This window comes from Streptomyces sp. NPDC008313, assembly GCF_042956125.1.
In the GTDB taxonomy this organism is placed as follows: Bacteria; Actinomycetota; Actinomycetes; order Streptomycetales; family Streptomycetaceae; genus Streptomyces.
Genome location: NZ_JBIBFR010000025.1, coordinates 1 through 57671, shown reverse-complemented (window position 1 = coordinate 57671; position 57671 = coordinate 1). Strand labels below are relative to the sequence as shown.

Here is a 57671-nt window from a genome sequence, read left to right as displayed (position 1 = left end):
TCCCGCGCACCGCCCTGCCCGAGCACGACGACCGGATCCTGCTCGCCCACTCCCCCTACGGCGACGGCGCTCCCCGCCATCAGGAGACCTCGCTGTACCGGGCTCCGTCGGGCGCCCTGGTCTTCGCGTCCGGGACGTTCGCCTGGTCGCCGGCGCTGGACCGTCCCGGCCACGTCGACGCGCGTATCCAGCGCGCCACGGCCAACCTCCTCGACCGCATCTGCAAACGCGACTGAGCTCCGGCCCCGGGAAAGCGGCCGGCACCCGCCGGTCCGGGCTCGGTCCTGACCGGTCCTGGCCGTCCGCCGCGCGCCGCATCCGACCCCGGCAGGGCACCGCTCCCGGCATACGGGAGAATCGAGTCATTGGCCAGAACCACGGGGAGGAACCGTGTCCGGATTCGTAGAAAAGCCCGAGCCCGTTCAGGTGCCGGGTCTGGTGCATCTGCACACCGGCAAGGTGCGCGACCTGTACCAGAACGAGGCGGGCGACCTCGTGATGGTCGCCAGCGACCGCATGTCCGCCTATGACTGGGTGCTCCCCACCGAGATCCCGGACAAGGGCCGCGTTCTCACCCAGCTCTCCCTGTGGTGGTTCGACAAGCTCTCCGACCTGGTCCCGAACCACGTCCTGAGCACGGACCTGCCGCCCGGCGCCCCCGCCGACTGGGCGGGCCGCACCCTGGTCTGCACGTCCCTGCGAATGGTCCCCGTCGAGTGCGTCGCCCGCGGTTATCTGACCGGCTCCGGACTCGTCGAGTACAAGGAGTCCCGGACCGTTTGCGGTCTCGCGCTCCCCGAGGGCCTGACCGACGGCTCGGAACTCCCGGCGCCCATCTTCACCCCGGCCACCAAGGCCGCGGTCGGTGAGCACGACGAGAACGTCGCGTACGAGGAGGTCGCCCGCCAGGTCGGTGCGGACACCGCCGCCCAGTTGCGGCAGGCGACGCTCGCCGTCTACAGCCGCGCCCGGGACATCGCCCGCGAGCGGGGGATCATCCTCGCCGACACCAAGTTCGAGTTCGGCTTCGCGGACGGGGCGCTCGTCCTCGCCGACGAGGTGCTGACCCCCGACTCGTCCCGCTTCTGGCCCGCCGACCAGTGGAAGCCGGGCCGGGCGCAGCCGTCGTACGACAAGCAGTTCGTCCGCGACTGGCTCACCTCCGCCGAGTCCGGCTGGGACCGTCACGGCGAGCAGCCGCCGCCCGCGCTGCCGCAGCCGGTCGTGGACGCCACGCGCGCCAAGTACATCGAAGCCTACGAGCACCTGACCGGCATGACCTGGTCGTAACGGGGCTCTGGCCGCCCCCGCCGCGGGCCCCCGGCAACTGCCGGGGCCCGGGCCGTAGGGAACGACGAAGGCCCCGGTCGACTCGACCGGGGCCTTCGATGTGGAGCGAACGACGAGGTTCGAACTCGCGACCTCAACCTTGGCAAGGTTGCGCTCTACCAACTGAGCTACGTTCGCACTGCGCCGTGGCGCGACAGCCACTATACCCAACCGCGCTCGCGCGCGAGCCGTACCGCCGCGTGCCGATTCTCCGCGCCGAGCTTGGTGGCGGCGGACGAGAGGTAGTTCCGTACGGTCCCCTGGGACAGCGCGGCCCGCTCGGCGATCTCCGCCACGGGCGCCCCGTCGGCGGCGAACTCGAGCACCTCGGCCTCGCGCGCGGTCAGCGGCGAGTCCCCGGCGGAGATCGCGTCGGCGGCCAACTCCGGGTCGACGTAACGGTTCCCGGCGTGGACGGTACGGATGATCTCGGCGAGCCGCTGGGCACTGACCGTCTTCGGGACGAACCCCCGCACTCCTGCCGCGAGCGCCCGCTTCAGATGCCCGGGGCGGCCGTGGCTCGTCACTATCAGCGTCCGGCACGTGGGCAGTTCCCTCCGCAGGGTTGTGGCCACCTTCACACCGTCGGCTCCGGGCATGTCCAGGTCCAGGACGGCCACGTCGGGCACGTGCGCCCGCGCCATGGCGAGCGCCTCCGGCCCGGTCGCGGCCTCGGCGACCACGAGCAGGTCGTCCTCCAAGGCCAGCAGCGCGGCGAGCGCGCCCCGGATCAGGTGTTCGTCGTCGGCGAGCAGCAGACGCACGGCCCGGGCGGCGCCGGAGGCGGAGGCGGGGGAGGGGCCGGGGGCCGGGTGTCCGGGCCTGCCGACCGGTCCGGACGGCCCGGGTTGTTCGGACGGCACAGTCTGTCCGGACGGCACGGTCTGTCCGGACGGCACAGTCTGTCCGGAGGGCTTGGGCGGTGCGGATCGTTCGGATGTCATGGGGTGACCTCGGTCGCGGGGTGTGGGACGGGAAGAGGGAGGCGCGCCGGGGCGGCGTCCGCAGGGGCGCCCGCCGGCAGCGGCACCTCGGCCGTCAGGCGGAAGCGGCCGTCCTCGGCGGGGCCGGCCCGGAGCACTCCGTCCACCTGGGTGAGCCGTTCGCGCAGCCCCGCGAGCCCGGAGCCCCTGCCCGGCTCGGAGGCGAGCCCGGGGCCTCGTCCGGTCTCCGGCGCGGTGCCCGCGGGGCCGGGCGCTCCGTCGTTCTCGACGGTCAGCAGCACGCTGCCGTCCGCCGTCCGCAGGGACACCGTGCAGTGGGCGGCGTTCCCGTGCCGCAGGACGTTCGTCGTCGCCTCGCGTACGACCCAGCCGAGCGCGGACTGGACCTGTCCGGGCAGTCCCCCCGCCGAGCCGCTGAGCGCGCACTCGATGCCCGCGGCCTCCAGCACGCCCCGCGCACCGGTGAGTTCCACCTCCAGGTCCGCCTCGCGGTAGCCGCGGACGACCTCGCGCACCTCGCGCTGGGACTCCCCGGCGATCCGCTGGACCTCGGTCATCTGGTCCACGGCCTCCGGCTTTCCGCGCCGCGCCAGCTGTACCGCGAGTTCGCTCTTCAGGGAGATCACCGCGAGGTTGCGCCCGATCACGTCGTGCAGATCGCGCCCGAAGCGCAGCCGCTCCTCGGCGACGGCGAGGCGGGCACGGGTCTCGCGGGCCTCGTCGAGCGCGTAGACGGCGTTGAGCAGCCAGACGGAGAAGACGGAGGTGAAGGCCAGGAACCCGGAGGACACCAGCGCGGCCGTCGCCATGGCGAGGGCGACCACCCAGGGCAGGCCGATCAGGAGCGACACGGTCCCGGCTCCCGCGCCGAAGCCGGCCACGACGGCCAGCACACGGCGCCGGCCACGGAACCCGAGTGAGAGGGTGCCGGCGCCGAAGGCCAGGACGCTCACGAAGAGCGCGCCACCCGCCGACTCGGCCGCGTCGCTGCCGGGACCCTGGGATGTGAGGACGAGGGCGCCGGCGCCGAGCAGGACGGTGGCGGCGATCAGCGCGCCGAGCAGGCGCACGGGCCGCTCGCGGCGGTCGCGGACCCAGTCCAGGGCCCGGGACGCGGTGACCGCGGAGAGCACGGCGTGCGCGCAGACGGCCAGGAACACCCATCCGCCGAGGAACGCGCCCATGTCGCCGAACATGAGGCTCCCGACCGTGGTGACCTCGATGAACCCGAAGAAGTGGAACGACCAGCGGGTGTACGTCTCGACCTTCGCCGGAGTGCTCTTCCGGCGCCACCAGCCGCCCGGTCTGCTCATACCGGCCTTCATGTCGGCTCTCCCCTTCCACGTCCCGCCCCGCTCACGGGGCGCGCGAGTTCTGTGAGCCCGAAGGCCCCACATGAGCCCCGTCATCCAGCGCATCCGTCCTCGGTGCCCGGCCGTGCCCGTCGTCAGCGCCGTGGTTCCCAGCGGAACCACCGGCGTACAGCAAACACCGCGACCGCTGTCCAGGCCAACGCCGTCACGAGCGCGCCCAGGGTCTCGGAGGCGGACAGTCCGCCGGTCCAGCCACCCCGGACCAGGGTGATCACCGGAGTCAGGGGCAGCACCTCGCAGAGCGAGGCCAGCCGGTCCGGCATGAGCTCCAGCGGGACGACGGTGCCCGAGCCCAGCAGGGACACCAGCATCAGCGGCATGGCGGCGACCTGGGCGCCCTCCACACTTCTGCTGAAGGACGCGGTGACCGCCGCGAGCGGGGGCCACATCACGAGGCCCAGCAACAGGCCGAGGAGGGCGAGATGAGGCGCCTCGGGTGCGCCGATGTCCAGGAGCGCGGCGCACCCGGCGGTCAGGACCAGGCTCTGGACGAGGCCGATCATGACCGCGGGCAGGGCCGCACCCGCGAGGATCTCGGAGTCCCTGGGCTCGCCGGTGCGCAGTCTCTTGAGGACGAGCTCCTCGCGGCGTGCCGCGTACACGCTCACCAGGGAGCTGTAGACCGCGAACAGGAGCGAGAAGCCGATCGCGGAGGGCAGGATGACCGAGCCGACCGAGAGGCCGGTGCCCTTCAGGTCCATCCCGTCGACGGTCGAGCGCAGGCTGAGGGGCAGGGCCAGCGGCACGAACACCGCGGCGAACAGGGTCGCCTTGGTGCGTCCCAGCAGGGTGAGCTCGGCGCGGGCGAGGGCGGCCATCCGCCCCGCCGCCGTGGTCGTCGCGCTGTGGGTCGCGGCTGTGGCGCTCATGCCGACGCTCCCTTTCCGCTCATGGCCGCCGTACGCGGGCCGGTGGATGTGGTGGGGCCGTCCTCGTCGGCCTCGGTCGCCTCCCTGGCGATTCTCAGGAACGCCTCCTCCAGTGAGGCCGACCGCACGTCGAGGGCGCGCAGCTCGACGCCGGCGCGGTCGGCCCACAACAGCAGTGCCGTGGCGGCCTGTTGCAGCTCACTGGTGCGCAGCCGCACCGTGCGGCCCGTCGTCTCGTGGCCGGTGACGCCGAGCTCGGCGAGCGGGGGCAGGTCTCCGAGGAAGTACCCGTCGGGGAGCTCGAAGGAGATCCGGGAGGGCTGGGAGGCGGTGACCTCGGCCGGGGTGCCGGACGCGGCGATGCGCCCGGCGTGGAGTATGGCGAGCCGGTCGGCCAGGACCTCCGCCTCCTCCAGGTAGTGGGTGGTGAGCAGCACGGTCGTCCCGTCGTCGCGCAGCGCGGAGATCAACTCCCAGGTGGCGCGGCGTCCTTCGGTGTCGAGACCGGTGGTCGGCTCGTCGAGGAAGAGGACCTCGGGGTGGCCGAGGAGCGCGAGCGCCAGGTCGAGACGGCGCTTCTCGCCCCCGGAGAGCTGCTTCACGCGTACCCGTGCGCGCTTCGTGAGACCGACGAGCTCCAGGGCCTCGCCGGTGGGGCGGGCGCCGCTGGTGCAGCCGGCCCACATCCGGACCGTCTCGGTGACGGTCAGCTCGGAGGGGAAGCCGCCCTCCTGGAGCATCACGCCGACCCGGGGCCGCACGGCGGCCCGCTCCGCGTACGGATCGTGGCCGAGGACCCGGACGCGGCCGCCCGCCGGTGGCGCGAGCCCTTCGAGCAGCTCGACCGTCGACGTCTTCCCCGCGCCGTTGGTGCCGAGCAGCGCGAAGATCTCGCCGCGGGCCACGGAGAGGCTGATGCCGCGCACCGCCTCGAAGCCGCCTCCGTACACCCGGCGCAGGTCAGTGACCTCGATCACGTGGTCGTGCTCGGTCGTGCTTTCGCTCCTGGTCATGACTCAAGCGTCTCCCCCGGCGGGGGCCGGCAGCAGTGCGCGCTGTCATCGGGTGGCATGACAAATGTCAGACGCGGGCCGGTGAGGGCGGGACGGGAGGGGTGCATGCGACGCGTGGGCGGGCTGAGCCGAATACGCCGAAGGGCGAGGAGAGATGACGTGGGAACAGCAAAAGACCCCGGCCGATTCGACCGGGGCCTTCTCCATGGAGCGGACGACGAGGCTCGAACTCGCGACCTCAACCTTGGCAAGGTTGCGCTCTACCAACTGAGCTACGTCCGCATTGCCTCCGACCAGCTCTCACTGATCGGCGCGAGCACCAGCCTACCTGATCCATAAGGATGCTCGGTGAGCGATGCAGAGCGGGTGACAGGAATTGCACACTGCGCCTTCCCCCTGGAAGGGGGATGTTCTACTACTGAACTACACCCGCGTGACTCCGTGAGGCCCGGCCTTTCGGCCTCGCCCCTCGGCGTGCTCCAGACTCTAACTGACCAGCAGGGGGGCAGCGCAAGTCGGTTGCCCTCAGGGCCCGATGACGGGCACAGGCGGCCGTCGTCCGGACGGCGCCGCCGCGAGTGCCGCCGCGCCCGGCGGCCGCGTCGTCCCGGACGTCGCCCGAACGTCGGCCCCCGGACCTGGGCCCCGGCCGTCGTCCCCGGACGGTGCTCCGTCCGCGGCGGCCGGGGAGCGGCCCCTGTCAGTGCGCCTCGGCGAACGCCTCGTACACCTTCTTGGGGATCCGGCCGCGCGGCGGGACGTCCAGCTGGTTGGAGCGGGCCCAGGCCCGGACGGCCGCCGGGTCGGGGGTCAGCGCGGTGTGGGTGTACGCCTTCCCGGACCGCGCCCGCTTGCGGCCGGCCTCGACGTAGGGCGCGAGGGCCTTACGCAGTTTCTTGGCGTTGGCTTGATTCAGGTCGATCTCGTACGACTTGCCGTCCAGCCCGAAGGCGATCGTCTCCGCCGCTTCCGAGCCGTCGATGTCGTCAAAGACAGTGACTACGACACGCTGCGCCACGAATATCGGTCCCTTCGTGCGACATACCCCGCGATGACGTGCGATGACGGCGTGCTTGAGGGAGCGGGCACGTCGCTCGGCAGCGTACGGAGTTGTCGGCTGTCCGGCTGTTATGGGAGAAAGTATCGGCTATTGCCAATTCATTTGTACAGTGGTTGGCATTGCAATGTGAAGCCCGACTAAAACCGTCCGCGTGTCCCGGCGCAATGGGGGTCTCCGTCCGGCTCCCGAGATTTTTCCCGGGATTTTCCGTGAAGGCACTGGCGCGGGCCCCTCGTGGTGATGACGGTCACGTAGGAAGCTACGAATCTACGCGAGTAGAAATTTTGTCCGGGTAGTCTGAAGGGACCTGCTCAGCACCACACACCGGGAGTGCCAGTGGCACGCGTCGTAGTCGACGTCATGCTCAAGCCGGAGATCCTCGACCCCCAGGGCCAGGCGGTGCAGCGTGCACTGCCGCGCCTCGGTTTCGAGGGCGTCTCCGATGTACGTCAAGGAAAGCGTTTCGAACTCGAAGTCGACGGGCCGGTCGACGAAGCCGCGCTCGCCCGCATCCATGAGATGGCGGAATCCTTCCTCGCCAACACCGTGATCGAGGACTTCACCGTGAAGGTGGAGGACGAGAAGGTGGAGGCCGGAAAGTGACCGCTCGCATTGGAGTCGTCACCTTTCCCGGCAGCCTCGACGACCGTGACACCCAGCGCGCGATCAAGCTCGCCGGGGCCGAGCCCGTCGCTCTCTGGCACAAGGACAAGGACCTCAAGCAGGTCGACGCCGTGGTGCTGTGCGGCGGTTTCTCCTACGGCGACTATCTGCGCGCCGGTGCCATCGCCCGCTTCTCGCCGGTGATGGAGACCCTCCTGGAGCAGGCGAAGTCCGGAATGCCCGTCCTCGGCATCTGCAACGGCTTCCAGATCCTCACCGAGGCCCATCTGCTGCCCGGCGCGATGCTCGGCAACGACCACCTGCACTTCATCTGCCGTGACCAGAAACTGCGGGTGGAGAACGCGGACACCGCCTGGACCACCGACTACACGTCCGGCCAGGAGATCCACATCCCGCTGAAGAACATGGACGGGCGGTACGTCGCCGACGAGCGCACCCTCGACATGCTGGAAGCGGAGGGCCGCGTCGCCTTCCGCTACCTGGAGGGCAACCCGAACGGGTCGTTGCGGGACATCGCCGGCATCTCGAACGAGGCGGGCAACGTCGTCGGACTGATGCCGCACCCGGAGCACGCCACCGAACCCCTCATCGGGTCCGGCCGCACCGACGGCCTCCCCTTCTTCACCTCGATCATCAAGAAGCTGGTCACCGCATGAGCCGCACTCCGCTGGACACGGTCGAGAACGCGGCCGCGACCCCCGACGTCGAGCTGCCCTGGGCCGAGCTGGGCCTCAAGAAGGACGAGTACGAGCGGGTCGTGGAGATCCTCGGCCGCAGGCCCACCGGCGCCGAGCTCGCCATGTACTCGGTCATGTGGTCCGAGCACTGCTCGTACAAGTCCTCCAAGGTCCACCTCCGCCAGTTCGGCGAGAAGGCCCCGCAGTCCGACGCGATGCTGGTCGGCATCGGGGAGAACGCGGGCGTCGTGGACGTCGGCCAGGGCTACGCCGTCACCTTCAAGGTCGAGTCGCACAACCACCCCTCGTACGTGGAGCCCTACCAGGGCGCGGCCACGGGCGTCGGCGGCATCGTGCGCGACATCATCGCGATGGGCGCCCGCCCGGTCGCGGTCGTGGACCCGCTGCGCTTCGGCGCGGCCGACCACCCCGACACCAAGCGCGTCCTGCCCGGCGTCGTCGCCGGCATCGGCGGCTACGGCAACTGCCTGGGCCTGCCGAACATCGGCGGCGAGGTCGTCTTCGACGCCTGCTACCAGGGCAACCCGCTGGTCAACGCCGGTGCCATCGGCGTGATGAAGCACGAGGACATCCACCTCGCGAAGGCGTCCGGCGCCGGCAACAAGGTCATCCTGTACGGGGCCCGCACGGGCGGCGACGGCATCGGCGGCGCCTCCATCCTGGCCTCCGAGACCTTCGACGACGCCAAGCCCTCCAAGCGTCCCGCCGTCCAGGTCGGCGACCCCTTCCAGGAGAAGCTCCTCATCGAGTGCACCCTGGAGGCGTTCGCCGAGAAGCTGGTCGTCGGCATCCAGGACCTGGGCGCGGCCGGCCTGTCGTGCGCCACCTCCGAGCTGGCCTCGAACGGTTCCGGCGGCATGCGCGTCACCCTCGACGACGTACCGCTGCGCGACTCCACGCTCTCGCCCGAGGAGATCCTCATGAGCGAGTCGCAGGAGCGCATGTGCGCGGTCGTGGAGCCGGAGAAGGTCGACCGTTTCCTCGAGATCTGCGACAAGTGGGACGTCATCGCGACGGTCATCGGTGAGGTCACCGACGGCGACCGCCTGGAGATCTACTGGCACGGCGGCAAGATCGTCGACGTCGACCCGCGCACCGTCGCGCACGACGGCCCGGTCTACGAGCGCCCCTACGCCCGCCCGTCCTGGCAGGACGCACTCCAGGCGGACGACGCGAACAAGCTGCCCCGGCCCACGACGTCCGACGAGCTCAAGGACCAGGTCCTCAGGCTCGTCTCGTCCCCGAACCAGGCCTCCAAGTCCTGGATCACCTCCCAGTACGACCGCTTCGTGCAGGGCAACACGGTGCTGGCGCAGCCCGAGGACTCGGGCATGATCCGCATCGACGAGGAGACCGGACTCGGCGTCGCCATCGCCACGGACGGCAACGGCCGCTACGCGAAGCTCGACCCGTACACCGGCGCGCAGCTCGCGCTCGCCGAGGCCTACCGCAACGTGGCCACGACGGGCGCCAAGCCCCTCGCGGTCTCCGACTGCCTGAACTTCGGCTCGCCCGAGGACCCGGCCGTCATGTGGCAGTTCGCCGAGGCGATCCGCGGCCTCGCCGACGGCTGTCTGCAGCTCGGCACCCCCGTGACCGGCGGAAACGTCTCGCTCTACAACCAGACGGGCGAGGCCGCCATCCACCCGACGCCGGTCGTGGCCGTGCTCGGTGTGATCGACGACGTCACGCGCCGCACCCCGGTCGCCTTCCAGGAGGAGGGCCAGCTCCTCTACCTGCTCGGCCACACCCGTGAGGAGTTCGGCGGTTCGGCCTGGTCGCAGGTGATCCACGACCACCTCGGCGGTCTGCCGCCGCAGGTGGACCTGGAGCGTGAGCGGCTGCTCGGCGAGATCCTGATCTCCGCCTCCCGCGACGGAATGATCGACTCCGCACATGACCTGTCCGACGGCGGCCTGGTCCAGGCGGTCGTCGAGTCCGCGCTGCTCGGCGGCAAGGGCGCCCGGCTGGTCGTCCCGGACGGCCTCGACGCGTTCACGTTCCTCTTCTCGGAGTCGGCGGGCCGCGCGGTCGTCGCCGTCCCGCGCTCGGAGGAGCTCCGTTTCAACGACATGTGCGGTGCGCGCGGCCTGCCGGCCACCCGCATCGGTGTCGTCGACGGGGACGCGGTCGAGGTCCAGGGCGAGTTCACCCTCCCCCTGACCGATCTCCGCACGGCCCACGAGGCGACCATCCCGGCCCTGCTGGCCTGATCGCCCGGCGGGCGGTACACGTTGAAGGCCCCGGCCGGATCCTCACGATCCGGTCGGGGCCGCGGCGTTGTCGGTGGCCGCTGCTAGCGTTTTGTGGTGTCGACGCGTTCTCCGGCGTCGGACATGTACGGGGGAGAGTCATGAGGGAGTCGAACCGCGCTGAGCTGAACCCGCCGTCGGGGGCCGGATGTTCTCCTGTGCCGTTCCCCCGTTCACGATGGCTCACCCCGGACCGCGGCAGCCGCCCTCGCAACGCGTTCAACCAACTGTTCGCCCTCGCGGCAGTGTTCGGCATCCTGGCGGCCACCTGGGGGCTGTGGCTGGAGAACGAGGAGCGGCTGGACCGGAAGGCCAGCCGGCAGCGGATCACCGGGGCCTGCGCGGGACTGGCCGACCCCGGCAAGGTGCTCGGGCTGAACGGCGGGACGACGCGGGTCCGTCCGGGAAGCCGGAGCGGCGACCGGTTCGCCTCGCACGCGCTGCCGGGCACCTGCGTGCTCTACCGGGTCGGCGAACCGGGCACCACGTACGGCCACTTCGAGCTGAGCGTCCACACCGACCCCAGCGGCCGGTACGCCCACGTCCTGAGCGGGACGGAGGATCCCTTCGAGGAGCGGGCCCGCGAGCACACCGGCGACCTGACCCGGGTGGCCGACGAGTCACCCGAGTACCCGCTCGACGCCCCGGGCGAGGACGACGGACGTGTCGGCCACTACGGGGACGACAGCGCCGACGTCAAGGTCGTCTGCGAGAAGGGCGAGGCGGCCCGGGGTGGGACCGGCCAGGTCACCTCGGTGAACGCCGTGGCGCGCGCCGACTACGAGCATGTCGGCCTCGCCGACCGGCTGGCCCTCGTCGAGCTGGCCCGCGACGCCGCGTACAAGGCGGCGAAGCGCATCGGCTGCACCCCGGAGACTCCCGCGCCCCTCGTCGCCCGGCTCTACATAGCGGACGCCCGCCTGGTGAAGGCCACCTCGCCGAAGGCCGGCGGGACCTGCGGCTGGTACCGGCGGTTCGTCGAACTGGAGGGTCTCGGCAAGCTTCCCGACCGCGCGCTGTCCGCCCCCGTCGGCGAGCACTCCGTCACGGAGAGCTGCCTGCTCGCGGCGAGCCCGGCCCAGACGAGGCGGGTGTGGCCGACGCTCGCCCGGGAGAAGACCGACTCCGTCCGGCTCGACGACGTACTGGACCATCAGCCCTGGTGGATACGGACCGACTCGTTCTTCGGGGACGAGGCGCGCGAGGTGGTGGCCGAGCGTATCGGTGGCCACCGGACACCCGCACGGCCCGGTACCGCGGGCGTCGACCGGGCGGCCGGGGTCTGGTGGGCCTCCTCCACCTGCGAGGGCCGCCCCGCCGTGCACACCTTCACCATCGGACTCGGCTACGACGACGCGGCCCGCCCCCGGGCTCGCGCCGCCTTCAAGGCGTACGTCGACTCCGTGACCGAGAGCCGCGGCTGCACCGGCGTGACCTTCCCGAAGGCCTCGGCCTTCCGCCCGTAGCCAGGAGCTGCCTTCTCCCCGGCCCGCAGGGGTACGCGGCCGAGCTTCGGGACTCCGCGGCGCGAGCCGCCGGGCAGGTCCTAGGCTTTCCGCCATGCCTCCGGTCAGCAAGCGCGTCCGCAAGTACGACTCCGGCAAGATCCGCGCGGCGGTACTCGCGCAGTTCGGGCACGTACGGGAGGCCGTGCGCGGTCTGAGCGACGAGCAGCTGGAGCGGGCCACCGGGCTCGGGGACTGGACCGTGAGGGACCTGGCCGCGCACGTCACCATGGCCGTGGAGACCGTCAGCCGGAACCTCGACCGGGAGGAGCCGGCCGCGACCGCGCTCGGGCTGCCCGACTGGCCGTCCGCCACCGCCGCGCGGGCCGCCGACATCGCCGACGCGGTCCGGGAGCTGGCCGAGCGGTATCCCGACCTCGACGCCCTCTACGCCCGTACCGAGGAGCGCGTCACCGAACGCCTGGCCACGGCACCCGACGCCCGGCTGCTCGGCACCCGCACCGGTGCCATGACGCTCGCCGACTACCTCGTCACCCGTACCGTCGAACTCGTCGTCCACACCGACGACCTGAACCGCGCGGCCGGAACCGAGATCCCCCTCGACCGGCAGGCGCTGGCCGCCTGCACGCGGCTGCTCGCCGACGCGCTGGCGGTGAAGGCGCCCGGAGCGTCCACGGAGGTGCGGATCCCGCCGTACGCGGTGGTGCAGTGTGTGGCGGGCCCCCGTCACACCAGGGGCACCCCGCCGAACGTGGTGGAGACGGACCCGCTCACCTGGATCCGGCTCGCGACCGGACGGACGCGGTGGGAGACGGCGCTCCACGAGGCCCGGGTCAGCGCCAGTGGGGAACGCGCGGACATCAGCGGCCTGCTCCCGCTGATGGGCTGAGCACCCGCCCTCCTGCCGGCCGAGCACCGGAGCCCGCCGGCGCGAGGCCGGCCGAGCACCGGAGCCCGCGGCCGCGGTGGAACCGGCAGGCGCTCAGGTGGGAACCGACTCGCGTCCCGGCTCGCGTCCGGATGGAACCGGTACCCCCACCTCTCCCGTCGAATCGGCATGTACAGGCACCGACTGACCCTCACGGCCCTGGCCCTGCTCCCGCTGGCGGCGGCCTGTGGCACCCAGAAGGCAGGCAGCGGGAGCGTCGACGCCGACGGGACGCGGATCACGGGCGTCCACTGGACGGTGGACAGCGTCACCGTGGACGGGGCCACGCACCGCGCCCCCGACGGAGCCGGCGTGGAGATCGGCGAGGACGGCGATGTCCGGGGCGACTACGGGTGCAACCACTTCCGGGCGACCGCCACCGTCCGGGGCGACCGCATCAGCCTCGGCGACACCACGAAGACCGAGATGGCCTGCGAGGACGGTCCGATGGCCTTCGAGAACACCCTCGCCCGCACCCTCGCCGACGGCCCGCTGCAGGCCGAGGCGGAGAAGGGCACCCTCACGCTCACCACCGGGGACGGCGACCGCGTCCGCCTCACCGAGCGGCAGGACGCCCCGCTGGGCGGGACCAGGTGGAAGGTGACGGGCATCGGCACCTCGAACGCGGCCCGGCCCCTGCCGAAGGAGGCCGGTAAACGGACGTACCTCACCTTCGACACGAAGCACTCCTCCGTCGGAGGCCGCCTCGGCTGCAACCGCGTGTCCGCCCACGCCACGGTCCGCGACGGACATATTACCCTCGGCAGGCCGATCACGACACGGATGATGTGCGACCGCTCACTCATGACCGTCGAGAAGAGCCTCCTCGGTCTGTTCGACGGCACCGTCAGCTATCGGGTGGATCACCGCACCATGACCCTGACCAGCGAAAACGGCACAACCGTGAGTGCTGTCGCCGAAAAGTGACCCCCAGGGGCCGCGGATCCCCAATTCGGACCAGTGGTCGATCTCGCCTACACTCGGTGGCGTGCCACGTGGTGACGGTCGACTCAATCATGATCTGCTCCCCGGTGAGAAAGGCCCCCAGGACGCTTGCGGCGTCTTCGGTGTCTGGGCCCCCGGCGAAGAGGTCGCCAAGCTCACTTACTTCGGGCTCTACGCCCTCCAGCATCGAGGCCAGGAATCCGCGGGAATCGCGGTCAGCAACGGCTCCCAGATCCTCGTCTTCAAGGACATGGGCCTCGTGTCCCAGGTCTTCGACGAGACCTCTCTCGGTTCGCTCCAGGGTCATATCGCGGTCGGACACGCCCGCTACTCGACCACGGGTGCCTCCGTCTGGGAGAACGCCCAGCCCACGTTCCGGGCCACCGCGCACGGCTCCATCGCGCTCGGCCACAACGGCAACCTGGTGAACACGGCGCAGCTCGCCGAGATGGTCGCCGGCCTCCCCAAGGAGAACGGCCGCGCCACCCAGGTGGCGGCCACCAACGACACCGACCTGATCACGGCGCTGCTCGCCGGCCAGGTCGACGACGACGGCAAGCCGCTGACCGTCGAGGAAGCGGCACCCAGGCTCCTTCCGCAGGTCCAGGGCGCCTTCTCGCTCGTCTTCATGAACGAGCACACGCTCTTCGCGGCCCGTGACCCGCAGGGCATCCGCCCGCTGGTCCTCGGCCGTCTGGAGCGGGGCTGGGTCGTCGCCTCCGAGTCCGCCGCCCTCGACATCTGCGGCGCCAGCTTCGTCCGCGAGATAGAGCCGGGCGAGTTCGTCGCCATCGACGAGAACGGCCTGCGTACCTCGCGATTCGCGGAAGCGAAGCCCAAGGGCTGCGTCTTCGAGTACGTCTACCTGGCCCGTCCCGACACCGACATCGCCGGGCGGAACGTGTACCTGAGCCGGGTCGAGATGGGCCGCCGTCTCGCCAAGGAGGCGCCCACCGAGGCCGACCTGGTCATAGCGACGCCGGAGTCCGGGACCCCGGCCGCGATCGGTTACGCGGAGGCCTCCGGCATCCCCTTCGGTGCCGGCCTGGTGAAGAACGCGTACGTCGGACGTACGTTCATCCAGCCCTCGCAGACGATCCGCCAGCTGGGCATCCGGCTGAAGCTGAATCCGCTCAAGGAAGTCATCAAGGGCAAGCGCCTGGTCGTGGTCGACGACTCGATCGTGCGCGGCAACACCCAGCGCGCCCTCGTCCGGATGCTCCGTGAGGCGGGCGCCGCCGAGGTGCACATCCGCATCTCGTCCCCGCCCGTGAAGTGGCCCTGCTTCTTCGGCATCGACTTCGCGACCCGCGCCGAGCTGATCGCGAACGGCATGAGCGTCGAAGAGATCGGCACCTCGCTGGGCGCCGACTCCCTCTCGTACATCTCCATCGACGGCATGATCGAGGCGACCACGATCGCCAAGCCGAACCTCTGCCGTGCCTGCTTCGACGGCGAGTACCCGATGGACCTCCCCGACCCCGAGCTGCTCGGCAAGCAGCTTCTGGAGACCGAGCTCGCGGCGGGTCCCGCCGCCACGGCCGCGGCCGACGCGATCCGTCGCCCGTAGGTCCCGCAGCACAGTCGCCCGTCCCTCCCCGCAGCACTACAGCTGTACGACACGAAAGCTCTCACTGTCATGTCTGAGACTGAGACCACTGGTGCCAGCTACGCGGCTGCCGGCGTCGACATCGAGGCGGGCGACCGCGCCGTCGAGCTGATGAAGGAGTGGGTGAAGAAGACGCGCCGCCCCGAGGTACTCGGCGGCATCGGCGGTTTCGCCGGCCTCTTCGACGCCTCCGCCCTCAAGCGCTACGAGCGGCCGCTGCTCGCCTCCGCCACCGACGGCGTCGGTACGAAGGTCGACCTGGCCCGCCGGCTCGGCGTGTACGACAGCATCGGCCACGACCTCGTCGCGATGGTCATGGACGACATCGTCGTGTGCGGCGCGGAGCCGCTGTTCATGACCGACTACATCTGCGTCGGCAAGGTTCACCCCGAGCGGGTCGCCGCGATCGTGAAGGGCATCGCCGAGGGCTGTGTGCTCGCCGGCTGCGCCCTCGTGGGCGGCGAGACGGCCGAGCACCCGGGGCTGCTGGGCCCGGACGACTTCGACGTCGCGGGCGCCGGCACGGGCGTCGTCGAGGCCGACGCACTGCTCGGTCCCGACCGCATCCGTTCGGGTGACGCGGTGATCGCCATGGCGTCCTCGGGACTTCACTCGAACGGGTACTCACTCGTCCGGCACGTCCTTCTGGACCGGGCGAAGCTGAGCCTGGAGGCACGGATCGAGGAGTTCGGCCGGACGCTCGGCGAGGAACTCCTGGAGCCCACCAAGATCTACTCGCTGGACTGCCTGGCGCTCACCCGGACCACCGGGGTGCACGCCTTCAGCCATGTCACCGGCGGCGGCCTCGCGGCCAACCTGGCCCGGGTGATCCCGGACGGGCTGCACGCGATCGTCGACCGCGGGACCTGGACACCGGCTCCGGTCTTCGACCTGGTCGGCACCACGGGCGACGTCGAGCGGCTGGAGCTGGAGAAGACGCTGAACATGGGCGTCGGCATGATCGCGATCGTCCCGCAGGAATCCGCGGACGTCGCGCTCTCCCTCCTCGCCGACCGCGGCGTGGACGCCTGGGTCGCCGGTGAGATCACGGAGCGCGGGGACCACGCGACCGGCGCGGCCCTGATCGGTGACTACGCGAAGTAGGGCGTAAGCCCGCGTCAGAGGACAGCACGAAACCCGGTCCGGCGCTGATGCCCCGGACCGGGTGAAGTGCAGTCGCTACGGCAAACCCGTGGCGCGTCAAGCGCCGCGACGCTGCGACGCGGAACCGGACTCCTCGTCCTCGTCCTCATCGTCGTCGTTGTAGAGATCCGCGTACTGGGCGTACGGGTCCTCTTCGTCGTCGTCGTCCTCGAACGGCTCGCCATTCGGCGGCTGGCTCGAAGTCGAAGCGCCCAGCTCGTTGGCCAGACGCGACAGGTCAGTCCCGCCGCTGTTGTACTTCAGCTGGCGGGCGACCTTCGTCTGCTTGGCCTTGGCCCGGCCGCGCCCCATGGCTCGACCCCCTCGGTGACGGGGCTCGACGGCCCCAGAGTCTTGACACGCGTTCATGATCTAGAACGGGCTCTCCGTGGAGAGACCGGTCCGTAGGGCTTCCACGGTACCTGAGCCCGCGCCCATACGGTACGTCGCCCGCAGCACGCGCCTTCACCCAGGACCCTCGAGGTGCCCCGTCCTCGCTGGTCAACCGCGATTTTAACCTCTTCTTGGCGAACGACCCGCCGACAAGAGTGAGAGTTGTCTCCAACCTCTCCTGTCGGCGGGGTCCTGACAAGTACCGAGACGGGCCGGCCTCCGTTCCCGGCGGCCGCCCGACTCAGAGACCGCGGGCCTCGGCCATCCGGTGCTCGGCGATCCGGTCGGCCGCGGCGGCCGGCGGAATACCGTCATCCTTCGCACGTGCGAAGATGGCGAGCGTGGTGTCGAAGATCTTCGCGGCCTTCGCCCGGCACCGGTCGAAGTCGAAGCCGTGCAGCTCGTCGGCGACCTGGATGACACCGCCGGCGTTCACCACGTAGTCGGGCGCGTAGAGGATCCCGCGGTCGGCGAGGTCCTTCTCGACGCCCGGGTGGGCGAGCTGGTTGTTGGCGGCGCCGCACACCACCGTGGCGGTGAGGACCGGCACGGAGTCGTCGTTCAGCGCCCCGCCCAGTGCGCAGGGGGCGTAGATGTCGAGCCCCTCGACCCGGATCAGCTCCTCGGTGTCGGCGACCACGCGGACGGAGGGGTGCTGGTCGGCGATGCGCCGCACGGCGTCCTGGCGGACGTCCGTGATGACGACGCGGGCACCCTCGGCCAGCAGGTGCTCGACGAGGTGGTGGCCCACCTTGCCGACGCCCGCGATGCCGACCGTGCGGTCGCGCAGGGAGGGGTCGCCCCACAGGTGCTGGGCGGACGCGCGCATGCCCTGGTAGACACCGAACGCGGTGAGGACGGAGGAGTCTCCGGCGCCCCCGTTCTCCGAGGAGCGGCCCGTGGTCCAGTTGCACTCGCGCGAGACGACGTCCATGTCGGCGACGTACGTGCCGACGTCGCAGGCGGTCACGTACCGGCCGCCGAGCGAGGCCACGAACCGGCCGTAGGCGAGCAGCAGCTCCTCGGACTTGATTTTCTCGGGGTCACCGATGATCACGGCCTTGCCGCCGCCGTGGTCGAGACCGGCCATGGCGTTCTTGTACGACATACCGCGCGCCAGGTTGAGGGCGTCGGCGACGGCCTCCTCCTCGCTCGCGTACGGGTAGAAGCGCGTACCGCCCAGGGCGGGGCCCAGCGCGGTGGAGTGGATGGCGATGACGGCCTTGAGGCCGGTGGCCCGGTCCTGGCAGAGCACTACTTGCTCATGACCGCCCTGGTCCGAGTGGAACAGGGTGTGCAGGACGCCGTCGGTTACGTCGGTCACGGTGGTGACTCCCGGGTAAGTAGCGGCGGGTGGTGGCGGATCCCCCGGTGTCCCCCCACTTGTGGTCGGGAGACGGTGGCGGGCTCCGTGTCAGGCGGCCAGTGAGCCGCCAGGCATGAGAGTAGAGCCTGTGCCCACCCGCCATCCGCGCAGTGTTCAGGATCACCTCCATGCGGAGTAGCGGCGGCAGGGGCGTGGCACGATTTGCCATGGTTTACCAGTCGTTACCAGTCGCTTTTCCCGTGATCGACGAGTTGCTCGGACGCGGGCCCGGCGGAGCCCCTCGCCCGGGTTTCGCGTCCGGCCCGCTGGGGAGGGAGCAGGCGTGCCCAAGGTGTCCTCGGTGATCGTCCCGTACGCGTCCTATCTGCGTGTCTACGAGCCACTGGCCGCCTTTCCGGAGCCCGAGCGCGGCCACTGGTCCCGCTACGCCCGGCGCGCCGAGCGCCCCTCGTACCAGGACGAGTTGCGCCGCTCGCTCGCCGACCTGCTGCCCACCCCGCCGGTCCCCGTGCCGGTGCACGAGAGCGCGGACGCGTTCGTCCTGGAGGCCGAGGGCGTGCTCTGCGTCTGCCCGTGGCGCACCCGGCTGCGCGGCTGGCAGGCGCTGGCCGAGCTGGCCGGGGACTACCCCGCTCCGGTCCTGGACGCCCTGCTGCCGCCTCTCGTACGCGATCAGGCGGCCCAGGACTACGAGCGTTGGACGGCCGTCAACCCGGACGCGCGCCCGTGGATCCGCACGTCGACCTGGCAGGTGCCGCTGCACTGGTTCGTACTCGTCTCGGACGAGGAGCGGGAGTACGCCAAGGGGTCCGGGGAGCAGGCGCCGGTGCTGCGGTACCGGACGCCGATGGTGCAGGCGCGCCGGCGGGTGGCGCGGGCGCTGAAGACGCTGAAGGACGTGATCGACGAGGGGCCGCTCATCGACGGCCTGGTCGACGTGGGGAGCTGGCTGGAGGAGTTCCATCCGCGTTCGCTGGTGGAACTGGACTACGCGGGGCTCGTGCACGTGCTGCCGGCCGCCCAGCTGGACTCGGACCATTCGGCAGCGGACGTCGCCGAGGGTCTCGAGGCGCTGCGCGGCGGGGACGGTGCCGCGGCCGGCGAGGCGTACGGGCGGCTGGTGGAGCGCTGGCGGGCGGTGCGGGACCGGCGCTCGGCGAACTGAGGCGGTCGCGCGGGGTGGGGCCGGTCGGCGAGGGCTTGGTGCGGGGCGCCGGGCGGGGGCGGGGCCCGGCTCCGGCTGACCGGTGCCCGTGAAGAGGGGGCGGGTGCGGCGGTGCCTGGTGAATCTGTCTCAGCCGGAGGCGGGTTGGGTGGACAGGGCCACACTCCTGTGACGAACTGTGTAGCTTTGGCCTTGACCTGACGGGCCGAAGGGTCGGCATCCCGGACGTAGGCCCCGATCCGGGCTTATGTGTCAAGCGTGACGGACCGCACTTACCTAACCCTTGCGCCCCTTGCCCCTCCTCGTGTCAAAATAGGACAAGGAGTCCGGGGAGGGCTCCGTCCGTCCGTGTTTGGGTGGAATCTCAGCATTGCACGCAATGGGGGGTCTGGTGCCTCCTGATCGCCCTGTGACTGATCGTCACAGTGGCGTGACTGTCCGCTATGGCATGGTCCATCGGCTTCCGTCGCTGATGAACACCTGGGAGGGCAATTCCATCGGTTTGGCCGACGCGGCTGGACAGATGGTGTAGTTGTAGTGCCGAGGACAAGCCGTTCGTCCTATAACCGACTCGACCCGCGTCCGCCATTTCGGGCAACGCGGGTCAAGGTGCAGAATTTAGAGGAATGAACCGATAAGGTTCGGTTCTCCCGAGGAGGCCGCTCATGACCGCTCGCACCCCTGATGCCGAGCCGCTGCTGACCCCGGCTGAGGTCGCCACCATGTTCCGTGTCGACCCCAAGACGGTCACGCGGTGGGCGAAGGCCGGCAAGCTCACGTCGATTCGTACGCTCGGCGGGCATCGTCGCTACCGCGAGGCGGAGGTCCGCGCACTGCTCGCGGGCATCCCGCAGCAGCGCAGCGAAGCCTGAACAACCGCATAACCGGGCAATTCGGTAGGTCCCCCACCTCACCGTAAGGCCCACACCACAGCTCCACACGACGCGGGTTCTGCCCCAACAGGGCCCACGCCCGACCCGGTTCCACAGGCTTTCATGGGTGCGTCGTCGATCGCGCTGGACTCCGCCGAGTCCAGCGCGATCTTTTTTGTGCCCTGGTCACACGCGGAGCGGGCGGTCTCTGCGCGGCCTTGTCGGAGTCTGGGGGCCGGTGTCGGAACTCCTGTGGACGGCCCGGGGAGTTAGTGCAATTGCATATATTAAATTGAGCTGGTGTAGGTAGTGCATAAGCACCGCCGTCCCAAAAACTTATGCGGTGACACCCGTCACATACTCCGCTTCTTGTTACGCCTGGTGTCTCTGCGCTAATAGGGACCGAGGTGGCCGGAGTGTGTGAATTGCGGGTTCTCCGCGGCGGAGGCGGGAGGGCCGGCGCCCGGCCTCCGGGCGCGCCGCCCGTAAGGCGTCTGTCAGGCCGTGGAGGCGCTCTCCTCCTCCGCGGGCGCCGCGCGGCCCCGTTCGCCGCCCGGAGCGGGCTGTGCGGGCTCCATGGCCAGCCGCAGGAGCCGATGGCAGACCGGGCAGCGCCGCGTCAGGTGGCGGTACCCGGAAGCGGCCGCCAGGTGGGCGCGGAGCAGGGCCCGTGTCTCGTGCCGTTCGGACGTCGCCATGACCACCTCCGGCGTCGAGTGCCCTGGCTTCTGGGGTACCCGCGGAATGTGACGCCGTCAAGGACGCGGACGGGAGACGCGGGAGCGTCTGTGACTGATGGGGACGCGTGAGGCTCCGTACCCCTGCCGGTGCGAGCCGTCCCGGACTTGGGAGCGCGGGACATGCGTGAGGGCCCGCATCCTTGACGGATGCGGGCCCTCAGCTACTGCGGTCCTGACGGGATTTGAACCCGCGGCCTCCACCTTGACAGGGTGGCGAGCACTCCAAACTGCTCCACAGGACCAGGTTTCGCAGCCACATTTCTTGCGCTGTGCTGCGAAAAGAGACTGTACAGGAGGGTGGGCCCCCGGTCGAACTCACCCAGCGTACCGGGGGCGTTACGGCGCCAGCGCGTCGATCGCCTTCACGATGCGCTTGTCGGAGACCGGGTACGCCGTGCCGAGCGCGTGGGCGAAGTAGCTGACGCGCAGCTCCTCGATCATCCAGCGGATGTCCAGGGCCGCCTGCGGGACGGGACGCCCCTGCGGCAGCTGCTCCAGCAGCCACGCGTACTCGTCCTGCATCTCGTGGACCTTCTCCATACGGCTGGTGTCCCGCTGGACGCCCGTCGGCATCTGCTGCAGACGGCGGTCCGCGGCCACCAGGTATCGCATGAGGTCGGGCAGCCGGCGCAGCCCCGTCCGGGTCACGAAGCCCGGCCCCACGAGCGCGTCCAACTGCCCCCGCACGTCCGTCAGGTTAGCCAGCAGGGTGGGGCTCCTGGTGCTCTTGAGGCGGCGCTCACAGGCCTGCCAGGCGGCGAGCACCTGTTGCACCTGCCCGACCGTACGGACCGTGGTGTCGACGATCTCCGCGCGCACCTTCTCGTACAGCTTGCGGTACGACTCCTCGTCCCACGCCGGGCCCCCGAAGTCCGCGGTCAGCTTGTCGGCCGCGGCCAGCGCGCAGTCGTCGAACAGTGCCTGGATCGAACCGTGCGGATTGGCGGACAGCGCGAGCTTCTGCGCGTTCGTCAGCTTCTCGGAAGCGAACTTCGCCGGATTCACCGGGATGTTGCGGACGATCAGCCGCCGGGTGCCCTTCCACATCGCCTGCTGCTGCTCGGCCTCCGTGTCGAAGAGGCGTACGGAGACGGTGTCGCCGTCGTCGACGAGTGCCGGGTACGCCTTGACGGGCTGTCCCGCGCGCCGGGTCTCGAAGACGCGGCTGAGCGAGCCGATCGTCCAGTCGGTGAGGCCACGGCGCTCCAGGGACTCGCCGCCGGTCCGCTCGGCGGTGGCCGCGGCGGCCTGTGAGATCGCCTTGCGCGCCTTCGGCTTCAGCCGGAGCTTCAGCGCCTCCAGGTCCTTGTCCTCGGCGAGCTTGCGGCGCCGCTCGTCGACGATCCTGAAGGTGATCTTCAAGTGGTCGGGGACACGCGTCCAGTCGAAGTCGTCGGCCGTGAGGGGGACCCCGACCATCCGCTTCAGCTCACGGGCCATCGTCACCGTCAACGGCTCCTGCAGCGGCACCGCGCGCTCCAGGAACGCCCGGGCGACGTTCGGCGCCGGCACGTAGTTGCGGCGGATCGGTTTCGGGAGGGAGCGGATCAGCTCCGTGACGACCTCCTCCCGCAGCCCGGGGATCTGCCAGTCGAAGCCCTCGTCCGTCACCTGGTTCAGCACCTGCAGCGGTGCGTGGACGGTCACACCGTCCGCGTCGGCGCCCGGCTCGAACTGGTACGTCACCCGGAACGTGAGCCGCCCCTGGCGCCACGCGTCCGGGTAGTCGTCCTTGCTGACGTCCCCGGCGCGCTCGTTGATGAGCATGGACCGCTCGAAGTCGAGGAGGTCCGGCTCCTCGTGACGCTTGTGCTTCCACCAGGAGTCGAAGTGCGCCCCCGACACCACGTGTTCGGGAACCCGCTGGTCGTAGAAGTCGAACAGCGTCTCGTCGTCGACGAGGATGTCCCGGCGGCGTGCCCGGTGCTCCAGCTCCTCGACCTCGGTGAGCAGCCTGCGGTTGTCCGCGAAGAACTTGTGGTGCGTGCGCCAGTCGCCCTCGACGAGCGCGTTGCGGATGAACAGCTCGCGGCTCGCCTCCGGGTCGATCCGCCCGTAGTTCACCTTCCGCTGGGCCACGATCGGCACGCCGTACAGCGTGACCTTCTCGTACGCCATCACCGCGGCCTGGTCCTTCTCCCAGTGCGGCTCGCTGTAGGTGCGCTTCAGCAGGTGGCCGGCGAGCGGCTCGACCCACTCGGGCTCGATCTTCGCGTTGACCCGGGCCCAGAGGCGGGAGGTCTCCACCAGCTCCGCCGACATCACGAACCGCGGGGGCTTCTTGAAGAGCGCCGATCCCGGGAAGATCGCGAACTTGGCGCTGCGGGCGCCCAGGTACTCGTTCTTCGCGCCCTCCTTCACGTCCTTCATGCCGACGTGGGAGAGCAGTCCCGCCAGCAGGGACACGTGCACCTGCTGGTCCGGGGCGTCGTCCTCGTTCGGCTGGATGCCCATTTGCTTGGCGACGGTGCGCAGCTGGCTGTAGATGTCCTGCCACTCGCGGATCCGCAGGAAGTTCAGGTACTCCTGCTTGCACATGCGACGGAACGAGGACGAGCCGCGCTCCTTCTGCTGCTCGCGCACGTACCGCCACAGGTTGAGGAACGCCAGGAAGTCCGAGGTCTCGTCCCTGAACCGGGCGTGCTGCTGGTCGGCCTGCGCCTGCTTCTCGGCGGGGCGCTCGCGCGGGTCCTGGATGGACAGCGCGGCCGCGATCACCATGACCTCGCGGACGCAGCCGTTGCGGTCCGCCTCCAGGACCATCCGGGCCAGCCGGGGGTCGACGGGCAGCTGCGCGAGCTTGCGGCCCAGCGGGGTGAGCCGCTTGCGTACGTCCCTCTCCTGCGGGTCCAGCGCGCCGAGCTCCTGGAGGAGCTGGACGCCGTCGCGGATGTTGCGGTGGTCCGGCGGGTCGATGAAGGGGAACTTCTCGATGTCGCCGAGCCCGGCCGCGGTCATCTGCAGGATGACGGAGGCGAGGTTCGTACGGAGGATCTCCGCGTCCGTGAACTCGGGCCGCGCCGTGAAGTCCTCCTCGCTGTACAGCCGGACGCAGATGCCGTCGCTGGTACGGCCGCAGCGGCCCTTGCGCTGGTTGGCGCTGGCCTGCGAGATCGCCTCGATCGGCAGCCGCTGCACCTTTGTGCGGTGGCTGTAGCGGGAGATGCGGGCGGTGCCGGGGTCGATGACGTACTTGATGCCGGGGACGGTGAGGGAGGTCTCCGCGACGTTCGTCGCGAGGACGATCCTGCGTCCGGTGTGCTGCTGGAACACCCGGTGCTGCTCGGCGTGCGAGAGCCGCGCGTACAGCGGCAGCACCTCGGTGAATCTGTACTTCTTCTTCTCCAGGGCGTCCGCCGTGTCCCGGATCTCGCGCTCACCGGAGAGGAAGACGAGGATGTCGCCCTTGCCCTCGCCCATCAGCTCCTCGACGGCGTCGGTGATCGCCGTGATCTGGTCCCGGTCGGCGTCGTCGCCCTCCTCTTCGAGGAGCGGGCGGTAGCGGACCTCCACCGGGTAGGTCCGGCCGCTGACCTCGACGATCGGGGCGTCCCCGAAGTGCCGGGAGAAACGCTCCGGGTCGATGGTCGCGGACGTGATGACGACCTTGAGGTCGGGACGCTGGGGGAGCAGCTGGGCGAGGTAGCCGAGCAGGAAGTCGATGTTCAGGGACCGCTCGTGCGCCTCGTCGATGATGATCGTGTCGTACGCGCGCAGCTCGCGGTCGGTCTGGATCTCGGCGAGCAGGATGCCGTCCGTCATGAGCTTGACGAAGGTGGAGTCCTGGTTGACCTGGTCGGTGAAGCGCACCTTCCAGCCGACGGCCTCGCCGAGCGGTGTGTCCAGCTCTTCGGCGACGCGCTCGGCGACGGTGCGGGCGGCGATGCGGCGGGGCTGGGTGTGGCCGATCATGCCCCGGACGCCGCGCCCGAGCTCAAGGCAGATCTTCGGGATCTGGGTCGTCTTGCCGGACCCGGTCTCACCGGCGACGATCACGACCTGGTGGTCGCGGATGGCGTCGGCGATCTCGTCCTTCTTCCGGCTGACGGGCAGTTGCGGCGGATACGTGATCTCGGGGAGGCGGCCGCGCCGGGCGGCCATCCGCTCCTCGGCCCGGTCGACCTCGGCCTCGATCTCGGCGAGGACGGCGGCACGGGCCTCCGGTTTGCGGATCTTGCGCGCACCTTCGAGCCTGCGCCCGAGCCGGTGCGCGTCGCGCAGCGACAGCTCGGTCAGGCGGGGGGCGAGGGCGCCGAGGGCGGAAGCGGGGTGCGTGGACATACGGCACCCAGGATCTCACCTCCCCCGAAGCCCTGGCGAACATATTTGCCCCGCGGTGGCACGGGCCCCCGGTGCCACCGCGACCGGGCCCCGGTGCGACGGCCCCGCCGCGCACGGGAAACCCCCGCCGGGACGGCCGGCGGGGGTGTGTCCCGGTGGGCGGGTCAGAGCCGGTCGCCCTGGTGGGCGCCGCCTCCGGTGCCGGTGGTGCCGCGCGGGGTGGACTGGGTGTGCGACTTCTGACGCCGGGGGATGAGCCCGAGCAGACCGAGGAGGCCGAGGAGGCCCCACAACCCCCAGCCGCCATTGCTGTCGTCTTCCTTGACGTCGATGTCGGCCTTCGCCTGGGTCTGGGCCGGCGCGGCGGCGACGACGGTGCTGACGACCTCCGGTGTCTGTGCGGCTGCGGTGGCCGCGGCAGGCCCCGAGAGAAGCGCGGCGGCCATGACGAGGCCGACGGTTACGCGTCGCATGTGTTTCTCCCTACGGATCAGCAGCCCGGACCTCGGCGGGTCCTCCTTTGGGCCCTGCCTCCGGCATGGGCGGGGCGGACCACAGGCTCTGCGTCCATGACGGGCGCCCGTGGGCCGCCGCGCAACTCGGGGAGCCGCCGTCCGCCTCGGCGGGGGCCGTACGGGGCCCTGACTCCCAGGTGATCGCGGGCATGAGGCAGGCGCCGGGGCGATGGCGCCGTACGGGTGACGCGTGGGAAGGGGAGCGCGGCCGGAAGGAGAACGCGGCGGGAAGGAGGAGGTGGCGCGTCGCGGGGCTCGGACGAGTGCGACGGCCCACCGGCTGTACGAAAACACCCCCGTCGATGAACGACGGGGGTGCGAGCCCTGGTGAGGGCGGTGGTGGCTGGGGCCGGGGTCGAACCGGCGACCTATCGCTTTTCAGGCGATCGCTCGTACCAACTGAGCTACCCAGCCACGAGGTTTCACGTGAAACGAAACCTCAGCGGTCCTGACGGGATTTGAACCCGCGGCCTCCACCTTGACAGGGTGGCGAGCACTCCAAACTGCTCCACAGGACCTTGCTGTTGTGCGCGAACCAACGAACGTAAGTGTCGCACACGGTACTGCGTGCCCCCAACGGGATTCGAACCCGTGCTACCGCCTTGAAAGGGCGGCGTCCTAGGCCGCTAGACGATGAGGGCTATCGGCCCGCCTGGGCGCTTCTCAGCGCGTCGGGGACGTGAGAAGCATATGGGATGTCGGGAGGTATCGCCAAAACGCTTTAAGGGGCGCTCCTGGAGGGGATCGGCGACGGGGACGCGCCCGGCTGGTTCTCCTTCGGGAGATGGCGGCTGACCTCGGCCGTCGTCAGTCCCAGCCCGCCCAGCTCGATCTCGTCCCAGGCCTGCAGACGCCGGGTGTCCCGGTCCAGATAGAGGACCGACGCCTGGATCGGATCCGGGTACTTGCCCTCGACGGCGCGCAGGCCGCTGCCCCCCGTCGACCCCTCGATGCGCAGTCTCGTGCCGAACTTCATCACCTCCATCTCCTCGTGATGGACATGGCCCGCCAGGACGAGGGGCACCGAGCCGTCCGCCTCGCGCGCCGCCGTCGGGTTGTGCGCGATGGCGATGTCGACCGGGGTCCCGGCCGCCCGCTGGTCCCTCAGCGCGGAGGCGAGGCGCGCGCCGGCCAGCTCCTCGGCCCGGTCGCCTCCTCGCTCGATGGAGCGGTCCGGCGTGTACTGCGGGTCGCCGATGCCCGCGAAACGCAGACCGCCCACCGAGACGGCACCGCCCTCGTCCAGGACGTGCACGTTCTTCATGTCCCGCAGATAGCGCTGGGTCGTCCGCGAGTCGTGGTTGCCGCGGACCCAGACGTAGGGCGCGCCGAGGTCGGCGATCGGGTCCAGGAAGGCGTTCTCGGCGGCGCTGCCGTGGTCCATCGTGTCGCCGGAGTCGACGATCACGTTGATGTCGTACTGCTTCACGAGGGACGCGATGATCGCCCAGCTCGCCGGGTTGAGATGGATGTCGGACACGTGCAGGACCCGGATCGTGGTCGGGTCGGGCCGGTACGCGGGGAGCGTGGAGGTGACGTCGTAGAGCTTCGTCACGTTCGTCACCAGGCGTGCCAACTCCTTCTGGTAGACGTCGAACTCGCTGACGATGCTGCGGGCGTCGCCGACCACGGAGGGTGCCGAGGAGAGCAGCCCGGAGAACTTCGGTTCCAGGACCGACTTCGGGTTCCAGGTCGCGAAGGCGGTCGCCCCGGACGCCGCGAGGAGCGTCAGGGCCAGTCCGCCGGCCGCGAGCGCGCGGCGCGGGCGACGGTAGACCCCGAGACCCAGGGCGGTCGCCCCGGCGACGACGGCGATGCAGGAGCGCAGGGCCAGGTCGAGCGTGCCGTGCTCGACGTCGTGCGCGACCTCGTCCTGGAGCCCGGAGAGGCGCTCCGGATGGTCGACCAGGGCCTGCGAGCGGACCGGGTCGAGCCGGTCCACGTCGACGTCGAGCCGCAGTGGGGCGACGTGGCTGTTCAGCTCCAGGGCGCCCAGCGGGGCGACGTTGATCTTGGTGCCGCCGGTGAGGGAGGGGCGCAGGGTCATGGTGGTGTCCATGGGGCCGACCGGCACGCGCACGTTGCCGACGACGAGCAGGCCCAGCCAGGCGCCGAGGAGGACGACGGCCATCAGGCCGAGGGCCCGCGCGTACGGGTTGCGCCGCTCGGCGAGTTCGAGCACCGGAAGCGTGGGGCGGGCGCGGCGGCGGCGGAGGGCGTGGGGGACCGGTCGTACGCGGTGCAGGGCGGCGGCGAGGACACGGGCGCGGGCCATTGGTCCCGTATGCCCAAGTCCGCTCGTCCCTATGCGGTGCCGGTGCGCGGGGGACGTGGGACGGACACGGCACGGACGCGGCGCGGTTCCGGGCTCTCCTGCGGCGGCGCCGTGCCCGACAATGGCGGTGTGCTGGAGATGACGCGCGAGGAGTTCGAGGAACTGGTCGCCGAGGCCCTGGACCGGATCCCGCCCGAGCTGACGCGGCTGATGGACAACGTGGCGGTGTTCGTCGAGGACGAGCCGCCCACGGACGATCCCGAGTTGCTCGGGCTGTACGAGGGGACCCCGCTGACGGAACGGGGCGAGTGGTACGCGGGCGTGCTGCCGGACCGGATCACGATCTACCGGGGGCCCACGCTGCGGATGTGCGGGACGAGGGAGGACGTCGTCGCGGAGACCGAGGTGACCGTCGTGCACGAGATCGCCCATCACTTCGGCATCGACGACGCCCGGCTGCACGCGCTCGGCTACGGGTGACGTCTCCCCGGCCGGGCGCCGGCCGGGACGGGGCGCGGCTGTCGCGGGCGGGCGTGTCCTCCCGCGGGCGAGGGGAGTTGGGCAGTTGGACTCCCGTATCCGCCTCGGAGGTGGCTGCTTGTGCGCGCCCTGTTCCTACCCGCCCGACTGGCCGTGACGGCCGTGGCCGTGGCGGCCGCCGCCGGCTGTATGAGCGTCGGTGACGACGCGGGCCGGCCCGGCCCCTCCCACTCGGCGGGAAGGCACGCCGGGGAAGCGCCCGACGGCGGGCCCGCCGCGGGCCGCGACGGCGCGGGCTATCCGGGAGGGCGCGCGGTGAACGGCGGCCCGGCGAGACCCGGGGACAGGCGTTCGGGCTCCGCGGAGCCGTCCGAGTCCGCCTCCGGATCCGGGGACCCGACCGGCGAGGGGGCGACGAAGGGCGGCCGGGGCGGCTCGGACGGCAAGGGCGGCGGAGGCGACCCGCAGCAGTCCGGGCCCACCGAGGACGAGCCGACGCCCACGCGGACACCGGCGGAGCCGACCCCGCCGAAGGACCCCGGGACCCCTCCGGCCGACCCGGGCTCGGCCGAGCCGTCCGCGTCGGCGCACGAGCAGACGACGCAGCTGGTGAACCGGGAGCCGGCCCCGCGCGCGGGCCTGGCGGCGTAGCCCGCGAGCCGTCCCCGGCCGGGCGGGACACGGCACGGCGTGGGACACGGCGCGAGCGGGACACGGCACGGCGTGGGACACGGCACGGGCGTAGGGCATGGCACGGTGCGGCACGGCCGGGCGAGGTGCGTCACACGGCCGCGGGGAACAAGAGTCGGATCCGGACGGGGCCGCCGGACGCGGGAGCCGTGGAAGGGCAGGTCAGAGGGTGTTCGCCGCCCACAGCCTGGCAATCGTCGGGAAGGTCACCCGGAAGCGGGCCGGCCTGCGGGTGAGAGAACCGGTTTGCCTTCAGGGGTGAGGGGTGCGTATGGTGGTAGATCGTTTGATCCCATTTGCCCGGCGCCGTAAAGAGAGCGCCGCGTGGCGCGTACTCTCCCTTGCCGTGGCCGGACCGCATTGAGGCGGTCGATTGCGAATTCACGGAGTTTGGGCGCGTGCCGAGAACTCCGGAAGGTTCGCATTTCGCATGTCTGTTTCCAGTACTGATCGTGTCGTCGTGCCCGAGAACAACGAGCTCGACACCGACTCCACCGCGGCCGTCGAGATCGTCGAAGCCGTCGAGACCGTCGAAGCCGTCGAGACCGTCGAAGCCGTCGAGACCGTCGAAGCCGTCGAGATCGTGGAGTCCGCTCCCGAGCCCGAGGCCACCTTCGCGGACCTCGGTCTGCCCGAGGGCGTCGTCCGCAAGCTCGCGCAGAACGGCGTGACCACCCCCTTCCCGATCCAGGCCGCGACCATCCCGGACGCCCTGGCCGGCAAGGACATCCTCGGCCGCGGCCGCACCGGCTCCGGCAAGACCCTCTCGTTCGGTCTGCCGCTGCTTGCCCAGCTGGCCGGCGGCCACACCGACAAGAAGAAGCCCCGCGGCGTCATCCTCACGCCGACCCGTGAGCTGGCCATGCAGGTCGCGGACGCCCTCCAGCCGTACGGCGACGTCCTCGGCCTGAAGATGAAGGTCGTCTGCGGCGGCACGTCGATGGGCAACCAGATCTACGCCCTGGAGCGCGGCGTCGACATCCTCGTCGCCACCCCGGGCCGTCTGCGCGACATCATCAACCGCGGCGCCTGCTCGCTGGAGAACACCCGGATCGCCGTCCTCGACGAGGCCGACCAGATGTCGGACCTGGGCTTCCTGCCCGAGGTCACCGAGCTGCTCGACCAGGTCCCGGCCGGCGGCCAGCGGATGCTGTTCTCGGCCACCATGGAGAACGAGATCTCCACGCTGGTCAAGCGTTACCTGACCAACCCGGTCACGCACGAGGTCGACAGCGCCCAGGGCAACGTCACGACCATGTCGCACCACATCCTCATCGTGAAGCCCAAGGACAAGGCGCCGGTCACCGCCGCGATCGCCTCCCGCAAGGGCCGCACGATCATCTTCGTCCGCACCCAGCTGGGCGCCGACCGCATCGCCGAGCAGCTGCGCGACGCCGGTGTGAAGGCCGACGCGCTGCACGGCGGCATGACGCAGGGTGCGCGCACCCGGACGCTGGCCGACTTCAAGGACGGCTACGTCAACGCGCTCGTCGCCACCGACGTCGCGGCCCGCGGTATCCACGTCGACGGCATCGACCTGGTCCTGAACGTGGACCCGGCCGGAGACCACAAGGACTACCTGCACCGCTCCGGCCGTACCGCTCGCGCCGGCCGCTCCGGCACCGTCGTGTCGCTGTCCCTGCCGCACCAGCGCCGGCAGATCTTCCGGCTGATGGAGGACGCGGGCGTCGACGCCGCGCGTCACATCATCAACTCCGGTACGGCCTTCGAGCCCGAGGTCGCCGAGATCACCGGCGCCCGCTCGATGACCGAGGTCCAGGCCCAGTCGGCGGGCGACGCCGCCCAGCAGGCCGAGCGCGAGGTCTCGCAGCTCACCAAGGAGCTGGAGCGCGCGCAGCGCCGTGCCGCGGAGCTGCGCGGGGAGGCCGACCGCCTCGTCGCCCGTGCCGCGCGTGAGCGGGGCGACGACCCGGAGGCGGCCGTCGTCGCCGCGGCCGAGGCCGCTGCCGCGCCGGCGGCCGCCGAGGTTCCCGCCGAGGCCGCCCCGGCGGGAGAGCAGCCCGCCGAGCGCACCTCGTACGAGCCGCGTCAGCGCCGCGACGAGCGGGGCAACTACGAGCGCCGCGACCGCCGTGACAACGACCGTGGCGGTTTCGACCGTGACCGTCGTGAGGGTGGCGACCGTGGCGGCTTCCGCCGTGACGACCGCCGTGACGGCGGGGACCGCGGTGGCTTCAACCGTGACCGTCGTGAGGGTGGCGACCGTGGCGGCTTCCGCCGTGACGACCGCCGTGACGGCGCGGACCGCGGTGGCTTCAACCGTGACCGTCGTGAGGGTGGCGACCGTGGCGGCTTCCGCCGTGACGACCGCCGTGACGGCGGGGACCGTGGCGGCTTCAACCGTGACCGCCGTGACGACCGCGGCGAGCGCGGTGACCGGGGTGGCTTCAGCCGCGACCGCCGCGACGAGCGGGGCGGCCACCGGGGCAGCGACCGTCCGTTCAACCGCGACCGTCAGGGCGACCGTCCCTCCGGCGGCTTCCGCTCGGGCAGCCACGACCGCCCGTACGGCCGTCGTGACGACCACCGCGGCGCCGGCACCGGCACCGGCACCGGCACGGGTACCGGATCGTTCGGCCGCCGTGACGACAAGCCGCGCTGGAAGCGCAACGGCTGATCCGCACTGAAGTGAGCACTGTGGCCCCCACCCGACCGGGTGGGGGCCACAGTGCTGTCGCACGCGCGCGCGAAGGATGACGTCCCGCTCCGGTCCGCCGGAACGGCGCATGGCACGTCCCCGCCGAGGGAATCGCTGGGAGCATGACAACTCCCTCTCCTTCTGGTGCGCGGGACCCGTCCGGCTCTCCCCTCTCCGACGAGGAGCGCCTCGCCCAGCTCGGCTACACCCAGGTGCTCGCACGCCGTATGTCGGCGTTCTCGAACTACGCGGTGTCGTTCACGATCATCTCGGTGCTGTCCGGCTGTCTGACGCTGTATCTGTTCGGGATGAACACCGGCGGCCCCTCCGTGATCACCTGGGGCTGGGTCGTCGTCGGTCTCATGACCCTGTTCGTCGGGCTGGCCATGGCCGAGATCTGCTCGGCGTACCCGACGTCCGCGGGGCTGTACTTCTGGGCCCACCGGCTGGCCCCGCCCCGCACGGCCGCCGCCTGGGCCTGGTTCACCGGGTGGTTCAACGTGCTCGGGCAGGTCGCGGTGACCGCCGGCATCGACTTCGGCGCCGCCTCGTTCCTGGGCGCGTACCTGAACCTGCAGTTCGGCTTCGACGTGACACCCGGCCGGACGATCCTGCTGTTCGCGGGCATCCTCGTCCTGCACGGACTGCTGAACACCTTCGGGGTCCGGATCGTCGCCCTCCTCAACGGCGTCAGCGTCTGGTGGCACGTCGTCGGGGTCGCCCTCATCGTCGGCGCGCTCGCCCTCGTACCCGACCACCATCAGTCGGCGTCCTTCGTCTTCACGGAGTTCGTCAACAACACGGGCTGGGGCAGCGGGCTGTACGTGGCGCTGCTCGGCCTGCTGATGGCGCAGTACACCTTCACCGGGTACGATGCCTCCGCCCACATGACCGAGGAGACGCACGACGCCTCGACGGCGGGGCCCCGGGGCATCGTCCGTTCCATCTGGACGTCGTGGATCGCCGGCTTCGTGCTGCTCCTCGGCTTCACCTTCGCCATCCAGTCGTACGACGGCGCGCTGGGCTCGGCGACGGGCGCGCCGCCCGCGCAGATCCTGCTCGACGCGCTGGGCGCCACCTCCGGCAAACTGCTGCTGCTGGTCGTGATCGGCGCGCAACTCTTCTGCGGGATGGCGTCGGTGACCGCCAACAGCCGGATGATCTACGCCTTCTCACGCGACGGGGCGCTGCCCTACTCGCACGTCTGGCACACCGTGAACCCCCGGACGCGGACTCCGGTCGCGGCCGTCTGGCTGGCCGCGCTCGGCGCCCTGGCGCTCGGTCTGCCGTATCTGATCAACGTGACGGCGTACGCGGCCGTCACCTCCATCGCCGTCATCGGCCTCTACATCGCCTACGTGATCCCGACCCTGCTGAGGCTGCGCAAGGGGGAGGCGTTCGAGCGGGGCCCCTGGCACCTGGGCCGCTGGTCGCGGGTGATCGGCGTCGTCGCGGTCACCTGGGTCGGCGTCATCACCGTGCTGTTCATGCTGCCGCAGGTCTCGCCGGTCACCTGGGAGACCTTCAACTACGCCCCGGTCGCCGTCCTCGTGGTCCTCGGCTTCTCCGCCGCCTGGTGGCTGGCCTCGGCCCGCCACTGGTTCCTCAACCCCGACCACGAACGCACCCTCGCCCGCGAGGCGGCCCGCGCCGGCGCCCCGGAACCGGTCGATCCCTGACCATCCCGTCCATTCGGCGTGGCCGGGCCGCCCATACCCGATCGGCTCCCCGGCCACGTCCCGCTATGCTCGGGGAAGCACCGGCGCCAGACGCCGCGTGGACCCTTAGCTCAATTGGCAGAGCAGTGGACTTTTAATCCATTGGTTGTGGGTTCGAGTCCCACAGGGTCTACGGGAAGCAGGCGAGGGGTACCCCCTCCGGTCTGCGAAGAAGTGCCCGGACCGACGTCTGTCGGCCCGGGCACTTCGTCGTTCCCGGGTGCTGCCTCGGCCATGCCGGGAGCGGTCGGCGCGGTGGCGTGCCGGGAAGCGGTTCGTGCGGTGGCCGTTTCACCCGCGTCGGCGCGGGAACACGGGATGTCCGGGGGCGGGATCTGTCCGGCTGGTCAAGAGGGAGCAGCACATGATCCAGGCAGCCGACATCCGAGAGTGGCGGGACTGCGACGTCGTCGACCCCAAGGGGAACAAGATCGGCGCGCTCGAGGCGGTCTACGTGGCCACCGACACCGACCAGCCCGCCATGGTCACCGTGAGGACGGGGCTTCCCACGCGTCAACGCCTCGTGTTCGCCCCTGTGGACGACGCGATCCTGGGACCTGACTACGTCAAGATCCCGTACGAGAAGGGCGTGGTGAAGAAGGCTCCGTGGATCGGCACGGACGACGTGCTGCCCGCGGAGCAGGAGGAAGCCGTCTTCCACCACTACGGCATGAGCTATCAGCCGGGACCCAACGGCGGACGGCAGCTCGCGCGCCGCTGAGCGGACCTCCGGACCGAAGGGCACGAAGGCAACGAATGGAGGTGCTCCGCGGAGATGGTGATCTTTCTGCTGCTCGTGCTGGCGGCCATCATCCTGGGCATCATCGGTGCCACGGTCAAAGGACTCCTCTATCTGCTGTTCATCGGCATCGTGGTGCTCCTGGTCGCCCTGCTCGTCAGTGGTCTGCGCGTCTCCCGGCGAGCCAAGCGCCGACCGGTGCGCTGATCGCCGGGCCCGGCCCGGCGAAGCTGGACGGGGCATCGGGCCACCGGCTTAGGTGGGTTCACCCGCCGGACCGCTGTCCGGGCTGAATCACCGAGCTGGAGGGTGCGCCCCATGCCCCGCCCGTACGTCCTGCTGTCCGCCGCCGTCTCCCTGGACGGCTTCCTGGACGACACCGGCCCCGAGCGGCTGCTGCTGTCGGGGCCGGCCGACTTCGACCGGGTCGACGAGGTGCGGGCGTCCAGTGACGCGATCCTGATCGGCGCCGGCACCCTGCGCACGGACAACCCCCGGCTTCTGGTCAACTCCCCCGAGCGGCGCGCCGCCAGAGTCGCCGACGGCCGCCCCGAGTACCCGCTGAAGGTCGCGGTCACCGCGTCCGGCGACCTCGACCCGGCCGCCCCCTTCTGGCACACCGGCGGCGACAAGGCCGTCTACACCACCGACAAGGGCGCCGAGCGGCTGCGCGGGCTCGCGGCGGACGTCGTCGCGCTCGGCCCCGAGCTCGACTGGCGGGCCGTACTCGACCACCTCGGGGACGTACGCGGCGTCCGGCGCCTCATGGTCGAGGGCGGCGGCCGGGTCCACACCCAGCTGATGCGGCAGGCCCTCGCCGACGAGCTCCACCTCGCGCTCGCTCCGATCTTCGTCGGCCAGCCGGGCGCGCCCCGGCTGTTCGGGCCCGGCGCCTATCCGCCCGGCCGGATGCGGCTGCTGGAGACCCGGCCCGTCGGCGACATCGTCCTCATGCGGTACGTCCCCACCGCACCCGGGACCGCGGGCGCCGACGCCGCCGCCGACCGGCGCTGGCTGGCGCTCGCCTGTGAACTCGCCGCGCTGTGCCCGCCCTCCGAGACCGCGTTCAGCGTGGGCGCGGTGGTCGTCGCCGCGGACGGCACCGAGCTGGCCCGCGGTCACTCCCGGGAGGGCGGCGATCCGGTGGCGCACGCCGAGGAGGCCGCGCTGGCCAAGATCACCCCCGGTGACCCGCGGCTGGCGGACGCCACCGTCTACAGCAGCCTGGAGCCCTGCGCCCGCCGCGCCTCCCGGCCCGCGCCCTGCGCCCGGCTGATCCTCGACGCGGGGGTGCGCCGGGTCGTGACCGCCTGGCGTGAGCCCGACACCTTCGTCAAGGACGCCGACGGCAGCGGGATTCTCGCCGCGGAGGGCGCCGTCGTCGTCGTACTCCCGGAGTACGAGGCGCAGGCCATGGCCCCGAACCGGCACCTCCTGGAGTAGCACCCCCGACGGCCTGCGCAAACGCGTGTGCGCGGGACCTCCCGGATGGCGTACACTGGTCTTACCGACGCGGGGTGGAGCAGCTCGGTAGCTCGCTGGGCTCATAACCCAGAGGTCGCAGGTTCAAATCCTGTCCCCGCTACTGAAGGCCTGAGGCCGGAACTCATCGAGTTCCGGCCTCAGGTTTTTTCTGCGATGACCTCGGCCCGTCTCGCCGAGACCGTTCTGCCGGCTCCGGCACATCCACTCCTCCGGTTCGCCCGCTCCGGTTCGCCCGCTCCGGTTCGCCGGCTTCCGTGTCTTGACGTGGTGGGCTCCGTCGCCCGCGGTCGGCCGACGGTCACGGCGCGTGATCGCCCGGCGCCTCGCCGCATATCGGCTTGACGTACCGTCAGGTGATACTCTCCATGAGGGTGCGGTCAACTCGCCCGAATTTGACCGTGCTTGACCTGAAAGTCCTGGCCAAGAACGGGAATGATTACCCGGAACGGCTTGGAATACTGCACCCGCGTCTATTAACGTTCGATAACGCAGCGCGGTCGTCCCAGCCGTCACGAGAGGCGGCTCCGTGCGCACGCGCCGAATCCCGCGAGGGAACCGGGGAACCACCAACTTGGGGTGAATCGAGCGTCTTTCACTGTGTCCGCACGGTGATTTACGCGCGTAGGAGACCTTCCTGCTCCGAACCCGTCAGCTAACCCGGTAGGCGAGAAGGAAGGAAAGGAGCGCGCCCACGTGGCGTCCAACCCGCCTGCCCCGCAGACCTCGTTCGCGCCGAGCGACAAGCAGCGCGACACCTTCGGCTACGGCCGGGGCCCCGACGAGGGACCGTGGGAGGAGTGGAATCCCACCGAGGAGTCCATCCGTCCCGTCCGCGGCCGGCACCGCGTCAGCAAGCAGCGCGGAGGCGGGCTCGCCCGCAGCTCCACCGTCCTCGGTGTCGGCGTCATCGCCGCAGTCGGCGCGGGCGGCATGGCCACCGCGCAGACCGGCAAGCCGCCGGTGTCGATATCCATGCCGGACCTGCCGTCCGTCGGCTCGTTGCTGCCCGGTGGCTCCGACGAGGCGCCGGAGGACTCCGCGACGCCGCTCACCGGCGCCGGTCTGACCACCGCCGACGCCGCAGAGGGCACCACGGACGCCGGTGAGGCCCTGCGCGCCCGCATCATGCAGCAGGCCGAGACCCAGCAGGACCAGGTCGACAGCGCGGCCCAGCAGGCAGCCGAGACCGCTGCCGCGAAGTCGGCCGCCGAGCAGGCCGCCAAGGAGAAGGACGAGGCCGAGAAGAAGGCCGACGCCGAGAAGAAGAAGGCGGAGGCGGAGGCCAAGGAGAAGGCCGAGGCCAAGCGCCTCGCCGAACTCGCCAAGAACTACGCGCTGCCCACCTCCTCGTACACGCTGACCTCGCACTTCGGGGATTCCGGCTCCATGTGGTCCTCCGGTCACCACACCGGCCTGGACTTCGCCGCCCCCACGGGCACGCCGATCAAGGCGATCCACAGCGGCACGGTCACCGAGGCCGGCTGGTCCGGCGCGTACGGCTACCGCACGGTCCTCACCCTCGACGACGGCACCGAGCTGTGGTTCTGCCACCAGTCGTCGATCAGCGTCAGCGCCGGGCAGAAGGTCGCCACGGGCGACGTCATCGGCCGCGTCGGCGCCACCGGCAACGTCACCGGACCCCACCTCCACCTGGAGGTCCACCCGGGCGGCGGCGCCGCGATCGACCCGCTGGCCTGGCTGAACAGCAAGGGCCTCAACCCCTGACCCACCGCCGGCCCGGGCCTCTCGCCCCGGCCAGCACCTCACACAGCCCGTGTCGCCTCAGGTGCGATACGGGTTGTGCGCGTGCTGGGGGCCGTACGGCCCGTGGGGCGGCTGGGACGCGGGGCGCGTCCCGTAGGCGCCGAGGGGGACGTGACCGGTGTGCGCGGCGTGCCCCGGGTACGGGTTGTACGCGGGGTACGGGTTGTACGACGCCGGATACGGGTTGTACGCCGGGTACGCCGTCGCCGGGCCGTGTCCGGGTACCGGGGCCGGGACGACGGGCCAGGGCGGGCGCACCGGGGCCGCCGGGGCCGCGGCGAGCGCCGCGTAGGCGAGGGACGGGCGGGCGACGTCGCGGCGGCGCCACAGCTCGTGCAGCAGCTCCCGTTCCCGTTCGACGAAGTCGGCGCCGGCGCGTCCCGTACGCCCCCGGTGCCGCAGGAACGCCAGCGACGTCGCGTACGCCTCGTACTGGGCGACGGCGCGGGCCGCGGGCTTGCCGAAGTGGTGCGCGGCGTACTCCCGGGCCAGCCGCCTGGCCCGCATGGAACCGAGCACGTACGGCTCGGGCGGGCCGAGCCAGCCCGCGGCACAGTACGCGGGCAGCTCCGCGCGCACGGTCCGCAGCTCCCGCTGCCGCGTCCACAGGGTGAGCCAGGTCAGCAGCCCGAACGCGGGCACCATAAGCGCCGCGTACACCGCGAAGAACCCGTACTCCCCGAAGGACGACGAGCCGTTCCACAGGGCGTGCATGCCCATCGCGAGGAGCAGCCCGGACAGCGGCAGCAGGACGCGGCGCCAGTGCCGGTGCTCCGCCGACAGGGCCGCGACGCCGAAGCCGATACCGGTGAGCACGGTGAACAGCGGGTGCGCGAAGGGCGACATCACCACGCGGACGAAGAAGGTGGCCGCCGTCAGGGAGGCGAGACCGCGCTCGCCGCTGAGCTGGTCGGTGCCGTAGGCGGTGCCGAGGTAGAGGATGTTCTCGGTGAACGCGAAGCCGGTGGCCGTGACCCCGGCTATGACGACGCCGTCCACGATCCCGGTGAAGTCCCGTCTGCGGAAGAGGAAGACGAGCAGGACGGCGGCGGCCTTCGCGGACTCCTCGACCACGGGCGCTATGACGGTCGCGCCCAGGGTGTCGGCGCCGCTCGGGTCGGCGGTGGCCGTGGCGATCCAGCGGGTCGCGAAGCTGTTGGCGACGATCGCTATGAGCGCGGCCGCGCAGGCGCCCCAGGCGAAGGAGAAGACGAGGTTGCGCCAGGGGCCCGGTTCGACCCGGTCCAGCCACCGGAACGCCGCGATGAGCAGCGGCACGGGCAGCACGGCGAGGCCGAGGCCCACCAGGAAGCCCCGCGTGCCGGTCTGTTCGCGTACCAGGGCCAGGATGACGAGCCCGGACAGCGCGAGCAGTGTGATCAGCGCCCCGTAGAGCACCGCCTTGCGCTGCCACCAGTGCGCGTGCCGCCGCGCGGCGCCGGCGGGGCCGCCGGGAGGCGTCGGGTACGGGGGACTGGTGGCCACGGCATCGACCCTAACGAGGTGAGGGCTCCGCCCGCGACGGTGCCCACCGCCCGGCCGGAGGGACCGTGGGAGGCCGGGGGGCCTCGCGAGGCCCTTCCACCGGCCCTTCGGTGGGACGGCCGCCGCCTTTCGGCGGGTCAGCCGCCGGCGGAGGGTTCGGTGCTGTGCGGTACGCGGCGGAAGAGCAGATCGTTCACCACGTGCCCCTTCTCCAGTCCCTGGCCCTCGAAGCGGGTCAGCGGCCGGAAGGCGGGACGGGGCGCGAAACCGCCGCCGGGCACGGTGTTCTCGAAGTCCGGGTGCGCCTCCAGTACGTCGAGCATCTGTTCGGCGTACGGCTCCCAGTCGGTGGCGCAGTGCACGACGGCACCCGGCCTGAGGCGGGCCGCAGCGAGTGTGAGGAACTCCGGCTGGATGAGGCGGCGCTTGTGGTGCCGCTTCTTCGGCCAGGGGTCGGGGAAGTAGACGCGCAGCCCGTCGAGGGAGTCGGGGGTCAGCATCTCCCTGAGCAGGATGATCGCGTCGCCGTTGGCCACCCGGACGTTGGACAGGCCGTTCCGGTCGGCGAGATTGAGCAGATTGCCCTGGCCGGGGGTGTGCACATCGACGGCGAGGATCCCGGTCCGTGGGTCGTCGGCGGCCATCCGCGCGGTGGCCTCGCCCATGCCGAAGCCGATCTCGAGGACGACGGGCAGGTCACGGCCGAACAGCTCCGCGAGGTCCAGCGTCCGCCGGCCGTCGATGTCCAGGCCCCACTGCGGCCACAACCGCTGCAGGGCCTCGGCCTGCCCCGTCGTGACCCGGCTGCGGCGCGGCTGGAAGCTGCGGATCCGGCGCTCGAAGTGCGACCCGGCGGGGTCGGCCTTCGGGCCGTCGGGGAACCGGGGCTCGCTCTTGGCCCGGACGCGGCGCGCGGACACGCCGCCGGTGCCCTCGGACCCGTCGTGCGCGAGGGGCCGGGGCTCTTCGGAGGTTGCGGAGGAGTCAGACACAGTGATGCCGATTTTACGGGGACCTGCTCGGTGCCTTCCGCGCCGACGCGTCCCCCGGCGTCACCGGGGCCGCCGCTCAGTGCGTCTCCGGCCTCCCCGGGCCACCGCTCAGCGGGTCTCCGGTGTCAGCGGGGCCTCCGGCCCGGGCGGGTTTTCCGCTCAGCCGGGCTTCCGTGTCACCGTGCCGCCTCGTCGAGCGCGGCGAGGGCGCGGCGTGCCACCTCGCGGCCGATCGGCAGGGACGCCGTGGCCGCGGGCGACGGGGCGTTCAGCACGTGGACCGTCCGCGGGGCCTCGCGGATCAGGAAGTCGTCCACCAGCGTGCCGTCCCGCAGCACCGCCTGCGCCCGCACTCCCGCGGGCGCCGGTATCAGGTCGTCCGGGGTGACCGCGGGCAGCAGCCGCCGCACCGCCCGGGTGAACGCCGCCTTCGACGCGGAACGCCGCAGCTCCCCGGCCCCGTACCGCCAGTGCCTGCGGGCCATCTGCCAGGCGCCGGGCCAGGCGAGGCTGGTGCCGAGCTCCCGGGGGCGCACCGTCCCCCAGTCGTACCCCTCGCGGGCGAGGGCGGGCACCGCGTTCGGTCCGACGTGGACGCCTCCGTCGACGCCCCGGGTGAGATGCACGCCGAGGAACGGGAAGGCGGGATCCGGCACCGGATAGACGAGCCCCCGCACCAGCTCTGGCCGGGCCAGCGTGTAGTACTCGCCGCGGAAGGGCACGATCCGCATCTCGGGGTCGTCCCCCGTGAGGCGGGCGACGGCGTCGCAGTGGAGGCCCGCGCAGTTGACGAGCGCCCGGCCGCGCACGACCGTCCCGTCGGCCGTGCGGACGGCGACGCCGAGAGCGGGGCGCCGGTCGATCCGGACGACCTGAGCGCCGTAGCGGATGTCGGCGCCGGAGGACTCCGCGAGCTGCCGGGACACGGCCACGTAGTCGCAGATGCCGGTGGTGCCGACGTGGAGGGCGGCCAGGCCCCGCACCCGCGGCTCGTACTCGGGGATCTGGGCGGCGCCCAGCTCCCGGACGGCGATCCCGTTCTCCCGGCCGCGCTGGGCGAGGGCGTGCAGCCGGGGGAGCTCGGTCTTCTCCGTGGCCACGATCAGCTTGCCGGTGACGGCGTGCGCGATGTCGTACTCGGCGCAGAACTTGGCCAGCTCGGCGGCGCCCCGTACCGCGTACCGCGCCTTCAGGGAGCCGGGGCGGTAGTAGATCCCGCTGTGGACGACTCCGCTGTTGCGCCCCGTCTGGTGGCGGGCGGGTCCCGGTTCCTTCTCCAGCACCGTGACCCGCGTGCCCGGAGCGGCACGCGTGATCGCGTACGCCGTCGACAGCCCGACGATGCCGCCGCCGATCACCAGCACATCGCAGTCGTGAACGATCCGCACCTGTTGCACCTCCCGACTCGATAGTGCACTGCGCCACTGACAATGCCCTCAAACCAAGGAGTCACGGGGTCCGAACCGAGATGTGAGATCAGGTCTGGGCCCCCGCTCCGTCCCTCAGGCCACCAGCCGCGCTCCGCCGCCCCGCTCCGCCACCCTCACGTCCGCGCGCTCACGCCGGTGCCATCAGCAGCGGCCTGGCCCGCTCGCGCAGCTCCACCACCCGGGGCTCGTCGCCGTAGGGCTCCAGCCGGTGCAGGAGGTCCTTCACGTACTCGGTGGTGCGCGCGGAGGAGATGCGCCCCGCGACCTCCACCGCGCGGACGCCCTGCTCGCAGGCCGCGTCGAGGTTGCCGGACTCCAGCTCGGCGACGGCGGACACGACCAGGCGCAGCCCGTGCGAGCGGACGAACTCCTCGGTCGGCCGGGACAGCGCCTGCTCGGTGAAGCGGCGGACCTGCCGCGGCGCCTTGAGATCGCGGTAGCACTCGGCCGCGTCGGCCGCGAACCGGTCGTACGAGTAGAAGCCCAGCCAGGACGGGTCCTGGTCGCCGTCGCGGGCGCGCTCCAGCCAGCCCTCGGCCGCCCGCAGCGCCGCGCCGGCCGCGTGGGCGTCGTTCGCACGTGCGTGCGCACGCGCCTCGACCAGCCGGAAGAAGCTCATGGTGCGGGCCGTGGCGAGGCCCCTGTTGCGCTCCAGGGCGGCCTGGGCGAGGTCGACGCCCTCGTCCCCGAAACCGCGGTAGGTGGCCTGCAGGGACATCGACGCCAGGACATAACCGCCCAGGGGCACGTCCGCCGCCGCGCGGGCCAGCCGCAGCGCCTGGATGTAGTAGCGCTGGGCGGCTTCCTGCTGGCCGGTGTCGAAGGCCATCCAGCCCGCGAGCCGGGTCAGTTCGGCGCTGGCCCCGAAGAGGGCGCGGCCGACCTCGTCCGAGTACGAGCCGAGCAGCAGCGGAGCCGCCTCGACCCGTAAGCATTCGGGCACCATGGACGAACGCCAGTCGCCGCCTCCGTACTTGGAGTCCCAGCGCCTGGCGTCCTCGGCTGCCTCGCGTAGTTTCAGCACATCGCTGTGGCCGACTTTCTGCGGTGCTCCGGAGCCCTCCGAGGGGTTCGCGTCGCGTGCCACCGAACTGTCGGCCGGGGTTATCAGCCACCGTGACGCGGGCGTCGCGTAGGCGCTCACCGCGAACGATCCGGCGAGCGACTGCCAGATGCCGCCGCTGCCGGCCCGGCGTCCGGCGAGGTCGAGGCGGTACAGATCCGTCGCCGACCGCACCGCCTGCCCGACGTCGCGGGGGAAGGCGAGGCCGACTTCCGGTGCGGGATCCGCGTCCGCCAGACCGATCTCGTGGAGCGGTACGGGGCGGCCGAGTTTCTGCCCGATGGCGGCGGCTATGAGGTGCGGAGCGGCACCCTGGGGCACCATTCCCTTCGACACCCAGCGCGCCACGGACGTCTTGTCGTAGCGAAGTGTCAGACCGCGCTGTGCGCCAAGGTCGTTGACGCGACGTGCGAGGCCTGCGTTGCTGATTCCCGCGAGGGCGAGAACGGCGCCGAGTTTTTCGTTCGGCCCGCGTTGCTCCCTGGACATGCGTCACCCCTCGACACAGACGGCTGCCGCGCCTGGCATAACCACGCGGCATTCGTAAACCCAGCGTAGTTCGCCCGATCCCAAGCGTTAAGGGGCTTAGTTCCGGATGGCGGGATTGTGGTCCGCACGGAAGTACGGACGGTCGCGGTGTGCTCCCGTCGTGTGGCCGTGCGCCCGGCCGTGCGCTCTACTCCGGCCATCCGGGAAGCGCTTGCATGGTCGGTGCGTGGGTCGGCCCGCTGTACTGGATCCAGTGGGCTGGGGGACACCGCCGCCTACATCCCCGCGGGCGGCGGACCGGTCCGGGAGGCGTGCTCCGCCTCCCGGACTGTGCGTGGCGCATGTCGTACGCAAAGCCTGTACGGAGCGTGTGCGCCCCGGGTGGCCCACGGCCAATTTGGCTGAAAATCGACCATGCCTTCGAGTGGTGAATACGGCTCTCACCACGCGAGTTGAGGGCGCGTAAGGCGCTCCAGGGGGGCGTATCGGGGGCGCATTCGCGTCGCGGATTCTCCACGGCCGCCGGCCGGCCGCCTTCTCCGGGGCCCGTCGCCGTGCCCGGCCGCCGAGCCCGCCCTTCCAGCCCGCCCGCGGTCCTCCTTTGTACCCCGGATTCCGTCACCGCCGCGCCGCCGATGCCGGCACGAGGGCGTCATGGGGGCGTCACGGGGGCGCACTTCGGGGAGCACAAGCCGACGCGGAGACCCTCCCGTGCGCTTCCTTCGTGGCAGCATGGTGCCCAGTTCGTACGGTGCACTGGTTGTCCACAGCCTGTGGAGGCGGCGATGCGGTGGTTGGTGGGGTGGAGCAGTACCGCCGCTGGGGCGCCCCTGATCGGTTCGGCGGGAGCCACCGGGAACGACGGCGAGGCCGTGCACCCCGTGGGCTCCCAGCTCCTGTGGGGCGACCCGGACCCGCTCTGGGCCGTCGGTGACTGGCGCCCCGACGAGGTCCGTGTGGTCAAGGCCGACGCGCAGACCAGGATCGCGGTGCTCGGCACCTGCGGCGCCTCCGACGAGGAACTGCGCGTCGGACTGTTCGCCGCGCGCGGGGGCGCACTCAGGCATCTCACCGCCTGGCCCGGCAGCTACACCGCCGTCGTCCAGGTCGGCCGACGCGTCACGGTCGCGGGTGACCTCGCCGGCGCACGGCCCGTCTTCTACACCCCGTGGGCGAAGGGCACCGCCTACGCGACCGCCGCGCTTCCGCTGGCCGACCTCATCGAGGCCAACCTCGACTTCGGCCATCTCGCGGCCCTCCTCGCCACCCCCGACGTACCGGCCGCCCTCCACGACTCCACGCCCTACGAAGGCGTACGGCGCATCCCCCCGGGCCATGCGCTGATCCTGCGCACGGGCGCCCGCGAGATCGCCGGTTACGAGCCGGTCGCCTCGCTCGCCGTGGCGGCGCCCACCGCCGATCCGGACGGTGCGGTGGACGCCGTACGGGACGCCCTCGTCGAAGCCGTGCGCACCCGCCTCGCCGCTCCCCGGCACGTCCCCGGCACCGGCATCGACCCGGGGCCCGTGCCCGGCATGGGGCCCGCCGAGCGGCGCGCGGCACGCGGCATGCCGGTGCCGGGCATCGGGGCCGACCTCTCCGGAGGCCCGGCCTCCGGCACCCTCGCCCTGCTCGCCGCCGGGCTCCCCGGAGCACCCGGTACGGTCCTCGGCCACGGCACGGGCGCGGGCGAGCGCCTCCTCGCGGTCACCTTCAACGACCTCGTCGTCGGCGGCAGGGAGGCCGAGCTGGAGCGGGCGGGGACGCTGGCGGCCAACCCCCGGCTGCACCACGTCGTCGTCGCGGGCGGCGAGGACGCACTCCCGTACGCCGAACTGGAGGGGCCGCTCACCGACGAGCCGGGCCCCTCCCTGGTGACCGCCGCCCGGCACCGCGCCCGGCTCGCCTCCGGAAGCGCGGACCACTTCACCGGGTACGGGGCCCGGCAGGTGCTCGATGCCCACCCGGCGCGTCTCGCCGACCTCCTGATGGACCGCAAGAGACGTCACCTCGTGAAACCCGTCGCCGCGCTGGCCAGGGCCGACGGCTCGGTCATGGTCCCCGCGCGCGTGTACGGCGCCGCACGCAAGCTCGCCCGCACCCCCTACCGCACCGGCGTCGACGTGCTCGCCGACCGGCTGATGCGACGCCGGTTCGACGAGCCTGGCGGGGCCGTCGGGGCCTCTCTGTCCGGGCTCAGCTGGGCGAGGCCGGGGCCCGCGGCGCGCTGGCTGACGGGGGAGGCGCTCGCTGAAGTATCGGTTCGCCTGCAGGGCGCGGCGGGACGTCCGGGCGTCGGACCCGGGCAGCGTCCCGGCGACTTCCGCGCGCGTGCGGCACTCGCCCGCCACGCGGGTGACCTGCGCGTCCTCGAACAGGCCGCCGAGGTCCGCTTCCAGCGGCTGCACGCGCCGTTCCTGGACAACCAGGTCGTCCGCGCCTGCCGCCTGCTCCCCGAGGCGCTCCGGGTCCGGCCGGGCGCCCGCGCGGCGATCCTGCGGACCGTCCTGGAGGGCGCCGGCGTGGCCGGCCTGCCGCCCGGCTGGGGCGCACCCTCCCACGCCTCCAGCGCGGCGGCCGCCCGTACGGGGCTGCGGGTCGCGGTGGACTCCCTGGTCGCGCTCTTCGACACACCGCTGCTCGCCCAGGCGGGCATCGTCGAGGCCCGCGTCGTCCGCAAGGCCCTCCGGGCGGCCGCCGAGGGCGAACCGCTTCCCCTCGACGGTCTCGCGGACCTCGTCTCCCTCGAACTCTGGCTCCGCCGCCTCCTCGCCCGCCGCGGCACCTGCTGGACGGGCACCCCGGCCCGCCAGCGGGCGGTCCCCGCCGGAATCCCGCCCCAGGGCCGCGCCCTGGGAGCAGGAGCGAGGAACGGCTAGGACCTGTCCGGCCCGGTCATGCCGCGGACATGGGTTCCGGCCCGCGCCTCCGGCACGCACCTTCGCGGCGTCGCCGGTGGCCCGCACCCTCAGGCGCGGCGACGCGGTGCCCACCGGGCCCTGCCGCGGCGCGGCGACACGGTGCCCACCGGACCCGGCCGCGCCGCGGGGGCGTGGTGAGCGACGGTCGCGGCATCCCGTACCCGTACGTGCCTGCGGCGTCGCTCGCGCCCCGGCTCGTGGCCTCGCTCCCGTACGTGCCTGTGGCGTCGTTCCCCGCACCGGCTCGTGGCGTCGCTCCCGCACCTGCCGGTGGCCTCACTCCCCGCACCGGCTCGCGGTCTCGCGCCCCCACCGGCCCGCGGTCCCACCTCCGCACCCGCCGCGGCCGACCGGCTCGCCGTGAAACCCCGCGCCCCCACGGCCCCACCCAGGGACAATGACACCTGTGCGATACAGAATCCTGGGACCGGCCCACGCGTCGGACGACGACGGCAGCCCCATCCCCCTCCCCGGCCCCCGCCTGCGCACACTCCTCACCGCCCTCGCCCAGCACCCCGCCCACCCGCGCAGTCCCCAGTCGCTGATCGACGAGGTCTGGGCGGACGCCCCGCCCCAGGACGCCCCCGCCGCCCTCCAGGCCCTGATCGGCCGCCTCCGCCGCGCCCTGGGCAAGGACGCCATCGCCTCCGAGGCGGGCGGATACCGTCTGACGGCCGCCGAGGAGGACATCGACCTCCACGTCTTCGAACGCCTGGTGCGCCAAGGAAGAGCCGCGCTGGAGAAGGACGACGCGCGGACCGCCGCCCAGACCCTGCGGGACGCCCTCGCCCTGTGGCGCGGGCCCGCCCTCGCCGACCTTCCGGACCGCACCGCCGCGACCTGCCCCGAGGCCCTGCGCCTGGAGGCGGTCCGCGCACGGGCCGACGCGGAACTGCGGCTCGGCCGCGCCCACGGCCTCGTACCGGAGCTGAGGGAACTGACGGCAGCTCACCCGTACGACGAACAGCTGCACGTCCTCCTCATCCGCGCCCTGCGTGACACGGGCCGGGGAGCCGACGCGCTGGCCGCGTACGAAGAGGTACGCCGCGCGCTGCTGGACGGCCTCGGCGCGGACCCCGGGCCCGAACTCAGAGCCCTGCACGCGGAACTGCTGGCCCCGCCGCCGGCATGGCCGCCCGGCCCCACGCCGGAACCGGAAGCGGCGGGCCCGCACACTGGGGGGCCGCCCACCATGGGGCCGGACACCATACGGTCGGAGACCATGCGGTCGGAGGCGCCCCGGTCTCAGGCGCCACAAGCCCTGCAGAGCACCCAAGCCCCGCAGAGCACCCACGTGCCTCCGAGCACCCAACCGCCCCGGATATCCCCGGGCCCCGCAGGCGGCCCCGACAGCACGCCTCGCCCCCGAGCCGCCCGGACCGGAAACCTGAGGCCCCGCCTCAACTCGTTCGTGGGGCGGGAACCCGAGCTCGACGCCATCCGTTCTGATCTACGACGGGCACGACTGGTCACCCTCACCGGACCGGGAGGCTCGGGAAAGACCCGCCTCGCCGAGGAAGCCGCCGCCGGGCTGCCACAGGCGTGGCTGGCCGAGCTGGCCCTGCTCGACCGGCCGGAGGCGGTCCCCGGCGCGGTCGTCAGCGCCCTCCAGCTGCGCGAGACGGTGATGATCGGCAAGGAGATGGGCGCACCGAAGGACGACCCGGTCGCCCTGCTCATCGAGCACTGCGCCCCGCGCAGCGAGCTCCTGATCCTTGACAACTGCGAACACGTCATCGACGCGGCAGCCGAGCTCGCCGAGACCCTGCTCACGCACTGCCCCGGCCTCACCATCCTCGCCACCAGCCGGGAACCCCTCGGTGTGCCCGGCGAGTTGGTGCGTCCGGTCGAGCCGCTGCTGCCCGGTCCCGCCCACCAGCTGTTCACCGAGCGCGCCGCCACCGTCCGCCCCGGCGCGGGTACCGTCCCCGACTCCGCGGCCGTGGACGAGATCTGCCGACGGCTGGACGGGCTGCCGCTCGCGATCGAGCTCGCCGCGGCCCGGCTGCGGATGCTCACACCGCGTCAGATCGCCGACCGGCTCGACGACCGCTTCCGGCTGCTCACCTCCGGAAGCCGTACGGTGCTGCCCCGCCAGCAGACCCTGCGGGCCGTCGTCGACTGGTCCTGGGAGCTGCTCGACGAGCCGGAGCGGACCGTGCTGCGCGAGGTGTCCGTCTTCGCGGGCGGCTGGGACCTCGCCGCGGCGGAGGCGGTGTGCACCGGCCCCGCCGCCGACCTCATCGGGGCGCTCGTGGACAAGTCCCTGATCGTCGCGACCCCCGGTGACCCGGATCCCGCGGGGCACGGCACCGGTATGCGCTACCGCATGCTCGAAACCATCCACGAGTACGCCACCGAGCGGGCCGCCGAGCAGCCCGGAGCGCGCGCCGCGGCCGAGGCGCGCCACGGGGCCTGGGTCCGCGCGCTCGTGGAGGAGGCCGAGCCGAAGCTGCGGTCCGCCGAGCAGCTGGTCTGGGCGCAGCGGCTGGAGACGGACCTGGACAACATCCGGGCGGCCCTCTACCGGGCGGTCGCGGGCGGTGAGGAGGAGCAGGCCCTGGCTCTCGTCCTCGGCATGGGCTGGTTCTGGTGGCTGCGCAACTTCCGCCAGGAGGCCATGCTGTGGACGGACCGCGTGCTGCGCCTGGGCACGCTCCTCGACACCGGGCAGGCCGCCGACGGGTCTCCCGACCGGTCCGGGGCCGTCACCGCTCCCTCCCAGGACGGCGCCCGCGACCTGTTCGACGCACTGGGTGCCCACGACCCGATGGCGGCCCTGGTCGACGCTCCGGAGAGCGCGGAGCACCATCCGCTTTACGCGGACCGGATGAGGCTCCGGATGCTGCACCTGTTCATGATGGCGGAGGAGCGGGCCCTGAAGGATCCGAAGGACGCGCGGACGCGTGCGTACGTCTCCCGGATCCGGGACTTCTTCGCGAAGGGCGGTCCGGACGCGGCGCGGATGCCGGGCATCATCTGGCCGATGGCCGGCTATGTCCTGGGGGACCAGCGGCACATCAGGAGCCTGATGGACCAGGCGGTCGCCAACTGCCGGGAGTACGGCGGGGACTGGGAGGTAGGCGTCGCCCTGATGTTCCGTACGCACATGATCGTCGACACGCCCGGCGGGATGCCCGGCATCGACGAGGACCTGGCGGAGCTGAGGGTGCTCAGCCGGCGGGCCGGGGACCGCTGGATGCGTGCCCAGGTGTGCAGCGCGGCGGGTGAGGCGGCGCTGGTGCGCAGCCGGCTGGGCGAGGCCAGGCAGGAGTACGCGGAGGCGCTGCGGCTCGCAGACGAGGTGGGCGCGTACGCCGAGACGCCGTTCCTCCTGGCCCGGCTCGCGGAGGTCTCCTACCGCGAGGGCGACCGTCCGGCCGCGCTCGCCACGATGGACGCGGCGAGCGAGGCGGCCGACCTCCACGGGGTGCCGGACTCCCGCGCCTTCATCGGGCTGGTGCGCGCCCACATCGCGCTGGACGCGGGTGACACGCGACAGGCGCGGGAGCTGGTCGAGACGGCCCGGGAGGAGAGCGGCCACGGCACGCCGCCCCCGCAGTTCATCGCGGGTCTGGACCAGGCCGACGCGCTGGTCACGGCGGCGGAGGCGGGCGTGGAGCGCGGTCTGCCGAAGATGGCCGGTGCGCTGCGGCACGCGGTGGAGGCGGGCTGCGCGGAATGGGTCACGGCGTCGCTGACCGACAGCGCGGCACGGCTGGTGGCCGACCTCGGCGACCTCCCGCGCGCGGTCCGTCTGCTGGCCGCCGCCAGCGGGTGGCGCGGGGTCACGCCACGCCCCATGCCGGAATGCCTCGAGGCCGAGCGTCTGGAGGCGGCCGCGCGCACCGCGCTGGGTCCCGGCCGCTACGAGTCCGAGCGGACCAGGGGCTCGTCCCTCACGGTGGCCGCCGTACTCGAGGAGTTGGCCGACGCGGTGGAAGGACTCGGCACCGAGTAGGCCGGAGCCGCCGCGGCAGCCGACCCGGGCACCGGCACGCCCGTACCCGGGCACGCCGGCACCTCACACGCGGTGCGTCGCTCGCGGCGGGCTCACACGCGGTGCGTCACCCGTGGCGGGCGCGGCCACGCGGGGCGGCCGGAGCCCCCGCGAGCTCACACCACCGGGCGCGAGCGCAGGCCCTCCAGCAGGATGTCCAGAAGACGGGCGGAAGCCGCCGCCTGGTGGGCCGCGTCCGGGAGCGAGGGCGCCGCCGTGGCGATCACCAGCAGGACGTCCGCCACGGTCACGTCCGTCCGCAGCTCACCCGATTCGCGCGCCCGCTCCACGAGCCGGCCCACGACATCGAGCAGCTCGGCCGCACCGGCGTCGTCCGCCGCGGCGAGCGCCTCCTCCTCGTCCGTGCGCTGCTCCACGAGCCGCAGATCGGGCGCGAGTTCGGTCCGCTGCTGGGGCACCCGCGACTCCTCCGCGGCGGTGGCCGGGGCGTCCGCGTCGTCCGCGACGCCCACCCGCAGCACCTGGGGCGGCAGCAGCCGTCCCGCGCCCGAGGCCACCGACGTCCGCAGGAAGCGCGACAGCGCCGCCCACGGCTCGTCCTCCTGGCCGAGCGCCGCCCGTGCCTGCTCGGTCAGCCGGGAGGTCTCCTCCTCGGCTATCCGGCGGACCAGGACGTCCTTGCTCGGAAAGCGCCGGTACACCGTGCCGACACCGACCCGGGCGCGCCGCGCCACGTCCTCCATCGGCGCGCCGTACCCCAGCTCGCCGAAGACCTCGCGCGCCGCCCGCAGTACATGCTCGAGATTGCGCTGTGCGTCCACGCGCAGCGGCGCCGAGCGCGGTCCGTCACCCGGACCGTGTCCATGACCGCCCTCGACCGTGCCGAGCGTGCCACCGGGTGCGATGGCCGACGCTGAAGACCAATGAGAGTCCTGAATGTGCATGAATATTCCCCCGGTAATGACGTCTCCCCCCGGAGACTCCCCGCCATTGGCAGCCGGAGCGTGTGGCACGAGCCTGGGTCACGGGCCCGCCGCGCGGACCCGTCGAGCGCATCCCCCTACACCCCGTCGACACACGAACATAGTTGAGCGGGGGTCAATTCAGAAGGGGGAGGTTCCGCACAGAGCGCCCCCCGATCGGAGTACGGGTCGCATAAGTCCCTGTTGCGCCCGCTCCATCCACCCGCCTCACCTCACTTGACCTGCGCATATTCCCCGCAGGCCGGTCAATCGGCCGCCCCGGCCCGGTCGCCGCGGCCGGTCACACAAATTGCCGGGCCTGTGGACAAACTCCAGAGCCGGGTGCGTCATGGGATGGTGAAGGAACCTGTGCGCATTCTCATCGTCGGTGGCGGCTACGTCGGCATGTACACCGCTCTCGGCCTTCAGCGGAGACTGAAGACCGAGCTGGAGCGGGGCCGGACGGAGATCGTCGTGGTCTCGCCGGACCCGTACATGACCTATCAGCCGTTCCTTCCGGAGGCGGCCGCCGGCTCCATCTCGCCGCGCCACGTCGTCGTCCCGCTGCGCCGCGTCCTCGACCGGTGCAAGATCGTCGTCGGTGAGGTCCGGTCGATCGACCACGCCAAACGCACGGCGACCGTCACCACCCTCGCCACCGAGGAGGAGGGCACCGGCGAGGACCAGATCTCCTACGACGAGATCGTCCTCGCCCCCGGGTCCGTCTCCCGCACCCTCCCCATCCCCGGCCTGGCCGACCACGCCATCGGGTTCAAGACCGTCGAAGAGGCCATCGGCCTGCGCAACCACGTCATCGAGCAGATGGACATCGCCTCCTCCACCCGCGACCCCGCCCTCCGTGACGCGGCCCTGACCTTCGTCTTCGTCGGCGGCGGCTACGCGGGCGTCGAAGCCCTCGGCGAGCTGGAGGACATGGCCCGCTACGCCACCCGCTACTACCACAACGTCAAGCCCGAGGACATGAGGTGGATCCTCGTCGAGGCCTCGAACCGCATCCTCCCGGAGGTCGGCGAGGAGATGGGCAGGTACACGGTCACCCAGCTGCGCCGGCGCAACATCGACGTACGCCTGGAGACCCGGCTCGACACCTGCGCCGACCGGGTCGCCGTCCTCAGTGACGGTGCCCGATTCCCGACCCGTACGGTCGTGTGGACGGCCGGGGTGAAACCGCATCCGCTGCTCGCCGCCACCGACCTGCCGCTGAACGAACGCGGCCGTCTCAAGTGCACCGCTCAGCTGACCCTCGACGGCGTCCCGCACGCGTGGGCCGCGGGAGACGCCGCCGCCGTCCCCGACGTCACCGCAGGGGAGCCGGGCAAGGAGACCGCGCCCAACGCCCAGCACGCGGTCCGTCAGGCGACCCTCCTCGCCGACAACATCGCCCACTCGCTGCGCGGCGAGGAGCTGGAGACGTACTCCCACAAGTACGTCGGATCGGTCGCCTCCCTCGGACTGCACAAGGGCGTCGCGTACGTCTACGGGCGCAAACTGCGGGGCTACCCCGCCTGGTTCATGCACCGCGTCTACCACCTGAGCCGGGTGCCCACCTTCAACCGCAAGGCCAAGGTCCTGGCCGAGTGGACGCTGTCGGGCCTCTTCAAGAGGGAGATCGTGTCCCTCGGTTCGTTCGAACATCCCCGCGCGGAGTTCGAACGGGCGGCCGGTGGAAAGCCCCCTCAGGACCCGAAGGGGTCGTCCTGAACGGACCCGGGAACTCCACCGGCACGCCCGGCGTCTGACGGATGCCGGTCCGGTCGGACAGACTGGTCCACGACCACGGGCGGCCCGACCGCCCGGCAGCCCACCCCTCGACCTCACGAGGCTTTCCCCAGTGAACTTCACGCGCTGGAGCGCCCGGCTCCCCGGAACACAGCGCCGCGCCGCGGCGCGGACCGACCACCAGGTCTCCCCGGACCGCCTCGGGGAAGGCTCCGTGCCCGCCGCCCGCGCCGAACAGCTCACCGACGAGGCGCCGCCCTCGCCCGCTGTCGACGACCTCCCGGTACGGGACATCCTCGACCGCGTCCCCGCGCTCGTCGCCCTCCTGCACGGCCCCGACCACCGCATCGCCTACGTCAACGACGCCTATGCGGCCGCCTTCGGTGTGCGCCCCCTCGGGGAGCCCGCCCGCAAGGCCCTGCCGGAGCTCGACGAGCTCGGCCTGCTGCCCCTGCTCGACCAGGTCCTGCGCAGCTCCAGACCTCGCACCGTCAAGTCCCGCAGAGCACCCGACGGCCGCTCCTACACCTTCACCTGCACCCCCGTGGACCTCCCGGCCGGCCCCGCACCGGACGGCGTCCTCAAGGGCGGCGGCGTTCTCGTCTTCGCCGCGGACGTCACCGATCACGCCGAGGCCGCCGAGCGCCTCCGCGCCAGCGAGCGTGATCAACGCGAGACGGCCGTCACCCTCCAGCGCTCCCTGCTCCCCCAGGAACTCGAAGAACCCGACGACCTGCGCATCGCCGCCACCTACCAGCCCGGCGGCACGGAGGCCGCGGTCGGCGGCGACTGGTACGACGTGATCACCCTCGGCGGCGGCCGCACCGCCCTCGTCATCGGTGACGTCATGGGCCGCGGAGTGCGCGCAGCGGCCGTCATGGGCCAGCTCCGCACCGCCGTGCGCGCCTACGCCCGCCTCGACCTGCCCCCGCACGAGATCCTGCAGCTCCTCGACGGCCTCGCCATGGAGATCGACGCCAACCAGATCGCCACCTGCGCGTACGCCATCCACGACCCGAACGAGGGCAGCCTCGTGTACGCGTCGGCGGGCCACCTCCCGATCCTCGTCCGCGACGAGGACGGCACCGTGCACCGCGCCGACGAACCCACCGGCCCCCCGCTCGGCACCGGCGGCTGGCTGCACGCCTCGGGAACCGTCCCCCTCGGCCCCGGATCGACCGCCGTCCTCTACACCGACGGCCTGGTCGAGCGGCGCGACGCCGACCTCGACGACGGCATCGCCGCCCTGGAGCGCGCCCTCGCCGGAGCCACCGGCACACCTCAGGTCGTGTGCGACCGCCTGGTGCGCGCCCTCGGCGTCGCAGCCGACCACGACGACGACGTCGCCGTCCTCGTCCTCCAGCACCCGGCCCGCACCGGAACGGACCGGGAGCTCTTCCGCAACGCCGCACTGGAACTGCTCGGCGGTGTGGAGGCCGCCCCACGCGCGCGTGCCTTCGCCTCCGGCGTCCTGACCAGCTGGCGCTTCCCGGCCGACCTGCACGACCTCGGCGTCCTCGCCACCAGCGAACTGGTCGCCAACTCCCTCCAGCACGGCACCCCGCCGATGCGCCTGCGGCTGCGCCGCACCGACCGGCGGCTGATCATCGAGGTCACCGACGGCGACGACCACCTCCCACGCCGCCGCCGCGCCGAACCGGCCGACGAGGCGGGCCGCGGCATCGCCATCGTCGCCACCATCGCGTCCCACTGGGGTGCCCGCCGCACCCCCGGCGGCGGCAAGGCGGTGTGGTGCGAGTTCGCACTCCCGCGTACCACCTGACCTTCCTGCCGCGCGTCATCTGGCCGGGACCGGCGCACGGTGCTAGTAGCTCACCCATGGCAGACGAAACGGGCTTGCAGCTCAGAGGAAGCGCCCCCGAGCGCTACGAGGAGTACGTCGCGCCCTTGATGGCGCCCTTCGTGGAGGCGGTGGTGGACGCCGTCGACCTGTTCCCCGGGGCCGCGGTCCTGGACCTCGCCTGCGGCACCGGCTTCGCGGCACGGGCCGCCGCCGCCCGCGTCGGCCCCGCCGGCCGGGTCTCCGGCGCCGACGTCAACGACGGCATGCTCCGCGTGGCCGCGGCCAACGCCCCCCGTATGTACCCCGACATCGAGTTCACCGCCGCTCCCGCCGACAAGCTTCCCTACCCGGACGCCACCTTCGACCGGGTCGTCTGCCAGCAGGGCGCCCAGTTCTTCACCGACCTGGACGCGGCCTTCGCCGAGGCGGCCCGCGTGACCCGCCCCGGAGGCCGCCTGGCCGCCACGGCCTGGGCGGACATGCGCCGCTCCCCCTACTTCGAGGTCCAGTACCGGGCCCTCACCGACCACGCAGGCCAGGAGACCGCCGCCGACTACGCCAAGGCCTTCTCCTGTACCGCCGACCGCCTCACGGCAGCCCTCGGCGCCGCCGGATTCCATGACGTGACCGCCTACGAGGTCACCTTCGGCATCGCCCTCCCGCCCCTCCCCGGCTTCGCCCCCGGCCACCTCTCGGCGCTGCCCTGGGGCCAGGCCGTCCTCGACACCGGCGGACCCGACGCCCTGGCCCGCGCCGCCGCCGACATCCGCGAACACCTCGCCGACCGCACCGGGCCCGACGGCGTCACCACCCTCCCGTTCACCGCCGTCCTGGTCACGGGCGCTCGCTGAACGCGCGACGGCCGCCACCACGACGATCCGTGGTGGCGGCCGTCACCGGTCCGCTGTCCCGCCCGCGACGGTCAGGCCGCCGTCGGCACGGTCTCCGCCGGGGCCCTCTGCGCGACCACCCGGCTCCTGGCCGCGGACGGCTGGTCCTGTACGGGGCTGAGCATCCGCCCCAGCCGCAGCGCCAGGTAGGTGATGCCCAGCGAGAACAGCACGAACGTCAGGATGTACGGCGCGTGCAGCGAGGCGCCCATCGGGCCGCCCACCGCCGGGCCGATCGCCAGCGCCAGCTGCTTCACCAGGGCGAACGCCGAGTTGTACTGCCCCGCCAGGCCCGTAGGCGCCAGATCGGCCACCAGCGGCGCCAGCGTCGGCGACAGCATCGCCTCACCCAGCCCGAACAGCGCGTACGTCGACACGAACGCGGCGCTCGCCATGGCCTGGCTCCCGTCGCCCAGCCCCGCGAACCCCGCCACGAGCCAGGCGAAGGTCCAGATGAGACCGACCGACGCGATCACCCGCGACCGCTTCCTGCGCTCCACGAACCGCAGCACCAGGAACTGTGCGACCACGATCATCGCCGTGTTCGCCGCCATCGCCGTACCGAGCGTGGACGTCGAGATCCCGGCCGCCTCCACGCCGTACGCGGAGAGCCCCGACTCGAACTGCCCGTAGCAGGCGAAGAAGAGCACGAAGCCGAGTACGGACAGCTGAACCATCGCGCGATGGTTCAGAAGCTGCTTCCAGCTGCCGCCCCGGCCCTGGGGAGCACCCTCCTGGAGGCGCGGCGCCCGCGGCATCCGCACCGTCGACATGACCGCGACCAGCAGGGCGAACATCGCCGCCTCGATCGCGAACAGCAGCGTGAACGACCCCGCGCGAGAGGTGTCGACGATGTGGCCGCCGATCAGCCCGCCGACACCGAGACCGAGGTTCTGCAGGAAGAACTGCGTCGCGAAGGCACGCGAGCGCGTCTCCGCCGACGAGCAGTCCACGATCATCGTCGCCAGCGCCGGCTGCATCACGGCCTGCCCGGCGCCCAGCGCCGCCGCCGACAGCAGCACGGTCGCGGCCCCGCCCGACAGCCCCAGGCTCAGCGAACCGACGGCGGCCGTGACCAGAGCGGCGAGCAGAACCGGCAGCGGACCCCGGCGGACGATGGCCCGCCCGGCGAACGGCAGCACGACGAGAGCGGCCACGGCGAAGACGGCGAGCACGACGCCCGCCGTCATGGAACCGAGCCCCCGCACCTGCGCCACGTAGACGTAGAGGAACGGGACCGTGAAACCGAGTCCGAACGCGCCGAGCACGTTGCCCACATGGATCCGGCGCATCGCTGCGCCCCTCACCCTGGTCACTTTCACCTGCCTTGATCGTGAGGTCCTCAGGGTGCAGCCCTGAAGACTTCGAAGCTAAAGTTCGACACTAAAGAGTACACATAGAAGGACTACAGAGCCAAGTGGGGCGTGCCATACTGCGGCCATGGGCGACACCTCAGGCGCCGGCGAGCCGACACTCGAAGAGCAGATCGCCGCCTACCAGCGCGAATTCCAGGACCTCGACCCCCAGGTCGAGCAGATCGTCTCGGCTCTCTCCCGGCTCAACCGCCGGATGAACGTCGCGTACGGCAGACAGACGGCCGAGCTCGGCATCAGCAATGCCGAGTGGGAAGTCCTGAAGGCGCTCGTCCTCTCCGGCGCCCCCTACCAAATGGGCCCCGGGGAACTCGCCAAGAGGCTCGGCCTCACCCCGGCCGCCATGACCCACCGCATCGACCGCATGGTCGGCGAGGGCCTGGTCACCCGGGAACGCGACGAGTCCAACCGGGTACGCGTCATCGTCGAGCTCACCGCCGAGGGCCGAGAGAAGTGGCTGGAGGCGATGCGCCTCGCCACGGTGTTCGAGGAGGATCTGCTCCAGGACCTCTCCGCCGACGAGCGTGGCGTCCTCGGCCAGTTCCTGACCTGCCTCCTGCGACGGGTCGAGCACGCCCAGCCGGACGCCGGCGGCCGGCTCAGCGACCTGGGCTGAGGGACGCGGAGAGCGGGTGTCGACCGCTCCTCCCCGGGCACTCGGCCGAGCACGGGACGGCAGTGGACCCGGCAGTCGGCCCGGTGGAAAAGATCTTGACAGCAGATGCTTGACAGCCACACGCCCGATCCGTAAGGTTCTTCGAGTTGCCACGGGGCCGTAACGGTTCTGCGACAGCACCTCCGCCGCTCGAAGCGGCAACCAAACCACCAGCACGATCTCCCAACGGGGTCGAATTCGGCGTGCCCGAATTCAATTCGGTTGGAGTGCGGCAGCGCCGATTAGGAACTGCCGGCAGGATCCGCTAAAGTTTGGGACGTCGGAACGGCCCAACGGCCGCGAGGACAAACCCGGTTGACTGGGAATCAGGCCCGAAAGGATCTGATAGAGTCGACACCGCCAGAAAGGGAAACGCGAAAGCGAGAACCTGGAAAGCACCGAGGAAATCGGACACGAAAGAGTCTGATAGAGTCGGAAACGCAAGACAGCAAGATCGAAGGGAAGCGCCCGGAGGAAAGCCCGAGAGGGTGAGTACAAAGGAAGCGTCCGTTCCTTGAGAACTCAACAGCGTGCCAAAAATCAACGCCAG

43 protein-coding genes, 9 tRNA genes and 1 riboswitch (1 of these 53 running past the window's edge) are annotated in these 57671 nt (G+C 71.8%); of the genes, 28 read left to right on the top strand and 24 right to left on the bottom strand.

The annotated features are described in order from the left end of the window. Positions 1-236 carry the 3' end of a N,N-dimethylformamidase beta subunit family domain-containing protein gene (locus ACFY93_RS28135; RefSeq protein ID WP_391364109.1) on the top strand. Its footprint begins 1303 nt before the window's first position, so the window shows 236 of its 1539 coding nt (coding positions 1304-1539); the start codon falls outside the window, past its left edge; its stop codon occupies positions 234-236. 154 nt (positions 237-390) lie between these two features. Further along, on the top strand, positions 391-1290 hold the full coding sequence (locus tag ACFY93_RS28130) for a phosphoribosylaminoimidazolesuccinocarboxamide synthase (protein ID WP_391364107.1): 900 nt from the start codon (positions 391-393) through the stop codon (positions 1288-1290). A 101-nt stretch (positions 1291-1391) separates the two neighbouring features. Here the strand turns inward: ACFY93_RS28130 and ACFY93_RS28125 are convergent. The 8 genes from ACFY93_RS28125 to ACFY93_RS28090 form a co-directional block, all read right to left on the bottom strand. Continuing rightward, a tRNA-Gly gene (locus ACFY93_RS28125) sits at positions 1392-1467 on the bottom strand. 23 nt (positions 1468-1490) lie between these two features. Beyond that, positions 1491-2093, bottom strand: coding sequence for a response regulator (locus tag ACFY93_RS28120; RefSeq protein WP_391364198.1), 603 nt, complete (start codon positions 2091-2093; stop codon positions 1491-1493). A 176-nt stretch (positions 2094-2269) separates the two neighbouring features. Then, on the bottom strand, positions 2270-3586 hold the full coding sequence (locus ACFY93_RS28115; protein ID WP_391364106.1) for a histidine kinase: 1317 nt from the start codon (positions 3584-3586) through the stop codon (positions 2270-2272). A gap of 134 nt (positions 3587-3720) precedes the next feature. Further along, complete coding sequence (locus ACFY93_RS28110; protein ID WP_391364104.1) at positions 3721-4515, bottom strand: ABC transporter permease; 795 nt, start codon at positions 4513-4515, stop codon at positions 3721-3723. Next, positions 4512-5528: an ATP-binding cassette domain-containing protein gene (locus tag ACFY93_RS28105; protein ID WP_391364102.1), complete on the bottom strand. Its 1017-nt coding sequence runs from the start codon at positions 5526-5528 to the stop codon at positions 4512-4514. The genes ACFY93_RS28110 and ACFY93_RS28105 overlap by 4 nt, the downstream gene beginning before the upstream one ends. 206 nt (positions 5529-5734) lie before the next feature. Next, positions 5735-5810, bottom strand: a tRNA-Gly gene (locus ACFY93_RS28100). 79 nt (positions 5811-5889) lie between these two features. Next, positions 5890-5961: transfer RNA gene (locus ACFY93_RS28095), tRNA-Gly, on the bottom strand. A gap of 267 nt (positions 5962-6228) precedes the next feature. Beyond that, positions 6229-6546 (bottom strand): histone-like nucleoid-structuring protein Lsr2, encoded by a 318-nt coding sequence (locus ACFY93_RS28090; RefSeq protein ID WP_391364100.1) that lies wholly within the window; start codon positions 6544-6546, stop codon positions 6229-6231. 378 nt (positions 6547-6924) lie between these two features. On the opposite strand from ACFY93_RS28090, the gene purS reads away from it, so the two are divergent. The 8 genes from purS to purM all read left to right on the top strand — a co-directional run bounded on the left by purS (position 6925) and on the right by purM (position 16214). Further along, positions 6925-7191 (top strand): phosphoribosylformylglycinamidine synthase subunit PurS, encoded by a 267-nt coding sequence (gene purS / locus ACFY93_RS28085; RefSeq protein WP_391364098.1) that lies wholly within the window; start codon positions 6925-6927, stop codon positions 7189-7191. Next, positions 7188-7868, top strand: a complete 681-nt coding sequence (purQ, locus tag ACFY93_RS28080; protein ID WP_391364096.1) for a phosphoribosylformylglycinamidine synthase subunit PurQ — start codon at positions 7188-7190, stop codon at positions 7866-7868. The genes purS and purQ overlap by 4 nt, the downstream gene beginning before the upstream one ends. Further along, the gene (gene purL / locus ACFY93_RS28075) at positions 7865-10123 is read left to right on the top strand and encodes a phosphoribosylformylglycinamidine synthase subunit PurL (protein ID WP_391364094.1); all 2259 of its coding nucleotides are present in this window, start codon (positions 7865-7867) and stop codon (positions 10121-10123) included. The genes purQ and purL overlap by 4 nt, the downstream gene beginning before the upstream one ends. 140 nt (positions 10124-10263) lie before the next feature. After that, positions 10264-11628: a hypothetical protein gene (locus ACFY93_RS28070; RefSeq protein WP_391364092.1), complete on the top strand. Its 1365-nt coding sequence runs from the start codon at positions 10264-10266 to the stop codon at positions 11626-11628. Between the two features lie 94 nt (positions 11629-11722). Next, on the top strand, positions 11723-12517 hold the full coding sequence (locus tag ACFY93_RS28065; RefSeq protein WP_391364091.1) for a sterol carrier family protein: 795 nt from the start codon (positions 11723-11725) through the stop codon (positions 12515-12517). A 168-nt stretch (positions 12518-12685) separates the two neighbouring features. Beyond that, complete coding sequence (locus tag ACFY93_RS28060) at positions 12686-13483, top strand: META domain-containing protein (RefSeq protein WP_391364089.1); 798 nt, start codon at positions 12686-12688, stop codon at positions 13481-13483. Between the two features lie 61 nt (positions 13484-13544). Next, positions 13545-15071, top strand: a complete 1527-nt coding sequence (gene purF / locus ACFY93_RS28055) for an amidophosphoribosyltransferase (protein ID WP_391364087.1) — start codon at positions 13545-13547, stop codon at positions 15069-15071. 69 nt (positions 15072-15140) lie between these two features. Then, positions 15141-16214 carry a phosphoribosylformylglycinamidine cyclo-ligase gene (gene purM, locus ACFY93_RS28050; protein ID WP_391364085.1) on the top strand — a complete coding sequence of 358 codons (1074 nt, stop codon included), beginning with the start codon at positions 15141-15143 and terminating at the stop codon, positions 16212-16214. A gap of 96 nt (positions 16215-16310) precedes the next feature. Here the strand turns inward: purM and ACFY93_RS28045 are convergent, their stop codons facing one another. Together ACFY93_RS28045 and ACFY93_RS28040 are read right to left on the bottom strand one after the other, a co-directional pair. Next, positions 16311-16565, bottom strand: a complete 255-nt coding sequence (locus ACFY93_RS28045; protein ID WP_391364083.1) for a DUF3073 family protein — start codon at positions 16563-16565, stop codon at positions 16311-16313. Between the two features lie 322 nt (positions 16566-16887). After that, positions 16888-17970 carry a Glu/Leu/Phe/Val dehydrogenase dimerization domain-containing protein gene (locus ACFY93_RS28040; RefSeq protein ID WP_391364081.1) on the bottom strand — a complete coding sequence of 361 codons (1083 nt, stop codon included), beginning with the start codon at positions 17968-17970 and terminating at the stop codon, positions 16888-16890. Positions 17971-18295: 325 nt separating this feature from the next. Between ACFY93_RS28040 and ACFY93_RS28035 the strand changes: the two genes are divergently transcribed. Then, positions 18296-19138, top strand: a complete 843-nt coding sequence (locus ACFY93_RS28035; protein ID WP_391364079.1) for a hypothetical protein — start codon at positions 18296-18298, stop codon at positions 19136-19138. Between the two features lie 665 nt (positions 19139-19803). Next, positions 19804-20010 (top strand): developmental transcriptional regulator BldC, encoded by a 207-nt coding sequence (gene bldC / locus ACFY93_RS28030; protein ID WP_003949541.1) that lies wholly within the window; start codon positions 19804-19806, stop codon positions 20008-20010. 497 nt (positions 20011-20507) lie between these two features. On the opposite strand, the gene ACFY93_RS28025 is transcribed toward bldC, so the two are convergent. The 8 genes from ACFY93_RS28025 to ACFY93_RS27990 form a co-directional block, all read right to left on the bottom strand. Then, complete coding sequence (locus tag ACFY93_RS28025; RefSeq protein WP_391364076.1) at positions 20508-20708, bottom strand: DUF6274 family protein; 201 nt, start codon at positions 20706-20708, stop codon at positions 20508-20510. Positions 20709-20917: 209 nt separating this feature from the next. Next, a tRNA-Asp gene (locus ACFY93_RS28020) sits at positions 20918-20992 on the bottom strand. Between the two features lie 94 nt (positions 20993-21086). Further along, positions 21087-25031, bottom strand: a complete 3945-nt coding sequence (gene hrpA / locus ACFY93_RS28015) for an ATP-dependent RNA helicase HrpA (protein WP_391364074.1) — start codon at positions 25029-25031, stop codon at positions 21087-21089. Positions 25032-25195: 164 nt separating this feature from the next. Beyond that, positions 25196-25504, bottom strand: a complete 309-nt coding sequence (locus ACFY93_RS28010) for a WGxxGxxG family protein (protein WP_391364072.1) — start codon at positions 25502-25504, stop codon at positions 25196-25198. 379 nt (positions 25505-25883) lie between these two features. Further along, positions 25884-25960 (bottom strand) — tRNA-Phe (locus ACFY93_RS28005). A gap of 29 nt (positions 25961-25989) precedes the next feature. Further along, positions 25990-26064, bottom strand: a tRNA-Asp gene (locus ACFY93_RS28000). A gap of 50 nt (positions 26065-26114) precedes the next feature. Then, positions 26115-26187: transfer RNA gene (locus ACFY93_RS27995), tRNA-Glu, on the bottom strand. Positions 26188-26267: 80 nt separating this feature from the next. Beyond that, a complete protein-coding gene (locus ACFY93_RS27990; protein ID WP_391364070.1) occupies positions 26268-27821 on the bottom strand; it encodes a metallophosphoesterase in 1554 nt (517 codons plus the stop codon). 129 nt (positions 27822-27950) lie between these two features. Here ACFY93_RS27990 and ACFY93_RS27985 point away from each other — a divergent pair, with 129 nt between their 5' ends. The 10 genes from ACFY93_RS27985 to ACFY93_RS27940 all read left to right on the top strand — a co-directional run bounded on the left by ACFY93_RS27985 (position 27951) and on the right by ACFY93_RS27940 (position 37317). Then, positions 27951-28301 (top strand): metallopeptidase family protein, encoded by a 351-nt coding sequence (locus ACFY93_RS27985; protein WP_391364068.1) that lies wholly within the window; start codon positions 27951-27953, stop codon positions 28299-28301. A 120-nt stretch (positions 28302-28421) separates the two neighbouring features. Further along, positions 28422-28952, top strand: a complete 531-nt coding sequence (locus tag ACFY93_RS27980; RefSeq protein WP_391364067.1) for a hypothetical protein — start codon at positions 28422-28424, stop codon at positions 28950-28952. 469 nt (positions 28953-29421) lie between these two features. Further along, positions 29422-31629 (top strand): DEAD/DEAH box helicase, encoded by a 2208-nt coding sequence (locus ACFY93_RS27975; protein WP_391364064.1) that lies wholly within the window; start codon positions 29422-29424, stop codon positions 31627-31629. A 143-nt stretch (positions 31630-31772) separates the two neighbouring features. Next, a complete protein-coding gene (locus ACFY93_RS27970; protein WP_391364063.1) occupies positions 31773-33329 on the top strand; it encodes an amino acid permease in 1557 nt (518 codons plus the stop codon). Between the two features lie 99 nt (positions 33330-33428). Further along, positions 33429-33501: transfer RNA gene (locus ACFY93_RS27965), tRNA-Lys, on the top strand. Between the two features lie 231 nt (positions 33502-33732). Next, positions 33733-34089: a PRC-barrel domain-containing protein gene (locus ACFY93_RS27960; RefSeq protein ID WP_391364061.1), complete on the top strand. Its 357-nt coding sequence runs from the start codon at positions 33733-33735 to the stop codon at positions 34087-34089. Between the two features lie 54 nt (positions 34090-34143). Next, positions 34144-34314 (top strand): hypothetical protein, encoded by a 171-nt coding sequence (locus ACFY93_RS27955; protein ID WP_391364060.1) that lies wholly within the window; start codon positions 34144-34146, stop codon positions 34312-34314. 111 nt (positions 34315-34425) lie between these two features. Beyond that, entirely contained in the window at positions 34426-35550 is a 1125-nt protein-coding gene (locus tag ACFY93_RS27950; RefSeq protein ID WP_391364058.1) for a dihydrofolate reductase family protein, read from the top strand. A gap of 68 nt (positions 35551-35618) precedes the next feature. Further along, a tRNA-Met gene (locus tag ACFY93_RS27945) sits at positions 35619-35692 on the top strand. 425 nt (positions 35693-36117) lie between these two features. Beyond that, a riboswitch (cyclic di-AMP (ydaO/yuaA leader) is annotated at positions 36118-36274 on the top strand. Between the two features lie 11 nt (positions 36275-36285). Next, positions 36286-37317 carry a peptidoglycan DD-metalloendopeptidase family protein gene (locus tag ACFY93_RS27940; RefSeq protein ID WP_391364056.1) on the top strand — a complete coding sequence of 344 codons (1032 nt, stop codon included), beginning with the start codon at positions 36286-36288 and terminating at the stop codon, positions 37315-37317. Positions 37318-37374: 57 nt separating this feature from the next. Here the strand turns inward: ACFY93_RS27940 and ACFY93_RS27935 are convergent, their stop codons facing one another. The 4 genes from ACFY93_RS27935 to ACFY93_RS27920 all read right to left on the bottom strand — a co-directional run bounded on the left by ACFY93_RS27935 (position 37375) and on the right by ACFY93_RS27920 (position 42815). Then, on the bottom strand, positions 37375-38841 hold the full coding sequence (locus ACFY93_RS27935; protein WP_391364054.1) for a PrsW family glutamic-type intramembrane protease: 1467 nt from the start codon (positions 38839-38841) through the stop codon (positions 37375-37377). A 137-nt stretch (positions 38842-38978) separates the two neighbouring features. Further along, the gene (trmB, locus tag ACFY93_RS27930; protein WP_391364052.1) at positions 38979-39833 is read right to left on the bottom strand and encodes a tRNA (guanosine(46)-N7)-methyltransferase TrmB; all 855 of its coding nucleotides are present in this window, start codon (positions 39831-39833) and stop codon (positions 38979-38981) included. A 176-nt stretch (positions 39834-40009) separates the two neighbouring features. Next, on the bottom strand, positions 40010-41230 hold the full coding sequence (gene lhgO / locus ACFY93_RS27925) for an L-2-hydroxyglutarate oxidase (RefSeq protein WP_391364050.1): 1221 nt from the start codon (positions 41228-41230) through the stop codon (positions 40010-40012). A gap of 160 nt (positions 41231-41390) precedes the next feature. After that, positions 41391-42815 (bottom strand): MFS transporter, encoded by a 1425-nt coding sequence (locus tag ACFY93_RS27920; RefSeq protein ID WP_391364048.1) that lies wholly within the window; start codon positions 42813-42815, stop codon positions 41391-41393. 785 nt (positions 42816-43600) lie between these two features. Here ACFY93_RS27920 and ACFY93_RS27915 point away from each other — a divergent pair. Continuing rightward, positions 43601-45694, top strand: coding sequence for an asparagine synthase-related protein (locus ACFY93_RS27915; RefSeq protein ID WP_391364046.1), 2094 nt, complete (start codon positions 43601-43603; stop codon positions 45692-45694). A 439-nt stretch (positions 45695-46133) separates the two neighbouring features. Further along, on the top strand, positions 46134-49697 hold the full coding sequence (locus ACFY93_RS27910; protein WP_391364044.1) for a BTAD domain-containing putative transcriptional regulator: 3564 nt from the start codon (positions 46134-46136) through the stop codon (positions 49695-49697). A gap of 155 nt (positions 49698-49852) precedes the next feature. Here the strand turns inward: ACFY93_RS27910 and ACFY93_RS27905 are convergent, their stop codons facing one another. Then, positions 49853-50641 carry a TetR family transcriptional regulator gene (locus tag ACFY93_RS27905; RefSeq protein WP_391364042.1) on the bottom strand — a complete coding sequence of 263 codons (789 nt, stop codon included), beginning with the start codon at positions 50639-50641 and terminating at the stop codon, positions 49853-49855. Positions 50642-51013: 372 nt separating this feature from the next. Here ACFY93_RS27905 and ACFY93_RS27900 point away from each other — a divergent pair, with 372 nt between their 5' ends. The 3 genes from ACFY93_RS27900 to ACFY93_RS27890 all read left to right on the top strand — a co-directional run bounded on the left by ACFY93_RS27900 (position 51014) and on the right by ACFY93_RS27890 (position 55054). Continuing rightward, complete coding sequence (locus ACFY93_RS27900; RefSeq protein ID WP_391364040.1) at positions 51014-52381, top strand: FAD-dependent oxidoreductase; 1368 nt, start codon at positions 51014-51016, stop codon at positions 52379-52381. Positions 52382-52511: 130 nt separating this feature from the next. After that, positions 52512-54182, top strand: a complete 1671-nt coding sequence (locus ACFY93_RS27895; RefSeq protein WP_391364038.1) for a SpoIIE family protein phosphatase — start codon at positions 52512-52514, stop codon at positions 54180-54182. A 56-nt stretch (positions 54183-54238) separates the two neighbouring features. Next, positions 54239-55054 carry a methyltransferase domain-containing protein gene (locus ACFY93_RS27890; protein ID WP_391364036.1) on the top strand — a complete coding sequence of 272 codons (816 nt, stop codon included), beginning with the start codon at positions 54239-54241 and terminating at the stop codon, positions 55052-55054. A gap of 71 nt (positions 55055-55125) precedes the next feature. Here the strand turns inward: ACFY93_RS27890 and ACFY93_RS27885 are convergent, their stop codons facing one another. Beyond that, complete coding sequence (locus ACFY93_RS27885) at positions 55126-56385, bottom strand: MFS transporter (RefSeq protein WP_391364034.1); 1260 nt, start codon at positions 56383-56385, stop codon at positions 55126-55128. Between the two features lie 148 nt (positions 56386-56533). Between ACFY93_RS27885 and ACFY93_RS27880 the strand changes: the two genes are divergently transcribed. After that, on the top strand, positions 56534-57082 hold the full coding sequence (locus ACFY93_RS27880) for a MarR family transcriptional regulator (protein ID WP_391364032.1): 549 nt from the start codon (positions 56534-56536) through the stop codon (positions 57080-57082). Positions 57083-57671: the final 589 nt, after the last annotated feature.

Excerpts from the sequence above, each read along its gene's own strand:
- ACFY93_RS28115 (WP_391364106.1), bottom strand. The coding sequence starts at position 3,586 with ATGAGCAGACCGGGCGGCTGGTGGCGCCGGAAGAGCACTCCGGCGAAG.
- ACFY93_RS28110 (WP_391364104.1), bottom strand. The coding sequence starts at position 4,515 with ATGAGCGCCACAGCCGCGACCCACAGCGCGACGACCACGGCGGCGGGG.
- ACFY93_RS28105 (WP_391364102.1), bottom strand. The coding sequence starts at position 5,528 with ATGACCAGGAGCGAAAGCACGACCGAGCACGACCACGTGATCGAGGTC.
- purL (WP_391364094.1), top strand. The coding sequence starts at position 7,865 with ATGAGCCGCACTCCGCTGGACACGGTCGAGAACGCGGCCGCGACCCCC.
- ACFY93_RS28070 (WP_391364092.1), top strand. The coding sequence starts at position 10,264 with ATGAGGGAGTCGAACCGCGCTGAGCTGAACCCGCCGTCGGGGGCCGGA.
- ACFY93_RS28065 (WP_391364091.1), top strand. The coding sequence starts at position 11,723 with ATGCCTCCGGTCAGCAAGCGCGTCCGCAAGTACGACTCCGGCAAGATC.
- ACFY93_RS28060 (WP_391364089.1), top strand. The coding sequence starts at position 12,686 with ATGTACAGGCACCGACTGACCCTCACGGCCCTGGCCCTGCTCCCGCTG.
- purM (WP_391364085.1), top strand. The coding sequence starts at position 15,141 with ATGTCTGAGACTGAGACCACTGGTGCCAGCTACGCGGCTGCCGGCGTC.
- ACFY93_RS28045 (WP_391364083.1), bottom strand. The coding sequence starts at position 16,565 with ATGGGGCGCGGCCGGGCCAAGGCCAAGCAGACGAAGGTCGCCCGCCAG.
- bldC (WP_003949541.1), top strand. The coding sequence starts at position 19,804 with ATGACCGCTCGCACCCCTGATGCCGAGCCGCTGCTGACCCCGGCTGAG.
- ACFY93_RS28025 (WP_391364076.1), bottom strand. The coding sequence starts at position 20,708 with ATGGCGACGTCCGAACGGCACGAGACACGGGCCCTGCTCCGCGCCCAC.
- hrpA (WP_391364074.1), bottom strand. The coding sequence starts at position 25,031 with ATGTCCACGCACCCCGCTTCCGCCCTCGGCGCCCTCGCCCCCCGCCTG.
- ACFY93_RS28010 (WP_391364072.1), bottom strand. The coding sequence starts at position 25,504 with ATGCGACGCGTAACCGTCGGCCTCGTCATGGCCGCCGCGCTTCTCTCG.
- ACFY93_RS27990 (WP_391364070.1), bottom strand. The coding sequence starts at position 27,821 with ATGGCCCGCGCCCGTGTCCTCGCCGCCGCCCTGCACCGCGTACGACCG.
- ACFY93_RS27975 (WP_391364064.1), top strand. The coding sequence starts at position 29,422 with ATGTCTGTTTCCAGTACTGATCGTGTCGTCGTGCCCGAGAACAACGAG.
- ACFY93_RS27970 (WP_391364063.1), top strand. The coding sequence starts at position 31,773 with ATGACAACTCCCTCTCCTTCTGGTGCGCGGGACCCGTCCGGCTCTCCC.
- ACFY93_RS27960 (WP_391364061.1), top strand. The coding sequence starts at position 33,733 with ATGATCCAGGCAGCCGACATCCGAGAGTGGCGGGACTGCGACGTCGTC.
- ACFY93_RS27955 (WP_391364060.1), top strand. The coding sequence starts at position 34,144 with ATGGTGATCTTTCTGCTGCTCGTGCTGGCGGCCATCATCCTGGGCATC.
- ACFY93_RS27950 (WP_391364058.1), top strand. The coding sequence starts at position 34,426 with ATGCCCCGCCCGTACGTCCTGCTGTCCGCCGCCGTCTCCCTGGACGGC.
- ACFY93_RS27920 (WP_391364048.1), bottom strand. The coding sequence starts at position 42,815 with ATGTCCAGGGAGCAACGCGGGCCGAACGAAAAACTCGGCGCCGTTCTC.
- ACFY93_RS27915 (WP_391364046.1), top strand. The coding sequence starts at position 43,601 with ATGCGGTGGTTGGTGGGGTGGAGCAGTACCGCCGCTGGGGCGCCCCTG.
- ACFY93_RS27910 (WP_391364044.1), top strand. The coding sequence starts at position 46,134 with ATGACACCTGTGCGATACAGAATCCTGGGACCGGCCCACGCGTCGGAC.
- ACFY93_RS27905 (WP_391364042.1), bottom strand. The coding sequence starts at position 50,641 with ATGCACATTCAGGACTCTCATTGGTCTTCAGCGTCGGCCATCGCACCC.
- ACFY93_RS27900 (WP_391364040.1), top strand. The coding sequence starts at position 51,014 with ATGGTGAAGGAACCTGTGCGCATTCTCATCGTCGGTGGCGGCTACGTC.
- ACFY93_RS27890 (WP_391364036.1), top strand. The coding sequence starts at position 54,239 with ATGGCAGACGAAACGGGCTTGCAGCTCAGAGGAAGCGCCCCCGAGCGC.
- ACFY93_RS27885 (WP_391364034.1), bottom strand. The coding sequence starts at position 56,385 with ATGCGCCGGATCCATGTGGGCAACGTGCTCGGCGCGTTCGGACTCGGT.
- ACFY93_RS27880 (WP_391364032.1), top strand. The coding sequence starts at position 56,534 with ATGGGCGACACCTCAGGCGCCGGCGAGCCGACACTCGAAGAGCAGATC.